Below are 54922 nucleotides of genomic sequence, written 5' to 3'. Positions count from 1 at the left end.
AGGGGCCGAGCTCGCTCTCCAGCACCTCGCGCAGGGGGGCCCCGCTCCAGTCCTCGCGGGTCAGGAGGTCGTGGGTCTTCGACAGGGCCAGGATCCGCGCCTCCAGGACCTCCGCTGAGCCGCGGGACTGCCGGGCCAGGGCCTGGACGGTGGCCAGGGTATTCTTCACCCGGTGGTTCAGCTCGTGCAGCATCGTGCCCTGCTGCGCCTGCAGGGCGCGCCCGCGCTGGATCTCCGCGCGCAGCTCGGCGGTGCTGCGCTGGAGGGTGCCGGCCATGGCGTCGAGCTTGCTGCCGAGCCGGTCGAACTCCGCGGCCCCGCGCAGGCCGGTGCGGGCGGCGAGGTCGCCGGCCTGCCACGCCGCCGCGGTGCGCAGGAGCCGGTCGACCGGGCGCCGGATGAACACCCGCCCGGCCACGAGGGCGGCGGCGAGCGCCAGCGCCGCCCCCAGGGCGATCAGAACCAGCCCGCGGCGGGTGGCGGCGTCGATATCCGCGAAGGCGGTGGCGTAGTCGCGCCCGACGACGACGCGCACCCCGGCCAGCGGGCCGTCCGGCATCGCGGTGGCGATGATCCGCTTCCGGCCGTCGAGGCCGGCGGCGACGCGGACGTCGCTGCCCTGGGCCTCCAGCATGGCGGCCCGGTCGGCTGGGATCGGCCTGCCGATCCAGGCCGCCTCGTCCGGGCGGCGGGCGATGATCAGGCCGTCGCGGTCCGTCACGGTGATCGCCGTCTCCGGCTGATGGAGCGCCTGCTCCAAGTGATCGGAGAGCCAGTCGAGGTCGACGGCGGCGAGCAGGACGCCCGCCGGGGCCCCCGCCGACTCGCCGACATGGACGGCCCGGGCGAAGTGGATCGACGGCCGCTTCGTCTGGAAGCCGACCGCGTAGCCGCCCACCGCGTAGCCGCCCCGCTCCAGGGCGCGGCGGTGATAGGCCCGGCCGCGGCTCGAGTAGGAGCCGGCGGGCGCGCCGGCGCTGTCGCAGATCACGGCCCCGTCGGGATCGGTGAGGGCGATCAGCAGCACGTGCGGCAGCCGCGCGGCAGCCCGCCGCAGGTAGGCGGTGCAGGCCGCCGGCTCCCGCACCTGCACGGTGGCATCCTCGGAGATCAGGTCGAGGGCCTGCTGCATCCGCTCGGAGATCTGGGCGAAATCCTCCGCGACGTCCCGCGCGGTGGCGCGGGCGTCGGCCCGCACGGCCGCGTCGCGGCTCGCCCGCAGGGCGACCTCGTTGTAGCCCTGGATCGCCAGCGCCGGGGCGAGGGCGAGCAGGACGAGCAACAGGATGCGGGTCGTCAGTGACAGCGGCATCGGCGGTCAGTCGCGACCGGCGATCGGCGCGGGCGCCCGCGCGGCCAGGATCTCCACGGAGCACGGCTCGGTGATCATCCGCATCCCCGATTCGAGGCCGCCGGCGGCGAGGGTCGCGTTCTCGGCGGAGCCGGTGATGACCTGGACCCTCGGATCCGGCTGTCGCGGCCACCGGGCAGGCCGACATGGCCGACCAGCAGCCCGGCCGCCGCGTCCGCGCCCATGGGGCGCCGCCGGATCGGGCGGATGCGATCGGCGCGCGCGGGGGCGGATTCGAGGGCCGGACGCCGTCTCATGTCGGCGTTGTTGCAGAACCGGTCGGCCCTTGCCAGTGCGCCGCGCGGTCGGGGCGGCGGGAGCGTGGGCCGGCTCGCCTCAGCGCCCGCGGGGCCGGCCGGCCTCCGGACGCAGGTGCAGGAAGCTGCGCTCGCCGGTCGCGGCCTCGGCCACGTGCTGGATCGTGTCGAGCAGATCGGACACGGCCCGCGGCCCGGCCGGCCGGAAGCCCGCCCTCGGCTCGACCCAGCGTCCCTGCGTGCGGTCCGCGGCGATCTGCGCCTCGCTCAGCGCGTCGAAATCCCGGCGTCGGGTCATGGCTCAGCCCTCCGCCGGGGACTCTGTCGGGGGCATGGTTGACGAAAGGTTAACGCCGGATCCGGCGGGGCGGCGCGCCGCGAATACCCGCCGGCTTGATCCCCGGCACAGGCCTCTCTAAACAGCGAAAACCGAGGTAAATCAATAGATTAGTGTGATTATAAACTGCGGTCTCCGGACCGGCCCGGATCGCGGCTCCGGTCGCGGTACGGCGTGCGGGGGGCGATGACCGGTTCCGCCGGACCCGCCATCGGCACCCGGGTCGTCGACACCTTGGCGGCCCTGCGGCCGCTGGCGCCGTTCTTCTGCCTGTACGTGACCTTCGGGGCGACGCTCGGCTTCCTGTCCGGCGGGGCGCCGCTGATCCTGCGGGCGCGGGGCGTGGAGCTGGCCGAGGTCGGGCTGCTGCAGCTCATCAACCTGCCGGTCGGGCTCACCTTCCTGTGGGCGCCCCTGCTCGACCGGCTCCGCCTGCCGATCCTCGGCCACCGGATCGGCTGGATCGCGGCCGCGCAGGCCGCCTCGGTGCTCCTGCTGGTCGTCCTGAGCCTCGGCGAGGCTTGGCCGCTCCCGGCGCTGCTCGCCCTGGCGATCGCCGCCTGCGCCTGCGTGGCGACCATGGACATCGCCCTCGAGGCCCTGGTGGTCGAGACCGTGCCGGCGGAGCGGCGCGCCTTCGTGGCCTCGGCCAAGCTGTGCGGCGCCTCCCTCGGCGGGATCCTGGGGGTCGGCGTGCTGGTCGGCTCCTACGACAGCCTGGGCTGGCGCGGGGCGGTCCTGGCCTGCGCGGCCCTCGACGCCCTCTGCCTGCTGCCGATCCTGGGCTACCGGGAGTCGCGCCTGCGCGAGACCCGGAGCGCCGGTGCCGACACCGCGGCCGGTGCGGGCCCGGAACGCTGGTCGGGCTCCCTGGCGCGGCTGCGCCGCCTGGGCGGTCGCGTGCTGGTGCTCGGCGCCTACTTCGCCGCCTCCTACCTCGTGGGCGGGCCCAACACCCTGGCGCTCCTCGATCTCGGCGTCCCGCTCGGGCAGGTCGGCACGCTCACCGGCACCGTGCTCCCGGCCGTGAACCTCGTCATGGCGCTGGCGGCCGGATGGCTGGCCGCGCGGTTCGGCACGGTCCGGCTGATCGCCGTGGGGGCCCTCGGCGTCCTGGCCTCCGGGGGCCTGATGGTCGTCGCCTGCGCGGGCCGGGTGCCGGATCTCGGCATCACCGCCGCCGTGCTGGGCTTCGTCGCGGGCGGGTTCCTGGGCGTGCCGGTCTTCAACATGATCTACCGCTGGGCCCAGGGGCCGAAGCCCGCCACCGACTACGCGCTCCTGTTCGGCGCCGCCTTCTTCGCCGCGATGCCGCTGCGGGTGGCAGCCCCGGCGCTCGCCGGCTGGATCGGCTGGCCGGGCTACTTCGCCGCCACCCTGCCGCTCTACGCCGCCGCGGTGGCGTGGCTCGCCGTCGCGGTGGACCGGACCCTGCGCGACGACGGGGCGGCGCGATGATCGCCGAGGTCGCCGCCCAGGTTCCCGACACGCTCGCGGCCTACCGGGACGGGGTCGCCGAGGGCCCCGGCGGCCCGGACGCGCTGCCCCTCGGCGCCCTGCGGGACGGGGCCGTGTTCGACGCGACGCTGGCCGCCTTCGGGGCCGGGTTCGGCGCGGAGTTCCGGACCGCCGACCCGCGGGTCCGGGTCTCCTACTGGAGCCAGTTCTACCTCGCGGCCCTGGCGACGCCGGCGCTGACCGCCCTGGTGCGCCTCGGCCGGCCGCTGCCGCTCGCCTTCGACGCGGTCAGCCTCGAGCTCGACGCGGCCGGCCGGCCGCGCCGCTTCCGCCTGCCCGCGGACGGGTCGGCCTGCGCGGCCGGCCCGGCGCCCGGCCTGACCGGGCTGGTGGAGGCGCATCTGCGCCCGTTCGTCGAGCTCTGCCACGCCCGGTGCGGGATCGCCCCCAGGGTCCTCTGGGGCAACGCCGCGGTGATCCTGGACTACGTCGCCCGGGAACTCGGGGACCCGCTCGCCGGGCTGGCTGGGGACGGGGAGGGGGCCGGCACCACCTGCGCGAGCGCCTGTACCACCACCTGCCCTACCGCCCGCGCCGCCGCCTGTGACGACGTCGCGGCCTGCCTCGGATGGCGCGCCGGCCCCGGCTGCGCTAGGAGCCCGCTCGAGAGTCCTCTTGCGCAGGCGCTCTGCCCGGGACCTTCGGGCTGCCGGCGGCGGCGCGTCTGCTGCCTGCGCCACCGCCTGCCGGGGGTGCCGTCCTGCGGCGCGCTCTGCCCCGTCGAGTGCGCCGCCCAACGTTGATCCGAGCCGCGCGATGCTGAAGGCCTTCCTCGCCTATTACCGGCCGTACCGGACGCTGTTCCTGGTCGATTTCGGCTGCGCGGTGCTGTCGGGCCTGCTGGAGCTCGGCTTCCCCATCGCCGTGAAGGGCTTCATCGACAGCCTGCTGCCCCGGCAGGACTGGGGCCTGATCCTGCTCGCCGCGGCCGCGCTGGCGCTGGTCTACGTCGCCAATGCCGGCCTGATGGTGGTGGTCACCTACTGGGGCCACGTGCTCGGCATCAACATCGAGACCACGATGCGGGCGCGGGCCTTCGACCACCTGCAGAAGCTCTCCTTCCGGTTCTATGACGGCCAGAAGACCGGCCACCTCGTGGCCCGGGTGACCAAGGACCTGGAGGAGATCGGCGAGGTCGCCCATCACGGGCCCGAGGACCTGTTCATCGCCGTGATGACGCTGTTCGGCGCCTTCGCGCTGATGCTCTACGTCCACGCGCCGCTGGCGCTGATCACCGCGGCGATCCTGCCGCTGATCGCCTTCGTGTCGATCCGCTACGGCGGCCGCATGACCCGCAACTGGCAGGCCCAGTACGGCCGGGTCGGCGCCTTCAACGCGCGGATCGAGGAGAATGTCGGCGGGATGCGGGTGGTGCAGGCCTTCGCCAACGAGCCCCACGAGCGCGCCCTCTTCGCCCTCGACAACGCCCGCTACCGGGACACCAAGCTCGAGGCCTACCGGCTGATGGCGGCCGGCCTGTCGATCAACTACCTGGGCCTGCGCCTCGTCCAGATCGCGGTGCTGCTCGGCGGCGCCGCCTTCGTGGTCCGGGGCGACCTGACGCCCGGGGGCTTCGTGGGCTTCCTGCTGCTGGTGGGCGTGTTCTACCGGCCGCTGGAGAAGATCGGCGCCGTGGTCGAGACGTACCCGAAGGGGGTCGCGGGCTTCCGCCGTTACCAGGAACTGCTGGCCACCGAGCCCGACATCACCGACCGGCCCGGCGCCCGCGCGGTCGGCGCCCTGCGCGGCGACATCCGTTTCGAGGGGGTGGGCTTCGGCTACGGGCCCGGCCGCCCGGTCTTCGCCGGCCTCGACCTCGCGGTGGCGGCCGGCGAGACGGTGGCGTTCGTGGGTCCCTCGGGGGTCGGCAAGACCACGCTCTGCGCCCTGCTGCCGCGCTTCTACGAGGTCGAGGCGGGCCGCATCACCGTCGACGGCATCGACATCCGCGACATCACCCTGGCGAGCCTGCGCCGCCAGATCGGCATCGTCCAGCAGGACGTGTTCCTGTTCGCCGGCACGATCCGGGAGAACATCGCCTACGGCCGCCTCGACGCCGCCGAGGCCGAGATCGACGCCGCCGCGCGGCGCGCCCGTCTCGGCGGGCTGATCGACAGCCTGCCGGAGGGCCTCGACACCGTGGTGGGCGAGCGCGGCGTGCGCCTGTCGGGCGGCCAGAAGCAGCGCATCGCCATCGCGCGGGTCTTCCTCAAGAACCCGCCGATCCTGATCCTCGACGAGGCGACCTCGGCGCTCGACACCGAGACCGAGCGGGAGATCCAGCGGGCGCTCGCCGAGCTCGCCCGCGGGCGCACGACCCTGGTGATCGCCCACCGCCTCGCCACCATCCGGGACGCCGACCGCATCGTGGTCCTGGGGGAGGGCGGGGTCGTCGAGGAGGGCCGGCACGCGGCACTGCTGGCCGCCGGCGGCCCCTACAGCCGCCTGCACGCGGCGCAGTTCGGGCGCGGCGAAGCCGGCGCGGGCGTCCTCGCGGCGGAGTGAGAGCCGGCCTCGCTAGGGTGCCGCCGGCGCACTCGACTCGCGCACGACGAGGCGCGCGGGGAACAGCGTCTGGGCGAGGTCGTCCGGCGCCCGCGTCCCCTCGATCAGTTCGACCAGCGTCGCGAAGGCGGACCGGACCATGTCGAGCACCGGGACATCGACCGAGGTCAGGCTCGGGACCGCGTAGGCCCCCTGGCTGAGGTTGTCGAAGCCGACGACGCGGATCTCCGCGGGGACCCGCACGCCGCACTCGTGCAGCGCCCGCAGCACGCCGAACGCCACCCGGTCGCTGGCGGCCACGACGGCGTCCGGCCGGGCGCCGGGTCCGGCCTCCAGGAGAGCCCGCGCGGCCCGGTAGCCGCCCGCGGCGGTCCCGTCGCAGGAGACCACGAGGGCGTCGCGCAGGGGCAGCCCCGCCTCCGCGAGGGCATCCTGGTAGCCGCGGAACCGCTCGGTGGCGGCGGCGGGCCGGCGCGCGTCGCCCGCGAGCAGGCAGATCGACCGGCTCCCCGCCGCGATCAGGTGGCGGACGGCGCCGTGGACCGCGTCGCGCTCCGCCAGCGCGACGTAGTGCGTGCCGGGCACGTCCAGGCCGAACACCACGAACGGGCATCGCTTGGCCTGGAGCAGGCCGATCAGCGGGTCGTCCCGATCCTCGGCGAAGACCACGAGGCCGTCGACCCGGGCCTCGCTGACGAGGCCGGCGATCCGGCCCGGGCCGTCCGGGTCGTCGCCGCGGCGGCAGCGGTGGACCAGGGTGTAGCCCTGCCGGTCGGTGACGGTGCCGAAGGTCCGGAGGACGTGGCCATGATCGGCCGTCTCCCCCGGGCGGCCCCCGTCGGCGGCGGGCTCCGGCGCCGGAGCGAACACGCAGGCGATGCTGCGACTGGGCTTCTTGCGCAGGGACCGGGCGGCGAGGCTGGGCACGAAGTCCAGGTCGCGCATGGCCGTCTCGATGGTCTCGCGCGTGGTCCGGGCGACCTTCTGCGGGTGGTTCAAGACCAGCGAGACCGTCTGGAAGCTCACGCCGGCCCGTCGGGCGACGTCCTTGATCGTCGTCTGGCCCATCGTCACCTCGAGAGCCGGTCCGGATGGCCGCGCCCCCGCGCGGCGCCGCCTCGTTCGGTGCGCCAATCTAGATCTGTATCGATCGGAGATAAAGCCGCGGGCCGGGCGGCGAAGACGGCGTATTCCCACGCAAAGGCTGCGCAGGACCGGTCATTCGCGCGCGAAATCCGATCCATCCCGCGGTTTCTCGGTGCCCCGATCCCGCCGTTCGGACGGCCCGCCGGGCAGGAACCTTGTCCCCCCTGTGCGGTTCGCCGGGCAGCACCTCAAGCGATGATCGGGGCGTCGGGTGCCTCACCCAATCCGGATGCCACTCCCATGATGCACCGTCGCATGCACAGACGCGCTCTCCTCACCACGATGCTGGGCGCCACCGCGGCCCTGGCGGTCACCCGCACAGCCCTCGCGCAGGTCACGCCGGCCGGCGCGATCCCGACCGGCGCCTATCTCCAGATGGCCACCGGCGGCGGCCTGTTCCTGGAGAACACGGCCCGCGACGCCCACGCGAAGACCACCAATCCCGCCGTCAAGAAGTTCGCCCGCGCGGAGGTGGTCGAACAGGTGAACCTCGCCCGCAAGATCAGCGCCTACACGGGCGGCGCCCCGATCCCGGGCCCGGCCGCGGCGGGCCCGGGTGGCCTGATCGGCGGCCTCGTCGCGGCGCCGGTGGCGGTGGCCGGCACGGCCGTGAATGCGGCGGGCAGCGTCGCCGGCGGTGTCGTCGGCGGCGTGCTCGGCGGACCGGCTCCGGCCCAGGGCATGACCACCGACGCGCAGAAGGCGCAGATCCTGGCGCAGCTCAGCGCCATGCCGCCGGGGCCGCAATACGACGCCACCTTCGTGAACGCCTCGCTCCAGGGCCATCAGGAGGCGCTGGGCATCCACGGCGCCTACGCCCGGTCGGGCGAGGATCCCGGCCTGCGCGCGATCGCCCGCGGCGCCCTGCCGTTGATCAACCTGCACATCGCCCGGCTCGATCGGATGCAGGCGATGATGGGCGCTCAGCCGGGGTAAGCGGCCGGACGACGGGGTCGGTGCGCCGCGCGGCGCACCGGCCTCCTCGCGGTTGTCTCGCAGTTGTCTCGCAATTGTCCCACCGGCCTCGAACAGGACCCCGTCAGCCGGCCCGCTCGCGCAGGCGCCGCACCAGTCTGAGCAGCACGCCGCGGATATGGGATCGAAGCTGGGTGTTCTCTGCCATGGGACGCCGTTCGAAGCGCCGGATCGCGGCGCCTCGAGAAACACATCCCTTGGACGGACCGTTGCTACGTAAAAAGCGGGATCGTTGCCGCGGCCGAGCCGCAGAACCACCCTCCAAGGACGTAGCCCGTGGCCCGGATCGACGGCGCCCCGCGGCCCGTATGATGGGACCGGATCGTCGACAGCACGCTCCTGATGTGCGCGCGCAGCTTGTCCTTGCGGAGCGCGGCCGTCTCGGCGCATGGGTCGGGCGGGTTGGCGGAGGTCGACATGTCACGGGGCCCCGGCTCAGGCGCGCCACCGCTCCGGGCCGTCGGACGACGGCGGGGGGACGCTGGGGATTCTTGTACTTGATAACGTGAGCGGAATCTCGGGCGGACGGCGCAGATCCGAGCAAACTCCATGTTTTAGATGCATTAAGGTTTATCCGACCGAAGACCTTTCCCAGTCGTGTATCGCACTACGTAGAGATATCCGGACGATCGCCGCGGGGCTGCAGCAGGGGGGAGGTCGGTGTCCGAGCGCTTCTACTTCGACCTCGAGAGCGGCGAGGAGACGATCCGGGACGACGACGGCGTGGAGGTCGGCAGCCTGGCCGAGGCCATGGCCGAGGCGCGCAGCGTGATCGCCGAGATGGCCGACGAGGTCTGCGCGGCCGATCCCGACCGGTCCTGGAGCTTGGTCGTGCGCGACGCCGCCGGGTACGCCCGCCACCGGCTGCCGATCCGGCGGTAGCGCCCGACAAGAAGCCCGCCGCGGCCTGGCCGGGCGGGCTTGAAGGTGATCTCGTCTCGGAGAAGGCCCGACCGTAGACCCGCCACAGGGCGGCCGCATCCCCCATCCGGAGGACGCCGACGCACGATCCCGCGACCGCAGGCCCGCGACTGCCGACCCGCGACTGCCGACCCGCGACTGCCGACCCGCGACCGCCCGCCGCGGCAGCTCGGACGCCGGAGGACCCGCCCCGCTGGAGGAAAGATCTGCGCAGGGGACTCAACGTCCTCGGCGCCGGGTCGGTCAGCCCGCGAAGGCGCGGGGCGGCAGGCCGGCGACGCCGACGTCGAGCTCGAACAGCGCGCCGGCCTCCGGCACGTGCTCCGCCCCCCGCGCCGCCGAGGTGACGAACAGCCGGTCGAGGCCGGGACCCGCGAAGGCGCAGCTCGTGATGTTGGGGGCGGGCAGGGGGATCGCGCGCAGCAGGCGCCCCGCGGGATCGAAGCGGCTGAGCCGGCCGCCGCCCCAGTGGGCGATCCACAGGCAGCCCTCTTCGTCCGTGGTCATGCCGTCGGGCCAGCCCCAATCGTCGGGGAAGCGGAGGAAGGGCCGCTTGCCCGTCAGCGCCCCGTCGGCGGCGAGGTCGAAGGCGTAGACCGTCCGGGCGGCGCTGTCGCTGTGATAGAGGATCCGGCCGTCACGGCTGAAGGTCGGCCCGTTCGCGACGCCGTAGCTGGTATCCATCCGCCGCCACGTCAGGTCCGGGTCGAGCCGGTGCAGGGCGCCCGACACCGCGGTCTCGGCCTGGTGCATGCTCCCGGCCCAGATCCGGCCGGCGCCGTCGACCTTGGCGTCGTTCAGGCGGTTGTCGGGATCGTCGGGCTCGGGGTCGCCGATCGGCGCGAGGCGGTCGGCCTCCAGGTCGTAGGTCGCGAAGCCGCTCTTCAGCCCGACGACGAAGTCGCTCCGGCCCGCGCGGGGGATGATCCAGCCGAGCGGTTCCGGGAACGGGCGCGTGCCCACGGCGCCGTCGGCGAGGTCCAGCCAGTTCAGCGCCGGCGCCTCGATATCGACCCAGAACAGCACGCCCCGCTCCGGAACCCAGACCGGGCCCTCGCCGAGCCGGTCGCGCCGGGGCCGGTCGAGGATGCGGATCCGCGGGTCCATGGTGGGCTCCCCGATCTGGCCGACGCTCAGGCGCCGGCCGGCCGCGCTGCGGCGCCGGTCCGGCAGCCCCAGAGCGCGTAGAACAGGACGTAGAGCTCGCAGGCGGCGGTGATCAGGAAGGAGTGCTGCAGCCCGTACCGGTCCGCCGCCCAGCCCTGCACCACCACCAGCGACCCGCCCGCGATCGCCATGATCAGCAGCCCGGCGCCCTCCTCGGTGAGCGGACCGAGGCCGCGGATGCCCAGGGTGAAGATCGTCGGGAACATGATCGCGTGGAACAGGCCGACCGAGATCAGCGCCCACAGGGCGAGGTGGCCGGTCGCGAAGGTCGCCACCAGCATCACCGCGCAGGCGCCGATCGCCGCGCCGGCCAGCACGGTCTCGGCCGGGCGCCGCTGCATCAGGTAGCTGCCGACGAAGCGGCCGACCATCATGCCGCCCCAGAGCAGGAACAGGTAGCGCGAGGCCTGGGCGTGGGTCAGGTCGCCGATCTCGGGCTGCGACACGAAGTTGATGAACAGGTTCGACACCCCGATCTCGGCGATCAGGTAGATGAAGATCGCCGGCACGCCGAGCACGAGGTTGCGGTGGCGCCAGAGCGACAGGCCGGCGCGCTCGGCCCTGGCGGCCCGGGCCGTGGCGCCGCCGGAACCGCTGCTGGCGGGCAGCGGGGAGCGGGCGATGACCGCGGCGAGGACGACGAGCACCACCGCCACGATCAGGTAGGGCAGTTGCACCGACTGCGCGTCGGCCAGGCGCTCGGCCGGGGTCAGGGTGGCCCCGGCGGCGGCGTTGCCCGAGGCCGAGCGGCCGAGGATCAGGTAGCCCCCGAACAGCGGCGCCAGGGTCGTCCCGAGGGAGTTGAACGCCTGCACGAGGTTGAGCCGCGCCGGGGCGCTCTCGGCCGGGCCGACCACCGCCACGTAGGGGTTCGCGGCGACCTGCAGGAGGGTGATGCCGCTGGCGATCACGAACAGGGCCGTGAGCGTGATCGCGTAGGAGACCCGGTGGGCGGCCAGGATCATCCCGAGCGTGCCCAGCGCCATGATGCCCAGTCCCGTCACCAGGGCGCGCTGGTAGCCCACGCGCTCGATCAGCTTGGCCGCCGGGATCGAGGCGACGAAGTAGGCGATGAACCAGACGGACTCGATCAGCGTGGTCTGCGTGTAGTCGAGGTCGAACACGCTGCGCAGGTGCGGCAGCAGCGTGTTGTTGATGACCGTGATGAAGCCCCACATGAAGAACAGGCTCGCCAGCAGCGACAGGGCCGGGCGGTAGCCGCCCCGGTCGCGCGCGGCCTCCGCCCCCGTCCGGGGCGCCGCGGTCCCCGCGGTCGCGATCGGTCCTGCCATCCGGCGTTGTCCTCTGCCTCTCGGGCCGCCTTGTCGGGGTCCCGTGTTGTTCCTTTTATTTGTCTGAGTATATATCGGGTTCGCGGACGTCAACCGCGAGTCCCGTCGCGGTCCGGCGCACGACCGGCGCGGCGGGCGGAATCACGAAGGGGGAGAGCGCGATGCGTGGAGTGGGATCCCTGGCGCTGTGCGCCTGTGCGGCCCTGCCGGGCCTGACGCCGGCACCGGCCCGGGCGGCCGAGCCGACCCGGGCGGTGTTCGGCACGCTGCCGGACGGCCGGACGGTGGAGGAGGTGACGCTGACGAACGGCAAGGGCGTCACGGCGCGGATCCTGTCGTGGGGGGCGCTCCTGCGGAGCCTCGACGTGCCGGACCGCTCCGGCAAGGCCGCGGACGTCGTGCTCGGCTACAATGACCTCGCCTCCTACCTGGCCAAGGGCAACTATTTCGGCGCGAGCGTCGGGCGCTACGCCAACCGCATCCGCGCCGGGCGCTTCACCCTCGACGGCCGGACCTACACGCTGGCCACCAACGACGGCCCGAACGCCCTGCACGGCGGCGCGTCCGGCTTCGACAAGCGGCTCTGGACGATCACCGCGGTCAAGGGCGGCGCGGCCCCCTCGGTCACCCTGCGCTACGTCAGCCCGGACGGCGAGGAGGGCTATCCCGGCACGCTGACGGCGACCGCCACCTACGCGCTGGACGACACGAACACCCTCACGGTCACCTACGAGGCGACCACCGACAAGCCGACGATCGTCAACCTGACCAACCACAGCTTCTTCAACCTCGCGGGCGAGGGCTCGGGACGCTCGATCCTCGACCAGATTCTGACCATCCCGGCGGAGCGCTTCACGCCGGTCGACGCCACCCTGATCCCGACCGGGGAACACCTGCCGGTGGCCGGCACGCCCTTCGACTTCCGCGAGCCCGCGGTGATCGGCGCGCGGATCCGCGACGGGCGGGACGCGCAGATCGTGCGCGGGCGCGGCTACGACCACAACTGGGTCGTGACCGACGCGCCCACGGCCGAGCCGCACCCGGTGGCGCGGGTCGAGGATCCGGGATCGGGCCGCGTCCTCGACGTGGCGAGCAACCAGCCCGGCCTCCAGTTCTACGCCGGCAACTTCCTCAACGGGACCGCGGTCGGTAAGTCCGGCCTCGCCTACCGCCAGTCGGACGCCCTGGCGCTGGAGCCGGAGCTCTTCCCCGACACGCCGAACCAGCCGGCCTTCGGCTCGGCCCGGCTCGATCCCGGCAAGACCTACCGGAACGTGATCGCCTACCGCTTCTCGACCAGCCCCGCCCCCCGGACCCAGAAATGACCGACCGACCGATTGCACGGCCCCTGCGCTCGCGCGCGTGGTTCGACAACCCCGACAATATCGACATGACGGCGCTCTACCTGGAGCGATACCTGAACTTCGGCCTCAGCCTGGAGGAGCTGCGCTCGGGCAAGCCGATCATCGGCATCGCCCAGACCGGCTCGGACCTGTCCCCGTGCAATCGCCACCACCTCGTCCTCGCGGAGCGGATCCGCGAGGGCATCCGCGAGGCGGGCGGGATCGTCCTCGAATTCCCCGTCCACCCGATCCAGGAGACCGGCAAGCGGCCGACCGCCGGCCTCGACCGCAACCTCGCCTATCTCGGGCTCGTGGAGCTGCTCTACGGCTACCCCCTCGACGGGGTCGTGCTGACCACGGGCTGCGACAAGACCACCCCGGCCTGTCTGATGGCGGCCGCCACCGTGAACATCCCGGCCATCGCCCTGTCGGTAGGGCCGATGCTCAACGGCTGGTTCAAGGGCCAGCGCACGGGCTCGGGCACGATCGTCTGGAAGGCCCGCGAGATGCTGGCGGCCGGCGAGATCGACCACGACGGCTTCATCAAGCTGGTGACCTCGTCGGCGCCCTCGACCGGCTTCTGCAACACGATGGGCACCGCCACCACGATGAACACCCTCGCCGAGGCGCTCGGCATGATGCTGCCCGGCTCGGCCGCGATCCCGGCACCCTACCGCGACCGACAGGAGGCCGCCTACCTGACCGGGAAGCGCGTCGTCGCTATGGTGGCCGAGGACCTGAAGCCCTCCGACATCCTGACCCGCGACGCCTTCCTCAACGCCATCGCGGTCAATTCCGCGATCGGCGGCTCGACCAACGCGCCGATCCACCTCGCGGCGATCGCCCGCCACATGGGGGTCGCGCTCGACATCGCGGACTGGCAGACCCACGGCCTCGACGTGCCGCTCCTCGTCAACCTGCAGCCGGCGGGTACCTATCTCGGCGAGGATTACTACCGCGCCGGCAGCTTGCCCGCGGTGGTGGCGCAACTCATGCGCCGCGGCCTGATCCGCGAGGGCGCCCTCACCGTGAACGGGCGCACCCTCGGCGACAATTGCCGGGGCGCCGCGATCGAGGACGAGGACGTGATCCGGCCGATCGACCGGCCGCTCAAGGAGGCGGCGGGCTTCCTGGTCCTGCGCGGCAACCTGTTCGACGCCGCCGTGATGAAGACCAGCGTCATCGGCGCGGAGTTCCGCAGCCGCTACCTGTCGAACCCGGAGGATCCGGACGCCTTCGAGGGCCCCGTCGTGGTGTTCGACGGGCCGGAGGATTACCACGCCCGGATCGACGACCCGAGCCTCGGCATCACCGAGGAGACCCTGCTGGTCATGCGCGGGGCCGGGCCCGTGGGCTATCCGGGGGCGGCCGAGGTGGTGAACATGCGCCCGCCCGCGCAGCTGATCCGGGCCGGCGTGCACGCGCTGCCCTGCCTCGGCGACGGGCGCCAGTCCGGCACCTCCGGCTCGCCGTCGATCCTCAACGCCTCGCCCGAGGCGGCGGCCGCCGGCGGCCTCGCCCTCCTGCGCACCGGCGACCGGGTGCGGATCGACCTGCGCCGCGGCACCGCCGACATGCTGGTCGACGCCGACGAGATCGCGCGGCGGCGCGCGGCCCTGGAGGCGGCGGGCGGCTACGCCTATCCGGCCTCGCAGACCCCCTGGCAGGCGATGCAGCGCGCCGCGGTGGGGCAGATGCACACCGGGGCCATCCTCGAGGGCGCCGAGGCGTTCCAGCGCATCGCGCAGACGCGGGGCGTGCCGCGCGACAACCACTGAGGCCACTCGGGCCACTCGGGCCACTCGGGTAATGTCCGGGCCGGCGGCGCCCCGCCGCCGGCACCGTCAGGGCCGCATCGCCAGCTCGGTGTCGGCGAGGGCGAGGCGGACCAGCTCGGTCATCGTCGCGCGGGCGGCGTCCGGGTCGCCCGCCACGATCGCGTCGTAGAGGGCGCGGTGATCCGGCATCGGATCCCGGGGCAGGCCCTGGCGGCGGTGCTTGAAGATCGTCGTCCACGTGACCGCGGCGGCGATGGAGCTCGACAGGGCGATCAGCGCGCCGTTGCGGGCCGCTTCCAGGATCGTGTTGTGGAAGGCCTGGTCGGCCGCCCGCCCGGCCTCGGTGGCGAGGCCGTGGCGGCCCATCTCCTCCAGGGCGTGCCCCATCCGGGCGATGTCGAGGCCGGAGCGCCGCTCGGCCGCGAGCGCGGCCGCGGCCGGCTCGACGATCATCCGCAGCTCGAACAGGTCGCGGATGAAGGACTCGCTCGGCTCCGACTCGAAGGCCCAGGCCAGGATGTCGGGATCGAGCAGGTTCCAGCGGCTGCGCTGGCTGACGCGGGTGCCGGTGCGCGGGCGGCTCTCGACGAGCCCCTTCGCGCTCAGGATGCGGATCGCCTCGCGATAGGCGGTGCGCGAGACGTTCAATTTCTCAGAGAATTCGATCTCGCCGGGCAGCACGTCCCCGGGCGCGTAGCGGCCGCCGAGGATCGCCGCGCCCAGATCGCGGGCGACCGAGCCGTGGATGCGGCGCGACCCCGAGGCGAGGGGCAGCGTCACGTTCTCCGAGCTCCGCTCCTGCCTCACCGCATCCACCTCCGGTCCGGGCCACCGGGTCGGGGCAGGAACGGCGTGATCGTATCCTGAAGTTGTAGGAGCGCAAAGAGGAACGCCCGCCGCACCGAAGGCGCGGCCGCGCTTGCGACCGGAGGCGAACTACTCTAGCCTAATTGTATGAGTAGTGAATCGACAGGGGCCGTCACGGCCCGTGGCAGCGTCCGGGCCGGCGCGGGGGTCGCCCCCGCGATGGTGCAGGGCGGCCTGTTCCCGGCGACCTCAAGCGGCCGCGACGGCGCGGTCGGGCCGCTGGCGACCGAGCGGTTCCCGCGCCCGGCCCGCCACCGGGACCTGGCGCGCCGGATCGACGGCGCTCGCGCCCCGCAACCCGGCCACTGACGGGCCGCCGCGCGACCCTCGACGGCCGCGCGTTCAGGACGCCCCGAAGAGGTCGTCCCCGGGAGGACACAGATGGGACGATCACTCCTACAATTTCGCACCGCCGATGGGCAGCGCGGCGTCGCGCTGCTCGCCGACGGCCGGGCGCGGCGGGTGCTCGGCGTCGAAAGCGTGCTCGCCCTGGCGCGGAGGGCCCTCGCCGCGGGGGACGATCTGGCGGCGACGGCGGAGCGCGCGGGGCTCGGCGCGCCCGTCGATCTCGACGCGGTCCGGCTCCTGCCGCCCGTCGATCACGCCGATCACGCGCACCTCCTGCTGAGCGGCACCGGCCTGACGCATCTCGGCTCCGCCGAGGGCCGCGACGCGATGCACCGCGCGGACGCGGCCGACCCGGCGCCGACCGATTCGATGCGCATGTTCCGGATGGGCGTCGAGGGCGGCAAGCCGGCACCGGGCGAGGCCGGCGCGCAGCCCGAGTGGTTCTACAAGGGCGACGGCTCCAGCCTGGTCGCCTGCGGCGAGCCGCTGGTCTCGCCCGCCTTCGCCCGCGACGGCGGCGAGGAGCCGGAGATCGCCGGGATCTACCTGATCGACGCCGACGGAACGCCGGTGCGCCTCGGCTTCGCCCTGGCGAACGAGTTCTCCGACCACGTGACCGAGCGCGGCAACTACCTGTGGCTCGCCCATTCCAAGCTCCGCCCGGCCGCCCTCGGCCCGGAGCTGTGGCTCGGGGCCCTGCCGCCGGACGTGCGCGGCACGAGCCGCATCCTGCGCGACGGAGCCGTGCTCTGGGAGAAGCCGTTCCTGTCCGGGGAGGCCAACATGTCCCACAGCATCGCCAATCTGGAGCTGCACCACTTCAAGTACGCGCCGTTCCGGCGCCCCGGCGACGTGCACGTCCACTTCTTCGGGACCGCGACCCTGTCGTTCAGCGACGGCGTCGCGACCCGGCCGGGCGACGTGTTCGAGATCGCGGCGGCGCCGTTCACGCTGCCCCTGCGCAACCCGCTGGCGCTCGCGCCGGCGGACGCGCCGTCCGTGCGGGTGCTCTGACATGGCGGCCCCGATCCGCATCGGCCTCGTGGGCGTCGGCAAGATCGCCCGCGACCAGCACCTGCCGGCCATCGCCGCCTCGCCGGACTACGCGCTCGTGGCGGTGGCGAGCCGGCACGGCGGTCTCGACGGGGTGCCGAGCTACGGCAGCCTGGAGGCGATGCTGGCGGCGCACGGCGACCTCGACGCCGTCGCCCTGTGCCAGCCGCCGCAGGCGCGGTGCGCGGCGGCCCTGGCGGCGATCGCGGCCGGACGCCACGTCTTCCTCGAGAAGCCTCCGGGCGCGACGCTGGCCGAGGTCGGGCTCCTGGTCGAGGCCGCGCGGGACCGGGGCGTGAGCCTGTTCGCGAGCTGGCACTCCCGCTGCGCGCCGGGGGTGGAGCCCGCCCGCCGGTGGCTGTCGGGCCGCAGGATCCGGTCGGTGGCGATCGCCTGGCTGGAGGATGTCCGGCACTGGCACCCGGGCCAGGACTGGATCTGGGACGCGGGCGGGATGGGCGTGTTCGATCCGGGGATCAACGCCCTGTCGATCGCCACCCACATCCTGCCGCCGTTCTTCCTCACCGGCGCGACCCTGTCGGTGCCGGAGAACCGGCAGTCGCCGATCGCCGCCGACCTGCACTTCGCGGACGCCGCCGGCACCCCGATCCGCGCCCGGTTCGACTGGCGCCAGACCGGGCCGCAGACCTGGGACATCCGCGTCGAGACCGACGACGGCCCCCTGGTCCTGTCGCGGGGCGGGGCCGCCCTGTCGATCGCCGGCCGCGACCAGCCGCTCCCGCCCGAGGCGGAGTACCGCGGCCTCTACGACCGCTTCGCCGCCCTGGTCCGCTCCGGCACAAGCGACGTCGACCTGAATCCGCTGATCCACGCCGCCGACGCCTTCATGCGCGGCGAGCGCCGCGCGGTGGAGGCCTTCACGGACTGACCGGGAGGCCCCCCTGCGGGACACGAACGCGACAGAGCCAGGCAAGGCCGCGCGGTTAAGGGGGAGTCACACATGGGAAAGCATAGGGGCAAGCATCGGGCAAAGCATTGGCGATGGGCCGCGCTGGCGTTCTGCGCCGCGTCGATCACGGCGGGCGCGGGCCCGGCGGTCGCGCAGGTCGAGGCGACGGCACCGGACGGGGGACCGACCCCGGTGAATCCGGGACCGAAGGCGAGCCCGGCGCAGAAGGCCCGGTACCGGGCGAACCGCGCCCGGCGGCGGGTCATCCGGGAGGCGCGGAGCTTCTCGGGCGCCAGCAGCGCCGCCGCCAGCCTCGACGTGCAGGGCAGCAGCGCGACGCCGCCCACCCTGCCGCCGGGCACCCTCGATCTCGGCAACGGGATCAGCATGGTCCTGAACTACACGGGCGAGTTCGCCGCCAACCCGTCCGGCGGCATCCGGCAGGGATCGGCCTATGCGGGCCAGATCGCGTTCGGCCACGACGCCGACCTCGGCCGCCTCGCCGGCATCGACGGCGGCTCGGTCCACACCGTCGTCACCCAGCGCCACGGCCGGAGCCTGGCGCAGGATGACATCGGCTTCAACGGCAGCGTGCAGGAGATCTACGGCGGCGGCCAGACCGCCCACCTGACGCTGCTGTCCTACCAGCAGAAGCTGCTCGACAACCGCCTCGACATCGAGGTGGGCCACCTGCTCGCCAACCCCAACTTCCTGGCCTCGCCGCTCTACTGCAACTTCCAGAACAACGCGACCTGCGGCGCGCCCAAGTCCATCTTCAAGCTGACGAACTTCACCTACTGGCCGATCGCGACCTGGGGCGGCCATGCCAAGGCCTGGGTCACCGACAGGGTGTTCCTGCACGCTGGCATCTACGAGGTGAACCCGCGCGACCAGCTGCCGACCCGGAACGGCATCGACTGGTCGACCAGCGGCGCCACCGGATTCCTGGTGCCGGTGGAGGTCGGCTACTCGACCAATTTCGGCAACGATCCGCTGCCGCGCAACTACAGCATCGGCGCCGTCTTCGACCGGTCGGACTACACGGATCCCGTGCTCGACCGGCGGGGCGGGGCTCAGGTCTTCAGCGGCCTCGATCCGCTGACCCGGTTCGGGCGGTCGGCGGTCTACGCGCGCTTCGACCAGATGGTCTGGCGGCCGGACCCGAGCGGCGTCCAGGGCCTGTCTGTGTTCGGCGTCGTGATCGGCGGCACCGGCGGCCGGCAGACCCAGGATTACTTCCTGGAGGGCGGCGCCGTGCTGACCGGCACCTTCCCGGGTCGGCCCTACGACACCCTCGGCCTCGTCTTCGCCATGGAGAAGCTCTCGCCCCTGGGCACGGCCAACATCCGGGCGGCGCGCGCGTCGCTGGGGCTCGGCACCCGGAACGTCGAGTCCCTGCAGACCATCCTGGAGCTGAGCTACGGCATCCAGCTCACCCCGGCGGTGCGGCTGATGCCGAACCTGCAATACGTGATCGACCCGGACCAGACCCGCTTCCCGTTCCGCCCGAAGCCGATCCCGGACGCCTTCGTGATCGGCGCGAAGCTGTCGGTGGACCTGTTCACCCTGGCCGGCCTCGCGAAGGGCCCGGGCAGCCAGTGACGCCCTGACCGCCCCGGCGCCCGCCCCATGCGGGCGCCGGGCCTTCCGACCTGACCGGGGGAGGGGCCGTCCCGCGGCCGCGAGGCCCGTGCGCGCCGGTTCCCGGACCCGCGGGGGGTAGCGCCGCGCCGCGCGCCCGTCGGGCAGGCGCGCGGTGCCGGCCGCGCGGCGGCGTTTCGCGCTGCGCGCGGCTTCGTGTACGAGACCGGGCTCCGCGTACCGTCGCGCGGTCGACGGGCCGCCCGCCCGTGGGACGACGGCAGAGACCTCGACATGGCAGTGACCGATCACGACGCGGCACCGGTCTCCACCGGGGTGACCGGCCTCGACCACATCTTGGCCGGCGGCTACGCGTCCCAGCGCTCGCACCTCATCGAGGGGCGGCCCGGATCCGGCAAGACGACGCTGGCGATGCAGTTCCTCCTCGACGGCGTGCGCCGGGGCGAGCGCTGCCTGTACATCACGCTCTCGGAGAGCCGGCGCGAGCTCCTGAACGTCGCGGAGCGCCACGGCTGGTCCCTCGACGGCATCGAGATCTGCGAGCTCGTCGCGCCGGAACTCAGCCTCGACCCCGGGCAGCAGCAGAGCCTCGTCCACTCGTCCGACCTCGAGCTCGGCGAGACCGTCCGGATGGCGATCGCCGAGATCGAGCGGCTCAAGCCGCAGCGCGTGGTGTTCGACAGCCTCTCGGAGATCCGGCTGCTCTCGCAGGGATCGCTGCGCTACCGCAGGCAGGTCCACGCCCTGCGCAGCTTCCTGCTCATCCAGAACACCACGGCGCTGCTCCTCGACGATCTCACCGCCGAGACGGACGACCTGAACCTGCACAGCCTCAGCCACGCCGTGATCCGGCTGGAGCAGCTCGCGCCCCTGTACGGCGGCGAGCGGCGGCGCCTGCGCGTGATCAAGATGCGCGGCACGCCGTTCCGGGGCGGTTTCCACGACTACGTCATCCGGCGCGGCGGGCTCACGGTGTTCCCGCGCCTCGTCGCGGCCGAGCATCTCGGCACCTTCCCCGACGACCGGTGCGGCACGGGCAGCCCCGAGCTGGACCAGCTGCTCGGCGGCGGCCTCGACCGGGGCACCAGCACGATGCTGATCGGACCGTCCGGCGTCGGCAAGTCGACGGTGGCGCTCACCTGCGTCACCGCGGCGATCGCCCGCGGCGAGCGCGCGCTGATCCTCAGTTTCGACGAGACCACCGGCGTCCTCAGTCGCCGGGCCCGCGGTCTCGCCATGCCGGTCGACGACGCGATCGCCGCCGGATCGCTCATCGTCGAGCAGATCGACCCGGCAGAGGTCTCGCCCGGCGAACTCGCCGACATCGTCCAGAACGCGGTCGAGCACCGGGGCGTGACGACGGTCGTGATCGACTCCCTGACCGGCTATCACAACGCCATGCCGGAGGAGAATTACCTGCTCCTGCAGATGCACGAGCTGCTGACCTACCTGAACCAGCAGGGCGTGCTCTCGCTCCTCGTCCTGGCCCAGCACGGCATGATCGGGGCGATGGGCGCGACTGTCGACCTCACCTACCTCAGCGACACGATCCTGCTGTTCCGCACCTTCGAGGCCGACGGGCGGCTGCGGCGCGCGATCTCGGTCGTGAAGAAGCGGACCGGCAGCCACGAGGACACGATCCGCGAATTGCGGATCGACTCCGGCGGGATCCGCGTTGGCGAACCGCTCAGCGCGTTCCGAGGTATCATGACCGGCGTTCCGACATTCGAGGGTGAGCGGTCGTCGCTCCTGCCGACCCGCGCGGCTGATGACCGAGGCTGAACTGCCGGTTCTCATCTTCGCGCCGGGTGGCCGCGACGCCGCCGTCGCCGCAGCGATCCTCGGCGAGGCGCGGATCGCGGCACAGGTGTGCGCCAGCCTCGCGGACGTGGTCTCCCGGCTCGACGCGGCCGCCTGCGCGGTCCTCACCGAGGAGGCGCTGCTGTCCTCGAACCGCCAGGCCCTGGCGGACTGGATCGCCGCGCAGCCGCCCTGGTCCGATTTCCCGTTCATCCTCCTGCGGCTGCGGGGCGCCGAGCCCAACGCGCAGCTGACCGACATGCTCGGCAACGTCAGCGTGCTGGAACGCCCGTTCCACCCGGCGACGCTGGTCATGGCGGCCCGCTCCGCCCACCGCGCCAAGCGCCGGCAGCTCGAGGCGCGCGCCCATCTCGAGGAGCGCGAGCGCACGACCGAGAGGCAGGCGCTCCTGATCCGCGAGCTGCATCACCGGGTGAAGAACACGCTGGCCACCGTGCAGGCGCTGCTCGGGGCCTCGGCCCGGTCCGCGACCAGCGTCGACGCGTTCTACGCGTCGTTCTCGGCGCGGGTGATCTCGCTGGCCAAGACCCACAATCTCCTGACCGAGGATTACTGGCAGCAGGCGCCCCTGCGCGAGATGCTGATGAACGAGCTCGGGCCCTACAACGACGTCGAGGGCGCCCGCATCCAGCTGGACGGCCCCGCGATCGACCTGATGGGCGACCTCGCGGTCCCGACCGGCATGGCCATCCACGAGCTGACGACCAACGCGGCCAAGCACGGCGCCCTGTCGGTCCCGGAGGGCCGGATCGCGATCCGGTGGGATATCGAGCAGACGCCGGCCGCCCGCATGCTCCACCTCGACTGGACCGAGCGGGGCGGCCCGGCCACGGCGGTGCCGACGCGGAAGGGCTTCGGCTCGACGCTGCTGCAGCGCGTCCTGAAGGTCCAGTGCCAGGCGGAGATCGCCTTCGATTTCCAGCCGGCCGGGCTGCACTTCACCATGCGGGCGCCGCTGCCCGAGACGCGCGTCGTCCCGGCCTACTGAGGCCGTCCGGGTTCCGGCCCCGGCGCCGCGCCGGTCGCGGGGTGTGCGCTTTCACACAGAAGTGTCTTGCGTTCCGCGGCCCAGATCGAACTTATCGCAGGTGCGAGATTTGGGATGTCGCAGCACAGCGATACGTCTTGCGATGAATAGATTTGCTCCTCTCGTGGCGGCCGCACTGGCCTGGGCCGTGTTCGGCACCTGGGCCGAAGCCCGTCGCTCGTCCTTGCAGAAGGACGTTCCGGCGCTCCGCCCGGGGATCGAGGCCGATCTGGCCGCGAGACACTGTCCGGCCGTCCGGATCGACACGGAGCGCTTCCGTCAGTTCTCGCGCGAGAACCATCTGAATCACGCGGACTTCTTCACGAAGAAGCGCTCTGTCGCCCTGCAGCACGACCTCGACGCGGAGCTGGCGCAGCTCCGCGAGCGTCCCGAGGAGGCCTGCGCGCAGATGTGGACCAAGTACGGCGACGACGGCACCGTGCAGCACCTCCTCGTCCGCAAGTAGGCACCGCCCTCCGATCCGGAGCCGCCCGGGCGCGTCGTCGAGGATGGCGGCAATGACGGCGGCGATGACGACGGTGACGACCGCGAAGGTGTCACCGCGGGCAGCGTTCCGGTCGCACCGGATTCCCCCTCCGCCCCGGATCCCGGGCTTGGCGATTCGGTTCCAGGTCCGCCCGCGTACCGAGAACATGCTTCTCCCGCCGGGCGCTCCGAGAGAATAAAGCCCCGCCTCTCGCGCGGATGAACCGCCGGCACGCAAGATCTCGCGCCCGTTCTGCGCGGCGGCCGAGATGAAATTCCATATTGATCGCCCGATTTCGGGGAGAACGTTTTTCCTTCACCGGTCAATTGGGAACGCCGTTTCATTGACGGCGGAAGTCGCAGCCATCAATTCTAGCGGCCTGTTCGGATGTCCGGCCGCGCAACCTCCGTTCTTCGGGATCGGGGCGGTCCGTCATCCTGTCTCGCAGCAAGGCATCCGGAATGACACGACCGAGACTCGTCGGGCTGAGCGCCAACGTGCAGCGGCCCTCGAAGACCCGCACGCTGGTGGATGCCGTGCTCCGCGAGGCCAGCGCCCAGGCCTCTCTCGACGCGGAGATCCTCGACTTCGTCGATGCCGGGACCGGCCTCGGCGCCGCCTGGACCCGCGACCAGCTCGCGCCGACCGCGCGCGGCGTGCTCGCGGCCATCGAGGAGGCGGACGGGCTGGTCGTCGGCTCGCCGGTCTACAAGGGCGCCTATACCGGCCTGTTCAAGCACCTGTTCGACCTGGTCGATCCGGGGGCGCTCGCCGGAAAGCCCGTGGCGATCGTGGCCACGGGCGGCGGCGCGCGCCACGCCCTCGTGGTCGAGCACGCGTTCCGGCCGCTCTTCGGCTTCTTCGGGGCGCTCCAGATCCCGACCGCGGTCTACGCCTCCGATCCCGATTTCAGCGACGGCGCGCTGACGGAGGCCGGGGTGCGCGCCCGCGCCCGCGAGGCCGGCGGGCAGCTCGCCGCGCTGCTCGTGCACCGGGCGGCCGCGGCGCCGCTCACCCTCGCCGCCGCCGAGTGAGCCGGCCGATGCTCGACCGTCGCGCCTTGCTGGCCGCCCTCGCGGCCCTGCCCCTCGCGCCGGCCCTCGTCCCGGGCGCCCGGGCGGCCGAGCCCGGCGTGCTGCGGATCGGCTACCAGAAGAACGGCATCCTAGTCGTCGCCAAGCAGCAGAAGATCATCGAGAAGCGCCTGGAGCCCCTCGGATACGCGGTGCGCTGGGTCGAGTTCTCCTTCGGGCCGCCGCTGCTGGAGGCCCTGTCGCTGGACGGGATCGATCTCGGCCAGACCGGCGACGCCCCGCCGATCTTCGCCCAGGCCGCGCGCTCCAACCTCGTCTACGCGGCCGCCCAGGAGGCCGGCGGCTCCGGCGCCGGGATCCTGCTGCCGAAGGGCTCGGAGATCCGCAGCCTCGCCGAGCTCAAGGGCAAGCGCGTCGCCTTCGCCAAGGCGTCGAGCTCCCACAACCTGACCATCGCGGCGCTGGAGAAGGCCGGCCTGAGCTACGCCGACATCGAGCCGGTGACGCTGGCGCCCGCGGACGCCGCGGCCGCCTTCGCCCGGGGCAGCATCGACGCCTGGACGATCTGGGACCCGTACTTCGCCATCGCCGAGCAGGGGGAGGGCGTGCGCGTGCTGGTGCGCGCCACCGACGTGACCCCGCAGAACAACTTCTTCCTGGCGAGCCGGCCCTTCGCGGAGAGCCGGGCCCCGGTCCTCACCGCGGCGATCGACGCCCTGGGCGAGGTGGCGGCCTGGTGCACGCAGAATCGCGGCGCGGTGGCGGAACTCCTGTCGCAGGGCACCGGCGTGCCGCTGGCCGCGACGCGGCGGGCGGTGGACCGGACCGACTACGTGATCGGACCGATGACCGACCGCGTCGCCGCCGAGCAGCAGCGGGTCGCCGACCGCTTCCACGCCCTGAAGCTGATCCCCAAGCCGATCCGCATCGCCGACGCGGTCTGGACGCCCCCCGCCCGCAACGGCTGAGACCGACCGCAGAGAGCCATGACCGACCGATCGCCCCGCGCGCTGTCCCTGTCATCCGCCGGCGCCCCCGCCCCGAACCGCCGCCTCCTCCTGTCCGCCGGCCTCGGCCTCGCGGCGGCCGCGCTGCTGCGGCCCGCCCGCGCGGCCGGCAGCATCCGGATCGGCTACCAGAAATACGGGTCCCTCGTGCTGCTGAAGGCCCGCGGCACCCTGGAGAAGGCCCTCCAGCCCCTCGGCACCGCGGTGGCGTGGTCCGAGTTCCCGTCCGGCCCGCCGCTCCTGGAGGCGCTGAATGCCGGGGCGATCGATTTCGGCTCGGCCGGCGAGGCGCCGCCGATCTTCGCCCAGGCCGCGAGCCCGGAGCTGCGCTACGTGGCCGCCGAGCCGCCGGCGCCGCGGGGCGAGGCGATCCTCGTGCCCAAGGACAGCCCGATCCGCAGCGTCGCCGACCTGCGCGGCAAGACCGTCGCCCTCAACAAGGGATCGAACGTCCACTACCTGCTGGTGCGCGCCCTGGAGCAGGCGGGCGTCCCCTACGACGCGGTGACGCTCGCCTACCTGGCGCCGGCCGACGCCAACGCCGCCTTCGTGCGCGGCTCCGTCGATGCCTGGGTGATCTGGGACCCGTTCCAGGCCGCCGCCGAGCGCGCCACGGGCGCCCGGGTCCTGGTCGACGGGCGCGGGGTCGACGGGCACGCGCTCGCCCCCAACCGCCAGTTCTACCTGTCCCGGCGCGGCTTCACCGACACCAGCCCCGCGATCGTCTCGGCCGTGCTGCAGGCGATCGGGGAGATCGACGCCTGGGCCGAGGGCCATGCCGACGCCGTGGCGGCGGAACTGGCGCCCTCGGTGGGCATCCCCGCGCCGGTCCTCGCCGTGGCGCTCGGCCGCCTGTCCTACGGCGTCGCGCCCCTCGACGCGGCCGCGATCGCCGACCAGCAGAAGGTCGCCGACAGCTTCCACCGTCTCGGGCTCCTGCCGAAGCCCGTCCGGGTCGCCGACGCGGTCTGGACGCCCCCCCGGCCCGCGGACGCCCTCAAGTCCGAGAAGCGGACGGAGAACCGCTGATGCGCCCCTCGAAGCTCGTTCGCCTGCGCGACTCCGCGGTGCCCTGGCTGCTGCCGGCCGCCATCCTGCTCGGCTGGCAGGCCGCGGTCTCGGCCGGCCTCGTCTCCAACCGCTTCATGCCGGCGCCCCTCGACGTGGTCCGGGCCGGCTGGGAGGCCGGGCGAACCGGGGAGCTCTGGACCAATCTCGGCGTCAGCACCCTGCGGGCGCTGGCGGGCTTCGTGATCGGCGGCGGCATCGGCTTCGCGCTCGGCCTCGCCAACGGCCTGTCGCGCCTGTCGGAGCGGCTCACCGACACCTCGGTGCAGATGGTGCGCAACGTGCCCCACCTGTCGCTGATCCCGCTGGTGATCCTGTGGTTCGGCATCGGCGAGGAGGCCAAGCTGTTCCTCGTGGCGCTCGGCGTGTTCTTCCCGATCTACGCCAACACCCTGCACGGCATCCGCTCGGTGGATCCGGGCCTCGTGGAGATGGGCCGGGTCTACGGCATGTCCCGCACCGAGCTGTTCACCCGCGTGGTGCTGCCCGGCGCCCTGCCGTCGATCTTCGTGGGCCTGCGCTACGCGCTGGGCATCATGTGGCTGACGCTGATCGTCGCCGAGACGATCTCGGCCTCGTCGGGGCTCGGCTACATGGCCATGCAGGCCCGGGAGTTCATGCTGGTCGACGTCGTCGTGCTGGCGATCCTGATCTACGCCGCCCTCGGCAAGTTCGCCGACGCCCTGACCCGCCAGCTCGAGCGCGCCTGCCTCGCCTGGAACCCCGCCTACAGGAGCGCCTGATGCTGCTCGACGCCGTCCGCCGCGAGGCGCTTCCCGACCCGGGCGCGGACCCGCGCCCGGCGCCCGGCCCCGCCCCGGGGCACAGGCAAGCGGATCTGCCCGCGGATCTGCCCGCGGATTCGCCCCCCTCGCCGCCGGCCCGCGGGATCGCCGTCACCGTCCGCGACCTGGACAAGAGCTTCGACGGCACCGCCGTCATCGAGGGCCTGAACCTGTTCCTGCCGGCCGGCGGGTTCACCGCGGTGGTCGGCCGCTCCGGCTGCGGCAAGAGCACCCTGCTGCGCCTCATCCTCGGGCTCGACACGCCCACGGGCGGGCGGATCGACCTGGAGGGGCCGGAACGCTCCCCGCGCCGGTCCGAGCCGCCGAAGCGGATCATGTTCCAGGAGCCGCGGCTGCTGCCCTGGGCGCGGGTCGTCGACAACGTGGCGGTCGGCCTGTCGGGGCACGGCTCCCGGGCCGAGCGCCGGGAGCGGGCACTGGCGGCGCTCGCCGAGGTCGGCCTCGCCGACAAGGCCGGGCAGTGGCCCGCCACCCTGTCGGGCGGCCAGCGCCAGCGCGTGGCCCTGGCCCGGGCGCTGGTGAGCCGGCCGGGCCTGCTCGCCCTCGACGAGCCGCTGGGCGCCCTCGACGCCCTGACCCGGATCGGCATGCAGGACCTGATCGAGCGGATCTGGCGGGCGCAGGGGTTCACCGCGCTCCTCGTCACGCACGACGTCACCGAGGCCGTGGCGCTGGCCGACCGCATCCTCGTGGTCGAGGCCGGCCGGATCGCCCTCGACCTGCGGGTCGACGTGCCGCGGCCGCGCCGGCGCGGGGATCCGGACCTCGCCCGCCTCGAGGGCCGCATCCTCGATCACCTGCTCGGATCGCAGCCGACCGCCTGAACGCGGGCCGCCGTTTCCCGGAAGCGGCGGCCCGCCCTAGCTCTCGACGATCACCGGATCCGCGCAGTCGGGTCCGGCTTTTCCGCATCCGGCCACCGGGCCGCACAGGAGATTCCGATGACAGCAGCCAATGACGGGCGCGCCGACGTCCTCTGGTTCCTGCCGACCCACGGCGACGGCCGCTATCTCGGCGCGCGGGAGGGGGCCCGGGACGTCTCGCTCAGCTATCTCCGGCAGATCGCGCAGGGGGCGGACGAGCTCGGCTATTACGGCGTGCTGCTGCCCACCGGACGCTCCTGCGAGGATTCCTGGATCGTCGCCTCGGCACTGGCGCCGCTGACCAAGCAGCTGCGCTTCCTCGTGGCGGTGCGGCCGGGCCTGATGGAGCCCTCCGCGGCGGCCCGCATGACCGCGACCCTCGACCGGATCTCGGACGGGCGCCTCCTGATCAACGTCGTCACCGGCGGCGACCCGGTGGAACTCGCCGGCGACGGCGTGTTCCTCTCCCACGACGAACGCTACGCCGTCACCGACGAGTTCCTGACGATCTGGCGCGGCCTGCTCGCGGGCGAGACCGTGACCTTCCGGGGCGATCACCTGCGCACCGAGAACGGCCGGCTGATCTTCCCGCCGGTGCAGAAGCCCTATCCGCCGCTCTATTTCGGCGGCTCGTCGGCGGCCGGCATGGCGGTCGCGGCCGAGCATTGCGACGTCTACCTCACCTGGGGCGAGCCCCCGGCGCAGGTCGCCGAGAAGATCGCCGCTGCCCGGCAGGCCGCCGAGGCGAAGGGCAAGACCTTCTCGTACGGCATCCGCCTGCACGTCATCGCCCGCGAGACCGAGGCCGCGGCCTGGGAGGCCGCCGAGCAGCTGATCTCGAAGCTCGACGACGCCACTATCGCCAAGGCGCAGGAGACCCTGAAGCGGCAGGATTCCGTCGGCCAGAGCCGCATGATGGCGCTCCACGGCGGCAGCCGCGACAAGCTCGTGGTGGCGCCGAACCTCTGGGCCGGCGTCGGCCTCGTCCGCGGCGGCGCCGGGACGGCCCTGGTCGGCTCGGCCGACCAGGTCGCCGACCGGATGAAGGAGTACATCGATCTCGGGATCGACCGCTTCATCCTCTCGGGCTACCCGCACCTGGAGGAGGCCTACCGGTTCGCCGAGCTGGTCTTCCCGAAGCTGCCGCTGCGCGCCACGACCGGGCGGCCGGCCGGCAATGCCCGCAACGACGGCCCGTTCGGCGAGATCATCGCCAACGACCTCGTGCCGACCCGCCGCGTCAGCGCCCATTGACCGGCGGCCCCGCCGGCACGGGGCATGGCTGATCTGCGTTCGGGCAGCCGGGACGTCATGGTCATGCCATCCTTGGCGCCCATCCGCACCGCCCATCGCCGCGCGACCCGCTCGCGCGGCCTGGACGAGCGTAGGATTTCGATGACTTCGACCAAGACGGCCCTCCTGGCCATCGGTCTGTGCCTCGGCCCCGCCGCGGCCTTCGCGGAGCAATCCCCGGCCCGGGAAGCCCTCAAGCAGTACTGCACCGGCGACTACATGGATTTCTGCAGCGCCTACGCGCCGGGCGGCCCGGAGGTCGAGGCCTGCTTCAAGGCCAACCTCAAGAAGCTCTCCCCGAACTGCTCGGCGGCGATCACCGCCTACAAGAAGGAGCAGCGGGCGACCAAGCGCGTCAGCGAGGCGCGCTGAGGGCCGAACGCCCGTCGCGGCGGCCGCGACCCGGGAGCCCCCGACGGCGCGGCGGATCGGCCGATCCGCCGCGCGATCCACCGCGGCGATCCCACAATGCTGCCGCGCGGAAGCGGCCTGCACGATAATTTAAGCCGGCGCCTGCCATCGGTTGAGAACTGGCGTGGCCAAGGTCAGGTCCTGCGATTCGGCGACGATCCGTGCGCGTGATCGCACGGGATCTGCACCGGGATCTGCGATCTCCGCGCCCATCGGGATTTCGAGACGCGGGTACCGTGCCGATGACGACAACCGACCTGACGTCCGCCGGGACCGCATCCCCGGCCGGCGGCCGCGCGGCGATCCTGCGCGGGGCCCGCATCGGGGCGGCGGCGGCCGTCACCGTGATGGTGCTGCTCCTCGACCTCATCAGCTACTCCCAGCTCATCTTCTCGGGGCCGCTGGCGGAGAGCCGCGCGGCCGGCCTGTCGGCGCTGCTTGCGGCCTACGTGCTGGGCAGCCTCGTCTTCATCGCGCTCCGCCGCACCGCGCGGATCTCGCTGTCCTTCATCGGCGCGGCCGCGATCGTGCAGGCGGCGATCGCCGCGGCGGTCGCCGGGCAGCTCGAGGCCGCGGGCGTCACCGATCCGGAGACGGTCGGACAGCTCGTGCTCGTCGCCTGCGGCGTCTCGACCTTCGCCACCGGCGTGATCTTCGCGCTGCTCGGCACCCTGCGGGCCTCCCTGCTGGTGCAGCTCCTGCCCTACCCGGTGCTCGCCGGCTTCCTCGGCGGCGTCGGCCTGCTGTTCCTGCGCAGCGGCGTGCAGATCGGCGGCCATGTCGACGACCCGCTCGCGGCCCTGCTCCACGCCGTCGATCCGGCGAACCTCGATCCGGGCCGGATCGATGCCGGGGCGCTCGCGCGCATCGCCCTGACCCTCGTGATCGGGTTCTGCGCCTTCTACCTCCCCCGGATCGTCCGGCACTGGGGGACCTACCCGACGGTGATCCTGTCGAGCCTCGCGGTGGTCCATCTCGGGCTGGCCTGGACGGGCACCAGCGTCGCCGCCGGGCAGGCATCGGGATGGCTGATCGAGCCGCTGCCGACGGGCACGCTGCTGCGGCCGCCCGCCATCGGCAGCCTGACGGCCTTCGATCCGCACCTGCTCCTGCCGATCTGGCCCAAGATCGCCACCCTGGTCGTCGTGGCGGTGATCATCCAGATCCTCTACGTGGTGAGCGTCGAGCTGGAGATCCGGCGCGACCTCGACATCGACCGGATGTTCGTCGCCTCGGGCGCCACCAACCTGGTCGGCAGCGTGTTCGGCAGCTCCGCGATGGGCTTCGGCCGGACCTCGACGCTGCTGCTGCACAACATCGGCGGCGGCCACTGGCTCGGCTGGTGGCTGACCCTCGCGGTCATGGCGGCGCTCCTCATCGTCGGCGCGAGCCCCCTGGCGCTGCTGCCCCGCCCGCTGGCCGGCGGCGCCCTGATCGCCATCGGCATCGGGCTCCTGTTCAACCTCGGCGTCGCCAGCCGGACCCTGCCGGGCTGGGAGATCGCCATCGCGCTGGTCGTGTGCACCGCCACCGCGTATTTCGGGGCCACCACGGGCTTCCTCGTCGGCGTCCTGCTGGCGATCCTGATCTTCGGGGTCCAGTACGGGCAGATCGGCGCGATCCGCCGGTCGCTCTCCGGGGCGGACCGGCGCAGCAGCGTGATCCGCGGCCCCGACGCCGCCGCGCGGCTCGAGGCGGCCGGCGGCCGGACCCGGATCTACACCCTGCAGGGCTACCTGTTCTTCCTCAACGCGCAGGCGATCTTCCGCCAGGCCGCCGCGGAGGCCGGGGATCTGCGCGTGCTGATCCTGGATTTCCGCGAGACCGTGGGACTCGACAGCTCGGCGCTGATCGCGTTCCGCAAGGTCGGCCAGCTCGCCGAGCAGCGGCGCTTCGAGGTGCTGCTGGTCCACGTGGATCCGGTCGCGCGCCTGCTGATCACCCGCAACGGCCTCACCGCCGACCCGCGTGTCCGGATCCTCGACACGCTGGACGAGGCCCTGCGCGCCGCCGAGGCGACGCTCCTGGCGGAGGCCGGCGGCGCCGGCCCGGGGGAAGTCGCCGTCTTCGCCCGGCACATGGCCGACCGGCTCGGCAGCACGTTCGGCCCGGACGACTTCGCGCCCTACCTGACGGTCCGCGAGCTCGCGGCGGGCGCCGCGCTGATGCGCCAGGGGGAGGCGGCCGATGCCCTCTACTTCCTGGAGCAGGGCCTCGTCTCCATCGAGATGGAGGTCCCCGGCCGCGGCAACCTGCGCCTGCGCACCACCACGGCCGGCACGGTGATCGGCGAGATCGCGCTGGTCCAGGGCGGGCGGCGCACCGCCACCGCCGTCGCCGAGAGCCCCTGCCGGGTGGTCGTCATCGACCGCGCCGCCCTCGCGCGGATGGAGCGGGAGCGCCCGGACCTCGCGCTCGCCTTCCAGCGCTTCCTGATCCTGGAACTGGCCGGCAAGGTCTCCGACACGAACCGGCTGCTCGAGGCCGAGATGCAGTGAGGCGCCCGGCGGCGCCGGCTCTCCCGGTCAGGGGTCAGGCCGCCGCCAGCACCACGGCGAGCCCCAGATGGGTGACCTGGTGCAGGAACTGGTCGATGCCGATCAGCCACCAGAACCGGGCGTCCGTGGGCGGCAGGCTCGTCCGCCGACCGACCAGCACCTTGCCGCGGTCGATCCCCGTGTGGATCGCGAAATCGACGAGCGCCAGCCACCACAGGGCCGGCTTCACCGTCAGCGCGATCGCCAGCGTGCCGAGGCCGTGCAGGCCGGTATGGGCGCAGAGGGGCGCGAGCCAGGCGGACGACCGCTGCTTGCCCTGCGCCATCCAGTTGGTCTGAAGGAAGAAGTCCGCAGCGAGGTGCTTCACGGCGAACGCCAGGACCAGCAGCGCGAAGGCACCCACCGGGACGAGCGTATCGACGGACGGCATCGCGGCGCTGGCTCTCCTGCCGCGATCCTGCGGGGAAGGGTTCGGCCGCGCGCACCGCGCGCCGAATCGAGGAAGCGCCAGCATACACGCGCCGACGGACCCTGGCGCGACCGGAAATCCGGCGCGGCCGCCGGCCCGATCCCGGGCGTGGCACCGTGGAATGCAGAATCCGGAACGATTTCTCGCCCCGCGCCGGGGCGAACGTCCAGATCTTTCATCTATTCTCTCGAACCGATGTCGATATTTCGAGTTTTAATAATTCCAATCCATGAAGATAGACGTTGTTACACAGAACAGCCGCGTGTTACGCGTCCCGCCTGCACGCGCCGTGCCGATGGGAGCTTGTGAGCGGGACAGTGGCGACCTGGAACTGCGACGCCGGTCCCTCCGGCCACGGGATCGCCGCGGTCCCGCCGGGCCGGCCCGGCCGCCCTCCGCCCGGCGGATCATGGAACCTCGCGGCGTTCGAGCGCCATCGCGCCGCCTATCTGGCGCGGGCGCGCCGCATCCTCGGCTGCCCGGCCCAGGCGGAGGACGTGGTCCAGGACGTGCTGCTCCGGCTGATCGCCGATCCGCCCCTGGCCGAGACCGCGATCCAGGCCGCCTATGTCGGGCGGATGGTGCGCAACCTCGCCCTGGACCGGGCGCGGCGGCAGGGCCTCGAGCGGCGCCTGTTCACCGGCCTCGACGCCGCGCCGGACCCGGCCGATCCCGGCACCGGGACCCCCGAGGCGGCCGCGGCGTCACGGGAATCCCTGCGGCAGGTGGAGGCCGCGGTGGCCGAGCTGCCGGAGCCGGTGCGCACGGTCTTCCAGCTCCACCGGGTCGAGGGCGTTCCGCAGATCGAGATCGCGGCCCGGCTCGGGGTCTCGCGCGCGCTGGTGTGCGGCCTCGTGCGCCGCGGCCACCTGCACTGCCTCGCGGCCCTCGACCGGCGCTGCGCCGCCTGCCCGGCGCGCGCCGAGGCCCCAGGCCGGCAGCGGCGCCGGACCGCGCCCGTCGGCCAGGACCTCGGCCGCGGCCCGGCGCAGGCGATCATCAGCCCGCCGGCGACGGACCCGTGGGCGGGGGCGGGGGCGTCACCGGACGCGCACCCCTGTTCGCGGAGGGCGGTCTAGGCGGGCACCGCGGGAGGCCGCGGCGCGGCGTCGGCGGCGGCCGCCCCCGGCACCCAGAGCCGGTCGCGCACGAAGTGCTCGCGCGACAGCGCGACCAGGGCCGCGCGCTTGTGGGGGAAGTCGACGGTCGCGATCGTCGCGAAGCCGGAGCCGTGGAGGTTCCGGATCTGCTGGGCGTGATCGGCCCGCGGCTCGCCGACGACGCGCTGCGTGCGCGGCTCGTCGAGGAACAGGTAGTGCATCAGCGACGGCAGCCAGGCCGAGAGCGCGGGCCGCCCGCGCACGGACGCGTCGCCGATCGCGACGTGCCAGCCGCGGTCGTAGGAGCCGGCCTCGTAGAGCGGCCCGAGGCGGCTCTCCCGCGCCCAGTACAGCTCGAAATAGCCGAACGGCCTGCCGTCGAGGCAGCCGAACAGCGGCAGGGTCGCGGAGTCGGCCTGGAGCCCGGCGATGTAGGCGGCGTGCGCCTCCAGGGTACCGGTCTCCTGCCAGATCGCGGCGATGCGGGGGTCGTTCATCCAGGTCGAGAACAGGGCGACGTCGCCGGGCTCCGTCATCGTGCGGAAGGTCAGACGCCGGTCGAGCCACGGGATCGCCCGCGCGTAGACCGTGCCGGCGGGCGTCCGGGGCCGCAGCGGGTGGCGGCGGCCGGCCGTGGCGGTGAACAGCTCGGGGAAGGGCGGCCGGGCCCGCGGGAGCCAGCGGGCGGCGCATTGCCAGAGGAGCCCCGGCAGGATCTCGACCCCGTCGCCGTCACCGAGGGCCCGGGCCGCGCCGAGATCGAGCAGCCGTCCGGACGTCGCCGGATCGGCCGCGACGACGATGCGCAGGACCTGCATGTCCTGGGCGGTCAGCGCCTCGGCGCGCGCCAGGATCGCCTCCGCGGCCGCCGCCGGCGCGACCGGCTCGGCGAGGCGGATCACCGGCACTTCGCGGGTCCCCTCCAGGGTGAGGGGCACCGGCGCGGCGTCCCGCGCGGTTTCCCGCGCCCCGTCATCGCGCGGCTTCGGGGGATGCGCCCCCGCGTCGCGCATCCGCTGGCTCGAAGCGTCCGTCATCCGTCCTCCGCGCGTCGCCGGCACCTCCGCGTCGCCGGCACCTCCCTGACGGATGGGCCCGTCCGGCGTTCAGAGGTTTCGTGCGGGCGCCGTCCGCCGGCACCGGGTGCGACAGCATGAACGGCGCCCCGCCTCAACCGTCACTCCGTCGAAGCCCGAGCGGCGCAGGAGCGAGCGGATGGACAGGCACGGCCAGGAGGCGGGCGCGGACACGGCTGCGGAGGCAGGTCCGGGCACGGCCGGGGACACGGCCGGGGACGCAGCCAGGGACATCGCCGAGGCCCGGGCGCCGTCCCCCGCGCGGGCCTCCGCTCGGACGGCCGCCTGACATGCAGGCGCCCGAACCGACCTTCGAGACCCTGCGCGACGCCCATGTGGCCGCGCTCACCGGCTCCCTGATCGACGGCGTCGAGCACGGCCCCGGGGGCGCCGGCTACGTCTGGTCGCGCAGCATCCCGGACCCGACCGTGAACTTCGCCTTCGGCGTGCACCGTCCCGACCAGTTCGCCTGGGCGGGCGCGGCCGCCCTCGGGCGCGCGCGGGCGCCGGCCTTCCTGGCCCGGGACGACGGCGAGATCGCGCTGCTGCGCGCCCTGTTCGAGCCCGCGATCCTCTACCCGGCGCGCTGGATGGTGGCGCGGGAGCTTCCGGCGCCGGCCCCGGCCGGCAGCGCCGTCACCGTGCAGGCGACGCCCGCGCCGGGGCCGGATTTCGAGAGGGTCTTCGCCCACCTGTCCGACGCGCCGGGCGTGCGGACGCATCTGCGCCGCTACTACATCCCGGCGCTGCGCGCGGCCCGGGGCCGGCACGGCCTCGTGACCCTGCACCTCGTCCTGCGCGACGCCGCCGGCCCGGCGGCGTGCGCCAGCCTCTACCTGCGCGGCGAGACGGCGGGCCTGTACAATGTCAGCACGCGGGCCGACCGGCAGCGCCGCGGCCTCGGCACCGCCGTGACGGTCGCGGCCCTGCGCGAGGCGCGGGCGCGGGGGGCGGTTCAGGTCTTCCTGCAATGCCCGGCCGACGGCAGGACCGAGGCCCTCTACGCGCGGGCAGGCTTCCGGACGGCCTGCGCGCCGACCCTGCTGTGCACGACCCCGCCCTGATCCGGACCCGCTCAGAACGGCTCCGCGCCGTACCCGTCGGGCGTGAGGCCGAGGACGAACCCGATCTCCGCCTCCGCGTCGCGCAGGACGAGCGCGCTGGCCGGGCCGGTCACGACCTTGCCCCGTCCCTCGATCCGGGCGCCGTAGCGACCGTGGGGTTCGAGGGCGGCCAGCGCCGCGAGGGCACGGCGCACCGCCCGCGGGTGGCGGACGCCGTTCTCGTCGCGCCAGGCCGCCTCCTCGCCGGGCCAGAGCCGCTGGGGCAAGTGCTGCACGCCGGCGCGCGCGGGCGGCCGCAGGGCCGCGGCGAGGCGCGTGCGGAGCCTCACGGCCGGCCGATCCAGGCGGCGCGCAGGATCCGCAGGGGCGCGGCCGGCACGGGCCTCCGGACGGGCGCGAGCGGGAGCGCATCGAGCACCACCGCGCTGGCGAGCGCCGCGGCCAGGGGTGCGTAGTCGGCCAGATGCACGCCGTCCCGGTGGAGGCCCAGACCGGCGAGGCCGCCGGTGCCGGATCGCCACGGCGCGAACGGGTCGAAGAAGGTGCGGCCCCCCGCGGCGCAGAGTGCCGCGAGGCGATCCGAGAAGACCGCGACGGCGGCGGGATCGCGCCCGGTCGCCCCGGCACCGATCGGCGGGATCGCCGCGACGAAGACCTGCGCGGCCCAGTCCTCCAAGCGGCGCAGGATGTCCCGGACATCGGCCTCGAACCGGTCGACCACCCGGGCCCGCTCGGGATGGCGCCAGCGCTGTATGTCGTTGGTGCCGGTGATCAGCACCGCGGCCGCGCAGCGGACCGGGACGCGCAGCGCCGCGAGCTGGCGGCCGCAATCGGCCGCGGTGCTGCCGCCGACCGCGACGTTGATGCAGGGCCGGCCGCCGAGATCCGGCGCGCCGACGAGCTCCGCGTGGGAATTGCCGGCGAGGAGCACGCTGCCGGGCGCGGCCGCCCGGAGGGCCGCGCGGATGACGGGACGTCGCGCGGCGAAGCGGTGCCCGACGATTTGCCCGTGCCGCCAGTGCCGGGCCGCATTCTCGATCCAGTGGGCGCCCATGGCTGTCCTGATCAGGCGTGAGGGAGCGGCCGCTCCCGGACGGCCGGGATCGGAGGATGACGGGGCGGGCCGGCCCGCAGCCCGGATACGGGGAACGACAGGCCATGCGCGGCCGAACGACTTGCCGTCGCGCGATGGATCGTCGGAGCAACTTTTCAGAAACACTTATTTCTCTGACCCAATACATTGGGTCATCTTCACTGCATATATGTGGGAAAATATCACACGTCAATCGCCACACGGGCCGAACGGGCGCCGTTGCCGGGCCGGACGCCTTCCGGCGGATGCGGCGCCGCGCTACCTCGGGACTCGCGGGGCGCCGTCGGCCGCCCGGGAGCGGCGGGGAGCCAGGATGGCGAGCGCGATGATCAGGGACCGGGTCTTCATCGTCACGGGCGCGGGCTCGGGCCTCGGGGAGGCGGCGGCGCGGGGCCTCGCGGCGGCGGGGGCCCGGGTGGTCGTGGCCGACATCGCCCGGGAGGCCGGCGCCCGGGTGGCGGCGGACCTCGGGGCGCAGGCCCGCTTCGCCGAGACGGACGTCACCCGCGAGGCGGACGGCGCGGCGGCGGTCCGGGCGGCGCTCGACGCGTTCGGGCACCTCCACGGGCTCGTGAACTGCGCCGGCATCGCGCCGGGGGAGAAGGTGGTCGGCCGCGACGGGCCGCACCGGCTCGAGACCTTCGCGCGGGCGGTCTCGGTCAACCTCGTGGGCACGTTCAACATGATCCGGCTGGCCGCCGACGCCATCGCCCGCGAGGCGCCGGACGCGGCCGGCGCCCGGGGCGTGATCGTGAACACCGCCTCGATCGCGGCCTTCGACGGCCAGATCGGGCAGGCCGCCTACGCGGCCTCGAAGGGCGGGGTGGTGTCCATGACCCTGCCGATCGCCCGGGAACTCGCCCGGCATGGCATCCGGGTGGTCACCATCGCGCCCGGCATCTTCGAGACCCCGATGATGGCGGGCCTGCCCCAGGACGTGCAGGACACGCTCGGCCAGAGCGTGCCGTTCCCAGCCCGCCTCGGCCGCCCGTCGGAATACGCCGACCTCGTCCGGCACATCTGCGAGAACCCGATGCTGAACGGCGAGACGATCCGGCTCGACGGGGCACTGCGGATGCCGCCGCGCTGACGGCTCAGCCGATCGACACGCTGGTCAGTACCTCGGCGGCGCGGCGGACCTCGGCGGCGATCATCTCCTCGCTCGGGCCGTCGATCGGCAGGTCCGACAGGATCGCCGCCACGTCGCGCTTCACGTCCTCGCGGATCTCCGGGTTTTCCTCGGAGAGCCGCCCGATCAGGACGCCGAGCACGATCTCCAGGGCGGACAGCTTGGCGTGCAGGCGGGTGAACTCGTCCAGGGGCTCGGGCTGGTGCGCGGTCATGGCCTGCTCCATCGGGGGGACGTCCGCCGTCCCCGAGGGGCGCGCCGGATCGCCCGCGTGTCATACAGGGGCGCCGGCCGTCCGTCTCGCCGGGCGTCGACCCCGCGCGGCCCCGGGCGCCGACCCGGCCCCGCCCGGGCGACGGGACCCGAATTTTTTCCCGATCGCGGGCAACCGGATTTCCGGACGCGACGTTTCACGCATCCGTGAACGAACCCGCGAAGGGACACACCGCCATGATCACCCGTCTCACCGCCGCAGCCGGCCTCCTCGCCCTCTCCACCGGCCTCGCCCTGGCCCAGACGCCCACCGCGACGCCCGCCGAGCCGGCCACGAAGGCCGACAGCAACATGAAGGAGTGGCAGGTCGCCAAGGTCGCCAAGGTCGGCCTCGCCCAGGCGCTGGCCACCGCCGAGTCGCAGGGCGACGAGAAGGGCGGCCGCGCCATCGACGCCGATTTCGAGAAGGCCGGCAGCAAGGATCCGGCCCACTACGCGATCAAGGTCGTCTACCCGAGCGGCAAGCTCGTCGAGTACGGCATCAACGCCGATACCGGCGCCCTCTACAAGACCGAGAACCAGCCGTTCGAGCGCTACTTCACCCGGCTGAAGGCCTCCGACTTCCAGAACGCCAAGACCTCGCTGAAGGACGCGCTGGCCATCGCCGAGCAGAAGGCCGGCGGCGGCAAGGCCTACGAGGCCGAGGTCGAGAAGGACGGCTCCTCGGTCCAGTACGAGATCAAGGTCGCCGGCGCCGACAAGGAGCAGGAGGTCAAGGTCGGACCGGACGGCAAGGTCCTGAACTGAGATCTAGGGCTGCGGCGGTGAAGGCTGCCGCAGCCCGCTCCGTCCTTGCGAGCGGAGCGAAGCAATCCAGGCAGCGCCACGCTTATCCAGGGCGCGCTGCCCTGGGTCGCTTCGCTCCGCTCGCGATGACGCCTGGGCCCGTTCGGTTGCTGCATCCTGTCGCTCCACCGTCCGGGGAGCCGTGAAGCCCTCACGGCGCTTCCCCCTTGCGATGCGGCCCGAGGGGCCGCGAACGGGGAGGGCGGCATGGACGCCGGCGCGCAGGACACCGACGGCCGTCTCGGCCGCCCCCACACCCGGATCGAGGGACCCGACAAGGTCACCGGCCGGGCGCTCTACAGCTCCGACCTCACCGGCTCGGACCGGGACACGGCCCACGCGGCCCTGGTGACCAGCACCATCGCCCGGGGCCGCATCACCGGGTTCGACCTCGCGGCGGCCGAGCGGGTGCCGGGACTCCTCCGGATCTTCACCCACCGGGACTTCGCGGGCGCGGTGGCGCCGGTGAAGCACCTGATGGCCGGCGGGTACGCCAACAGCTCGCACCGTCCGCTCGATTCCGACACCGTCGCCTATGCCGGCCAGATCGTGGCCCTCGTGGTCGCCGAGACCCTGGGCGCCGCCGAGGCGGCGGCCGGTGCGGTGAAGGTCGCCTACGCGGAGGAGCCCGCCGCCGGCGGCTTCGACGCCCCCGGGGCCGAGACCGTGCGCCTCGCCGACCTGAAGCCCCACCACGCGGACATCGCCCGGGGCGACGCCGAGGCGGGTCTGCGGGAGGCCACCGTCCGGGTCGAAGCGCGCTACGCGACGCCGGTCCAGCACCACAACCCGATCGAGCTGTTCACCACCCGGGCCGCCTGGGACGGCGAAAGGCTCACCGTCCACGAGCCGACCCGCTACGTCGGCGCCGTGCAGCACGGGCTCGCGGCGCAGCTCGGGCTCGATCCCGCGCAGGTACGGGTGGTGGCGGGGCTGATCGGCGGCCATTTCGGCTCGAAATTCGCCCTGTCGCAGCACACCGCGCTGGTCGCGCTCGCGGCGCTGCACCTCGGCCGGCCGGTCTCGCTGGTGCCCAGCCGGCGACAGTGCTTCACCATCGCCAATTATCGGCCGGAATCGCGCCACCGCATCCGACTCGGCGCCGACCGGACGGGCCGGTTCACCGCCCTGGTCCACGAGGCCGAGACCGTGACGTCGCGCTTCGATCCCTTCGTCATGGAGGGCGCGGAGGTGACGGCGAGCCTCTACGCCTGCCCGAACATCCGCACCGAGGAGCGGGCCGTGCGGGTCGATCGCAACACGCCGGGGCCGATGCGGGCGCCCCCGGAGGTGCCGTTCCTGTTCGCCCTGGAGAGCGCCGTCGACGAGATGGCGGTCGCGCTCGGCATGGACCCGATCGCGCTGCGCCGCCTCAACGACACGGCGGTCGATCCGGTCTCCGGAAAACCGTTCTCGACCCGGCCGCTGATGGCCTGCTTCGACGCCGGCGCGAAGGCCTTCGGCTGGTCGCGCCGGGTGCCGCGCCCGGGCGCGATGCGCGACGGGCCCTGGCGGGTGGGTCTCGGCTGCGCGACTTCGGTGCGGCCCACCAAGATCGCGGCCGCGACCCTGCGGGTCCGGCTCGGCCCGGACGGCGCCGCGGAGGTCGCCTGCGCGCACCACGAGATCGGCAACGGCATCACCACGCTGCTGGCGATGGGCGCGGCGGACGGGCTCGGCGTGCCGGTGGAGCGGGTCACCGTCCGGCTCGGCGACACCGACCTGCCGGCGGCGGGGATCTCGGGCGGGTCGAGCACGACCACCAGCCTGATGAGCGCCCTGGCGCTCGGCTGCCGCCAGATCCGCGAGAGCCTGGCGCAGGCCGCGACCGGGCAGGGCGGGCGCCTCGCCGGCCGCGATCCGGGCAGCCTGCGCCTCGCGGGCGGCCGGCTCGCGGCGCCGGACGGGGCCGGGATCGCGCTCGGCGAGGCCGTCGGCCCGGAAGGCGTCGAGACGGTCGCGGAGTTCGTGCCGGCGGGCCGCGACCGGGAGAAGGCGCTCGCGGGCCTGCGGCAGGGCCATATCGGGCTCGTCCTCGGTGGGAGCGGGAAGGCCGTCTCCTGGGGCTTCGGCGCGCAGTTCGCCGAGGTCCACGTCCACGCCGAGACCGGGGAGATCCGCGTCGCCCGGCTCACCGGCGCCTTCGCGGCGGGGCGCATCCTCAACCCGCTGACCGCGCGGAGCCAGCTCACGGGCGGGATGATCTGGGGCCTCGGCTCGGCGCTGCTCGAAGAGACGGTGGTGGACGGCGCCGCCTACCGCAACCCGGATCTCGCCGAGTACCTCGTCCCCACGGCGGCCGACGCGCCGGAGGTGGAGGCGCTGCTGGTGCCCGATCCCGACGATCAGGTCGATGCGCTGGGCCTGAAGGGCCTGGGCGAGCTCGGGATCATCGGGGTGAACGCGGCCATCGCCAACGCGATCCACCACGCCACCGGCCGCCGGATCCGCAGCCTGCCGATCCGGCTGGAGGACGTGGCGTGAGGGGCTGACTCTCCTCCCCCTTGCGGGGAGGAGTTTGGGGATCGCAGATCCCGCGTGGGGGTGGGGCCGGAAAGGGCTCGGCGATTCCTTCTGAACCACCCCCACCCCTAACTTCTCCCCGCAAGGGGGAGGGGAATATCGGACGCGCTTGCCCGCCGCCTACTCCATCGTCGGCGCGAGCTTCTTCACGCTCGCCACGTCCTCGCCGAGCCACGCCGCGTTCTTGGCGGTGCCGTCGAAGGTCGCGCTCGTCTTGAACAGCTCGTACTTGCCCTCCAGCGCGTAGGGCTTCGAGCGCGACAGCAGCTCGGCCACCGTGGCCTTGTCCATCGGCTTGAAGGTCTTCACCGCCTCGAAGGCCTGGTCGAGGTCGCGCTGGTTCTGGATGCCGGTGATCACCACCGAGACCGGCAGGTTCAGCGAGAAGTGCAGGTACTCGAGCGGCTTGATCGGCGCGTCCGCCTTCAGGATCACCCCGTCGCCGAAGGTCTTCATGGCGAGCGGCGCGATGCCGTTCTGCACGAGATAGGGCAGGACGAGGTGGCTGAACGAGCGGAAATGCGCGTCCATCACGTTGACCGGCATCTGCACGGCATCGAAGTGGAAGCCGCGCTCGGCGGCGACCTCCAGCATCTGCAGGTGGATGCGCGGGTCCTTGTGGCCGGTGAAGCCGATGTAGCGCAGCTTGCCCTGCTTCTTCGCCTCCAGGAAGCCCTCCATGGCGCCGCCCTCGGCGAAGACCCGGTCCGGGTCGTCGTAGCGCAGGATCTCGTGGTGCTGGACGAGGTCGATCCGGTCCGTGCGCAGGCGCAGGAGCGACTGGTCGATCTGCTTGAGCGCCTCCTCCTTGGTCCGCCCGTCCATCTTGGACATCAGGAAGACCTTGTCGCGGTAGCCGCCCTGGGCCAGGGCCGCGCCCATGCGCAGCTCGGAGCGCCCCTCGTTGTAGTCCCAGCAATTGTCCATGAAGGTGATGCCGCGGTCGATCCCGGCATGGATCAGCCGCGTCGCCTCGTCGTCCGTCACGGCGCTCTTGCCGAGATGGAACCCGCCCATGCCGATCGCAGAGATCTTTTCGGAGCTCTTCCCGAACGACCGGTAGAGCATCTCGCCCCGGCGCTCGCCGGGATCGGTGACGAAGGGCAGGTCCGCGGGGTCCTGCGGGCGGTTGCCCGGGAGGACGGGGGCGTTCACGGCCGCACCCGCGCTGCCGGCGCCCGCGAGGCCCGCGCCGAGCACGGCGCCCTGGAGGAAGCTGCGGCGTTCCATCGGCTGTCTCCGTTCGAGGATGTCCCGGTGAGGGGAGGTAATGCGTCGGGCCGCGTCATCGTTCGGTCCCCGTGGCGAGGCGTCCCGCCGCGTGGAGCAGGCGCAGGGCGGCGCAGGCGGCGCCGTAGCCGTTGTCGATGTTGACCACCGTGATGCCCGGCGCGCAGCTCGCCAGCACGGCATCGAGGGCCGCGCGCCCGCCCGCGGCGACACCGTAGCCCACGGAGGTCGGGACCGCGATCACCGCGCCGGCCACGAGGCCCCCGACGACGCTGGGCAAAGCCGCGTCCATGCCGGCGGCGACGATCACCACCGGGTGCGCGCGGATCTCCTCGATCCGCGACGTCAGCCGCCACAGGCCGGCGACGCCGACATCGGCGAAGAGCGAGGCCGCCCGCCCGGCATAGGCCAGCACCCGCAGGGCCTCGCGGGCGACGGGCACGTCCGAGGTGCCGGCCGCCACCACCGCGACCCGGGCCGGACCGGTGATCCGGGGGGTCTCGCCGAACACCGCCGTGCGCGAGACCGGGCAGTAATCGAGCCGCGCGGCGTCCCGGAGCCGGTCGCGCTTCTCCGGGTCGAGGCGGGTGAGGAGCAGCGAGGCGCCGCGCGCCCGGGCGGCCTCCAGGATCGCATCGATCTGCTCCGGGCTCTTGCCGGCGCAGAAGATCGCCTCCTCCAGCCCGATCCGCTCGGGCCGGGCGAAATCGAGGGTGAACTCTTCGGCGATGCTCACGCCCGGGCCTCCCGTGGCTCGACCAGGAAGGCGCTGCCGACCCGGTAGGGGGCGAAGCGGACCGGGCCGGCGAGACGGGCCGGCGCCATGTCCCGGATGCCCGCCCCGAGCGTCTCGCGATCCTCGGCGTCGAGGGCGGCGAGGCTCGCCGGATCGAGTTCCACCACCACGCCCTCGGCGCGGACCCGACAGCGGACGGCCCGTCCGGCGCCGTCGGTCGCCAGCGCTCCGCCGACCAGCCGCTCGACCGCGTGAATGAAGGTCAGGGTCTCCGGCTCGATGGCGATGCCTGTCTCGACCCGGCTCGACAGGCAGGGCGCGGCCGGCAATTCCGCCACGGCCCCGAGGCCGAGGTCGCGGGCGAGCGCCCGGACCGACGCCTTGTCGAACCCGGCCTCCACGTAGGGGTGGCGCACGCCGTGCTCCCGGGCGGCGTCGAGGCCGGGGCGGTACTCGCCGAGGTCGTCGCGGTTCGCGCCCGACAGGATCTGGCGGTCGGTGACGCGCCGGACCGCGCCGTAGAGGTTGGTCTTGCAGAAGAAGCAGCGGTTGACCGGGTTCGCCCGATAGGCCGGGTCGGCGAACTCGCCGGCCTCGATCACCCGTAAGGACCAGCCCTCGCGGGCGCCCTCGGCGCGCACGCGCGCGGTCGCTTCCTCCGGCACCGCCGGCGAGACCGCGTGGACCATGAGAGCCGCCCCCGGCGCCAGCCGGTGGGCGAGGGTGGCGAGCGTCAGGCTGTCGACCCCGCCGCTCACCGCCACCGCGACGGGGCCGAGCCCGGCGAGGACGGATTCCAGATGCTGGCGCGTCACCGCTCCTCCTGCTCCTGTTCCAGGGCGAGGCGCTCGGCCTCGCGGCGTAGGGCGGCCCGGGCCGCGTGGCCCGCTCGGTCACGGGCGTCGTCGGCCTCGGCCTTGGCGGTGCGACCGCCCGGCCGCGCCACGATCTTCACGCGAACCGACCGGCCGTCGTGCTCGACCGTGCGGGCGGCGCGCGCGAGCACCGCGCCCTCCACGGGGTGGTAACGCAGGCCGATGGTCGTGGTCTCCCGGAAGGAGGCCGCGACCGCCGCCTCCAGGCTCTCCGGACGGACCAGGACCTGGATCCGGGCCATCATCCGGCCCTTCTTGCCGATGACCGGCATCTGCACGACGTCCACGATGCCGGGCTCGGCGCGCAGCCGGTCGAGGCCCGTGGCGAGATCCTCGCCGGACTGGTCGTCGACCTCGAAGGCGATCACCGCGAGATCCCGCCGGCCCGGGCGGGACGCGGCGCCGTCCTCCAGCACAAGGGCGCGCAGGCAGTTGCTCAGGCCCGGCAGGACGTTCGTGCCGAAGCCGATGCCGGTGCGCCCGAGGATCCCCCGGGGGCGACCGCGCCCGGGATCGTCGCCGCAGAGGTGGCGCAGGATCGCCGCGCCGGTGGGGGTGACGCGCTCGCCGGGGATCCCGTCGTCGAGGGTCGCGAAGCCCGCCAGCAGCAGCGTCGTGGCGGGGGCCGGGACGGGGAGGGGACCGTGCTGGGTCCGCACCCGGCCGGAGCCCAGTGGCAGGGCCGAGACGCTCCAGCTGCGCGCCTCCAGGGCGGCGATCAGGTGGGCGGCGGCGACGATGTCGGCGATCGAGTCGGCGGCGCCGACCTCGTGGAACGCCACCGCGTCGACCGCGATGCCGTGGACGCGGGCTTCCGCCGCGGCCAGATGCCCGAAGATGCCGAGCGCGTGCGCCCGCACAGCCGGCGCGAGATCCGCCGCCTCCAGCGCGGCGCGGATCTCCGACCAGGGACGGTGGCCGTGGTCGTGGGCATGATCGTGGCCGTGATCGTGGCTGTGATCGTGAGCATGCGGATGGTCGTGCTGCCCGGTATGCGCGTGCCGGTGCGGCGCGGGCCCGGGCTCCGCCCCGGGCGCCGACACGGTGAAGCGCGCGCCGCTGAGGATCCCATCGTTGTGCGCGCTGACCGCGCAGGCGATGCGCGCGTCGACCGCCCGGACGCTGGCGGACACGCCGGCCCGATGCTCGGGGAAGGCGTCCAGCAGGGCGGCGGCGAACATGTCGCCGGCGACGCCGCCGAGCGCGTCGAGGTGGATGTGCATCGTGTGTCGCGCGGGCGCCGGTGGCGGGTGACGGGTCCACCTCAGATCGGCCGCGGCCGCCCCGCGGCAAGGCGCACGCGGCCTCCGGTGCCGCGGCGTATCGCCCGCGCCGCTCAGGAGAGCTGCAGGTAGGCCGGATCGAACAGCCCGCGCTCCCGCAGCCCGTCGAGGTCGCGGATCGTCAGGCGGCGACTGCGCAGGGCGACGAGGCCGCCGGTGCGCAGTTCCTTCAGGGTGCGGTTGATGTGCACGCTCGTCTGGCCGAGGGCGTCGGCGAGGTCGGGCTGGGTCACCGGCATCGGCAGCGTCGTCCCGTCCGCGAGGCCGACGCGCGTCAACCGCAGGTGCAGCTCGCAGAACAGGTGCGCCAGCCGCTCGATCGCCGAGCGCCGGCCGACGCTGGCGATCCACTCGCGGTGGATCGCCATGGCGGCGAGCAGCTCCCGCCACAGACACTCCTCGACGGCGGGCCGGCCGCGGACCGCGTCGCCGATCTGCTCCGGGGCGATCCGCGCGACGGTGACGGGCGTCAGCGCGCCGATGGCGTGGTCCATGCGTGCCCGGCGGAACACGAACGGGTCGCAGAGGTCGCCCGGCAGGAGCAGCGCGACGATCGCCCGCCGCCCGTCCGGGAACTGCTTGTACCGGCAGGCCCAGCCGTCGAGGATCAGGTGCGTGTGGTACGGGTCGCTCTGCTGCCCCTCGATATCCTGCCGGGCCGCGACGTGGCGGACATGCAGGCGCCCCAACCCGTCGAGGATCGCGCGGTCCTCGGGCGCGAGCCGGACATGCCGCTCCATCTTCCGTACGAACGGGTTGTCCACGTCCGCCTCCGGTCAGATCACCGCGGCGCCGGCGTGCCGGCGGCCGGGCAGTCGCCGGGACAGGCGCCGGAGCAGGCACCGGGGAGGTCGCCGAAGCGGGGGGCGACGGGGGATCGGGCGACGTCGCGCCCATCCGAAGCGTCCCGAACGACGGCGCCGCCAAGGGTATCGGTCAAATAATGAGGCACGGATATTTCTATCGGCAGGGGGCCAAACCGTCGCCCGAACATCGAAGTCCGGATCTTCTTGATCGGCTTGTGCCTGCAGCAGAAAAACGCGCGCCAACCTGTGTTAAGTCGGCGTTCCCGCCGGCGACGCGCTCCGCGAGCCCCCCTCGCTCAGGAGGCCGTGCCCCCGGTGAGGGCCGGGCGCCGCGCTACTCCGCGGCGGCGCCCACCGTATCGGCCATGCGCGCCCGGCGCGTGCCCAGGGGCTGCGGTTCGCCGACGGTCGTGTCCTCGGCGGTCTGATGCTCCATCTCGGCGTTCACCTGGGCGCCGGCCAGCAAGATCATGGTCGAGAGCCAGATCCAGGTCATGAAGCCGATCGCCGCGCCGAGCGAGCCGTAGGTCTTGTTGTAGCTGCCGAAATGGCCGACGTACCAGGAGAACAGCAGCGACGCGACGATCCACAGCACGGCCGCGAGGGCGCCCCCGGGCGTGACCCAGCGCCAGCGCGGCGCGTCCCGGCTCGGCCCGTAGCGGTAGAGCAGGGCGAGGCCGAGCAGCACCGCCAGGAGCAGGACCGGCCACCGCAGCAGCGCCAGCCACCACGCGTCCGCGCCGAGCCCGACGAATTCCAGCACCACCGGCACCACCACCACCGCGGCCAGCGCCAGGAGGAGGAACAGGAGCGCCCCCGCCGTGAAGGCGAGGGAGACGAGATTGAGGACGAGGAAGTTGCGCTTCTCGCGCTCGTTGTAGACGAGGTTGAGGGCGTCGAAGACGTGCTTCACGCCGCCATTGGCGCTCCACACGGACAGGGCGATGCTGATGAGCAGGCTGAACCCGAGGGTGGTGTTGCCCTGCTCGTTCAGCCGCTTCACCTGGTCGCCCACGATCTCCAGGGCGCCCTGGGGCAGGATGCCCTGGAGGCTGGCGAGCTGGTCGTTGATGGTCGAGGCGTCGGCCACGAGGCCGTAGCAGGAGACCAGGGCCGCCACCGCCGGGAAGATCGCCAGGAGCGTGAAGAAGGTGACGCCGGCCGCGATCAGCGACAGGCGGTTCTCGCCGATGTCGTGATAGGCGCGCAGCGCGATGTCCTTCCAGCCCTTGGCGGGGATCTCGGTCGGCGTCGAGGCCAGCCGCCCGCGATCGGCCTCGGCCCGGGCCACGGCGTGGGCCTCCCGTCCCGCATGCGCGGGCGACGTCCGGCGCGCCCCGTCCCGGTCGGCGGACCGGCCGGGCGCACGGTCGGCCGAGGCACCGACCGCGCCGCGCGCCGACCGGCGGGGGAGGGCGACGAGGCCGATCAGCGCGGTGGCGAGGGCGAGCGTCCAGACCGTCGAGGCGCCTCCCTCGGGCGCGGCGGCCCTGGCGGGGGCTGGATCGGGGGCAGGCATCGGCGACCTCGGCAGGGTTCGGGCAGACGGGGGCGGGCCTTCGGGGCCGCGCGTCGCGGCGTCCGGGTCGGCGCGCCCGGGACGGCGCGTCCGAATGGCCGCAGCTGCGAGGGGGAACGCCGCGGCGCGGGGAAGGGTTCGCCGTGCAGTTGCAACTCGACGACACACGACGCGGAGAAACGGCATGCCACGCCTGGACGGCGGGACGGTGGTCATCACCGGGGCCTCGAGCGGCATCGGCCGGGCGGCGGCCGAGGCCTTCGCGGCGCGGGGCGCCCGGGTGGTGCTGGCGGCGCGGCGGGCCGACGTGCTCGACGGAATTGCCCGCGACCTGCGCGCGTCGGGCGCCGAGGCCGTCGCGGTCCCCACCGACGTCACAGAGCCCGAGGCGGTGGACGCCCTGTCCCGGGCGGCACTCCGGGCCTTCGGCCGCATCGACGTCTGGATCAACAATGCCGGGGTGGGGGTGTTCGGCCCCCTGCTGGACGCTCCCCTGGACCTGCACCGGCAGACGATCGCGGTGAACCTGCTGGGCGCCGTGCACGGGGCCTACGCGGTGCTGCCGCACTTCCTCGACCGCGGCCGGGGGACGCTGATCAACACGGTCTCGATGGGCGGCTGGGCGCCGACGCCCTTCGCCGCGGCCTACACGGCCAGCAAGTTCGGCCTGCGCGGCTTCTCGGCGAGCCTGCGCCAGGAACTCGCCCGGCACCGCCACATCCGCGTCTGCGCCGTATTTCCCGCCATCGTCGACACGCCGGGCCTGGAGCACGGCGCCAATGTCAGCGGCCGGCGGCTCAATCCCGGGCACCTGTACTACGCCCCCGAGGCCGTGGCGGAGACCTATCTCCGCCTCGCGCGCCACCCGCGCGACGAGGTCGCGGTCGGCTGGCCGGCCCGCCTCGCGCAGGTCGGCTACGCGCTGGCTCCGTACCCGACCGAGCACCTGATGGGTGCCGGGTTCCGGTGGGCCCTCGACCGGGCCGAGCCCGGGCCGCGCACGCACGGGGCCCTGCGCGCGCCGACGCCGGAGGGCACGCGGGCCGACGGCGGCTGGCGCGCCCGCAAGGGCGTCCCCGATGCCGGAACCCTGAGTACGGCCCTCGGCACGGGGCTCGCCGCCGCGGGGGCCTGCGCGGCCGTCCTCGCCGGTCTCGCGGCGGCGCGGCGGTTCGGCGCCCGCGGCTGAGCCCCGTTCGGGACAGGCGCTAACCCATGTTGCGGCATGGGCGGCCCGGGCGCGCCACAACCGGTCCTCTGGGCTTGACCGGCCCGCCCGCCGACGACCGGACCGAATGCCCGACACCGAAGGCCCATCGCTCCTCGATCCCATCGCGGACGTCGCAGAGGAGGCCGGGGACGAGACCCGCTTCGGCCTGCCGGAGGCCGTGCGCGCCCATCTCGGCACGCTCCTCGGTCGCGCCTACGACAGCATCGATCTGGACCCGGGCAGGGATGCGAACCCCTTCGCCGACCTGCTCGCGCGCCTGGAGACCGCCCTCGCGCAGGCCGAGGGCGAGCGCGACAGGACGTTCCGCGCGGGCCTGCTGCAGGTGGTGCCGGCGCTGCACCGGTTCGCGGTCTCGTTGACGCGCGACCCGGCCGCGGCGGACGATCTCGTGCAGGACACCCTGCTGCGCGGCTGGCGCGGCCGCGGCGGATTCACCCCCGGGACCAACCTGGAGGCGTGGCTGTTCACGATCCTCCGCAATGTCTTCTACAGCCAGCACCGCAAGCAGGGCCGCGAGGTCGCCGACACCGACGGCAGCTACGCCGAGCGGCTGACCAGCATCCCCGAGCAGGGGGGCCATCTCGACCTGCAGGACGTGCGCGCGGCCCTGGATCGGCTCGCGCCGGTGATGCGGGAGGCGCTGGTCCTCGTGGCGATCGAGAACCTGAGCTACGAGGAGGCCGCCGTCGTCATGAACTGCCGGATCGGCACCGTGAAGAGCCGGGTCTGGCGCGCCCGCGAGCAGCTCGCGCGCATGCTCGGCTACGGCGGCGACGAGATCGGCAGCGACGGGGTCATGCTCTCGGTGACCGGCACCTCGGCCTGATCGCGACGATTCTCCCGATCGAATACGCCAATTCGACACTTCGACGGCCGTATTCGCAAGCAAATTGACTTAGGTGAAAGCGCCCGGGCCGCCGCCTGGGCGATATGGAGCGGGTTGGGTCGATCCGTCGACTCGGCCGGGCTCCCATCGGTGTGACATCCCCCCGATCCACCGATGGGAGCCTCTTCACCGGCAGCCGCAGCGGATGCGCGGGCCGGACACCCCCGCCCCCGATCTCAGGTCGAGCCGCCCCGATCCGCGTCGAGCTGCTGCAGCAGCTCCGCCAGCCGGGGATCCAGCGCCTCGTCGATCACCGGATCGTACATCGCCCGCATCTGGTGGCCGAGCCGCACGCGCGTCTGCGCGTCGAGGGTCGGGCCGCCCGCGATGGGGATCACCCGCAGGGCGGCGGGTGCCGCGCCGGGGGCGTAGCGCTCGGTCGGTCTCGGGGCGGCACGCCGGTGCTCGGGCCGCGGTTCAGGCCGGTGTTCGGGATAAGGCATGCCTCCTACATCGGCCCGCCCCCCCGCCGCGGCAACCACCGGTCCGCCCGATGGCGCGCCCGGCGGCACGACCGGCGGCACGACCGGCGGCACGTCCGGCGGCACGTCCGGCGGCACGTCCCGCGGCGTCTCGTCGTCCGCCTCAGGCATCGTCCTCCGGGGCGAAGACCTCGCCCTTCTCGGCCAGCACAGTGTTGGCCGCGTCGCGGGCCAGCTCGTCCCGCGCGGCCGCGGGATCGGGGCGGCCGAGGGCCCGCGCCAGGGCCCCGTCCCAGCCGGGCGCCGGCGCCTGGCCCTGCCCGGCGAGGATCGCGCCGGCCCGGCGGCAGACCCGGTCCCAGTCCGGCGCGCCGAGGGCGGCCCAGTCGGTCCCGAGGCCGAGTTCGGTGGCGGCTTCGGTGGCGGCCCGGGTCGCGGCGTCGGCCGGGCCCGGCGGCGGGGCGGGGATGTCGGTCATGGCGATGCGGCCTCCTGCCGGGCTGTCGATGCTCCGGCGCACGATATAGCGCGCCGGTCCCCGCCCATCAGCGCAGGCCGTGGGCCGCGAGTTCCTCCGGCACGCAAGCGGCCGCGTCCTGGCGCACCAGGATCGCCTCGAGGGTGACCGGGCGGTCGTCCCAGGCATCCACGCCGACATCGCAGGAGCGCGTGGTGTCGGCGAGCCAGCCGTGGCTGTGCCCGTAGAGGTGGCGCGTCTCCCGCCACAGGCCCGGCCAGGCCCGGTGCGCGTAGTGCGACAGGAACAGGCGGTGCGGCCGCCCGCGCGCGTCCGCGACGGAGAGGCGGGCGCTCTCCACCGGCGGCTCGGCCCAGGGCAGGTCGAGGACACGGTTCGAATCGTGGTTGCCGCGGACGAGGCGCTTGGCGCCGTTCAGCCGCGCGAAGATCGCCGCGCAATGCGCCCGGCTGGCATGGGCGGCGAAGTCCCCGAGGTGCCAGACGACGTCCTCCGGGCCGACCACGGCGTTCCAGCCGGCGACCAGGGCCTCGTCGTGGGCCTCGACGCTGCCGAACCGAGCACCGCGGTGGCGGAGGATGTGCGGGTCGCCGAAATGCGTGTCCGCGGTGAAGAAGATCGCCATGGTGTCGAGACCTGGGCCGCGGGCGCGTCCCGTCCAGGCCGGCCGGCGCGGGGCGCGCGGCCGCACCGCCGCTTCGGGCCCGCTTCCAGCCCGACTCGGGCCCGCTTCCGGGAAGCCCCACAGGCCGGTAAGGCTGCGGCGATGCTGGATCCCGCCATCTACGCCCATCTCCTGGACGCGGCGCGCGCCCATCCGCCGCTGCGGGCCGCCCTGGAGCGGGCCGGTCCGATCCGGATCGAGCCGTCGGCGCATCCGTGCGTCGCCGACCGCCTGTTCGTCGAGGTGGTCAACCAGCAGCTCTCCGTCCGGGCGGCGGCGGCGATCTGGGCCCGGATCGAGGCCGCGGCCGCGGCGGCGGGCGCGAGCCCGAGGGGCCTGTTCGAGGCCGGGGACGCGGCGCTGCTGCGGGCCTGCGGCATCTCGGGCAACAAGGTGCGGGCGCTCCAGGCGATCGTGGCGGCCGAGACGGCGGGCCTCCTCGGGCCGGGCCTCGCCGCCCTGCCGCATCCCGAGCGGGCGGCGATCCTGTGCGGCATCCGCGGCGTCGGCCCCTGGACGGCCGACATGGTCGGCATCTTCCACTTCCACGACCCGGACATCTGGCCCGCGGGCGACGTGGCGGCGGTGGGCTGCCTGCGCCGCCTCACCGGGCAGGCCGACACCGTCGCGGTGGCGGCCGCCTTCGCGCCGTACCGCTCGATCCTGGCCCGCTACCTGTGGCGGATCAAGGACACGGCGCCCGCACCGGTGGACGTGCCTGGGGACGTGCCTGGGGACCTGCCGGCCCGGCCGGACCCGGCACCCCGGGCCCGGCGCCCCCGCGGCGCGGCGAAATCCGGGTGACGGCCGGCCGGGGATCGGCTATCCGTCGGCGCCTCCTGGGCCCGTAGCTCAATGGTTAGAGCCGGCCGCTCATAACGGTCTGGTTGCAGGTTCGAGTCCTGCCGGGCCCACCAGCCTTCCCCGATCGCGGGATCCGCCGGGTGGCAGGTCCCCCCCCCGGATCGAATGCCTCCGCCTGCGCCCTCTCGCCTTCGCCCCCCGCCATCGCGTAGGTCCAACCGTGCCCACCGCCACGCTCGACCCCGCCGATCGCCCATGCTCCCACAGTACCGCTGGCTCTGGGCCCTGACCCTCCTCCTCGCCTCCGGCGGGGCGGGCCTCCTCTACAACCTGCTCTTCGTCGGCGGGGCCTCGATGCTCGCCGGCCTGGTCTACGCCCTGGCGGTGGGCGGGACGGTGCTGGCCTTCGTGCCCGGCCTGGCCCTGTCGGGCGTCCAGACGCGGCTGCGCCGCCTGCCGGCGCTGGTCTACATGCTGGCCGCCGAGTTGCTCTACGTGGTGCTGATCACGCTCGGCTGCGCGCTCGGCGGCCTGGTCGTCTGGACCTTCGGCCTCACCGCCGACAGCCTGTCCACGGCGGTGCGGATCACGCCGCGGTTCCTCGCCTACTCGCTGGCCGTGTCGGCCCTGCTGGTCTTCGTCATGCGCATGCGCGACCTGATCGGCGGCGAGGTGTTCGTGAACTTCATGATCGGTCGCTACCACAAGCCGGTGCAGGAGGAGCGGATCTTCCTGTTCCTCGACGTGGTCGGCTCCACGGCCTTCGCGGAGACCCACGGCGACCTGCGCGCCCAGGAGTATCTCAGCACCGTGTTCGCGACGCTCGCCGAGCCGGTGCGGCGCAACGCCGGCTCCACGGACGACTTCATCGGCGACCTCGCGATGATCACGTGGCCGATGAAGCGCGGCCTCAAGGACGCGCGCTGCGTGACCTGCGTGTTCGCGGTGCTCGACCGGATCGAGGCCGACGCCGCGGCCTGGCAAGCCCGGTTCGGGACGGTCCCGCGGCTGCGGGCGGCGCTGCACGGCGGTCCGGTGGTCACGGCCGAAGTCGGGGTCGACCGCCACAAGATCGCGTATTTCGGCGACGCCGTGAACGTGACGGCGCGGATCGAGGCCCTGTGCCGCCCGCTGGGCGTCGACATCCTGATCTCGCAGGATCTCCTCGACCGGCTGGACCGGCTGCCCGACGGCGTCCGCGCCCGCCCGCTGGGGACGCACGCCCTGCGCGGCCGCGGCGCGCCCCTGGCGGTCGCCACCCTCGAGCGCGGCGCGGCGCCGGACCGGCTGATCCCGGAGCAGAGGCCGGCGCCGCCGGTGCTGGACCGCGCCGAGGCCGTCGCGGAACCGCGCTAGGCTCCCCGTCGGGGCCGCGTGTCGGTCGTGTCTCAGCGGCGGCGGACCCAGCGCTCCCACCAACGCTCCCACCCGTGCGCCCAGAAGCGCCGGCCCCGCGCGCTCGCCGCGCGCCGCGGGGCCGCGGCCGGGCCGGCCCAGTCGGAGGTTGCCCCGAGCGCCGCCGGCAGGGTGGCGATGAGCGCCGCCGGCCCCTCGATGTCCCAGCCGATCACGCAGCAGCCGCAGCCGGTGCTGCGCACGCGGGTGAGCCGGCCGGCATGGGCCAGCATCCAGCGCTCGGCGGCGGCGACGTCGTCCCCGTCGCCCACGTCCACGCACAGGGAGGCGCGCGCGTGGCCCGGGGCCGGCGGCCCCTCGGGCATTGGGTCGACCCGCCCGTAGAGGGCCCGCAGGGCGTCGGAATCCGGTCCGGCGTCGCCGGCGCTCACGGCGCGCCCATCTCGGCCAGCTGCCGCTTGGCGAAGGTGCAGGCCGCGAAGTCCGGGTTGATCGCGCAGGCCATGTCGAACGCCGCCCGGGCCCGGGACGCCTCGGCGGCGACGCCCTCGCCGAGGCGATAGGCCTGGCCGAGCATGGCGCAGCCCCAGGCGCCGCGCCGGTCGCAATCGAGACGGAAGCTCCGGGCGAGGCAGGCATCCGTGTCGGCGCGCGTCGCGTCGCGGAAGGGATCCTCCGCGTAGCCGCCGTTCCGGATCCCGGCCGCCCGGTTGGTGCAGCCCGCCGGGAACCCGCCCGCGCAGGCGAGGGCGTAGAGCCGCTCCTTGTCGAGGATGTCGGCGACGTCGAGGGAGTGGTGCTCCAGGGCGAGGGCGAGATCGAAGCAGGCCGGCGCGTTCGACCACCGGGTGCAGAGCGCGTAGCAGGAAGCGGGCTCGCGCGCGCAGCGGCGCTCGGTGGGCCGGCGGGGCGCGAACGCCCACCGCCAGAACGGGCGCTCCCGCGCGAAGGTGTCGGCCGGGCAGGTGCCGAAGCTGCGCAGCAAGGCCGGGTCCTGCCGCAGCGGCGCCGCGATCTCCGCGGCCTCGGCCTTGTTGAAGACGGGTGCGGCGGGCGCCTCGTCGGCCCGGGACGCCCCCGGTCCGAGCGAGAGGACCGGGGCCAGGGCGAAGAGCGCGGCGAGGCTGGTCCGGAGGTGCCCGGCCGGGGGGCTCCGTGCCGGGCTCATCGGCGCCGGCGCCAGCGGCGCAGCAGGCGTCGCAGGCCGAGGAGCAGGGCGACCGCGAGGACGAGCAGCCCGAGCGCCGGGTGCAGCAGGGCGGCCGCCTGGAACAGGACGAAGATCCCCAGGACGACCTTCCAGGGCTTCATCGGGGCGTCGTCGGGCTCGGCGCGCGCGTCCGGCGCGGCCTCCGCGCGGGCGGCCGTTTCCGGGGCGCCGAGGCGCGGGCGCCCCGAGGCCGGCACGCCGCTGCGGCCCGGCACCGGCGCGGC

General features: G+C 73.8%; 52 protein-coding genes, 1 tRNA gene and 1 pseudogene (1 of these 54 cut by a window edge). 31 read left to right on the top strand and 23 right to left on the bottom strand.

Annotated elements, in window-relative coordinates:
• Nucleotides 1-1312 carry the 5' portion of an HWE histidine kinase domain-containing protein gene (locus ACLBX8_RS26690; protein ID WP_447716067.1) on the bottom strand. 395 nt of this gene lie to the left of the window's left edge, so only the first 1312 of its 1707 coding nucleotides appear in the window; it begins with the start codon at nt 1310-1312; its stop codon lies beyond the left edge, outside the window.
• 375 nt (nt 1313-1687) lie between these two features.
• Nucleotides 1688-1906, bottom strand: a complete 219-nt coding sequence (locus ACLBX8_RS26685; protein ID WP_020094759.1) for a hypothetical protein — start codon at nt 1904-1906, stop codon at nt 1688-1690.
• Between the two features lie 225 nt (nt 1907-2131).
• Between ACLBX8_RS26685 and ACLBX8_RS26680 the strand changes: the two genes are divergently transcribed.
• Genes ACLBX8_RS26680 through ACLBX8_RS26670 form a run of 3 tightly spaced genes read left to right on the top strand, consistent with a single transcriptional unit; the run spans nt 2132 to nt 5968 of the window.
• The gene (locus tag ACLBX8_RS26680; protein ID WP_447716066.1) at nt 2132-3403 is read left to right on the top strand and encodes an MFS transporter; all 1272 of its coding nucleotides are present in this window, start codon (nt 2132-2134) and stop codon (nt 3401-3403) included.
• Entirely contained in the window at nt 3400-4206 is an 807-nt protein-coding gene (fhuF, locus tag ACLBX8_RS26675; RefSeq protein WP_447716065.1) for a siderophore-iron reductase FhuF, read from the top strand. The genes ACLBX8_RS26680 and fhuF overlap by 4 nt, the downstream gene beginning before the upstream one ends.
• Before the next feature lie 13 nt (nt 4207-4219).
• Complete coding sequence (locus tag ACLBX8_RS26670) at nt 4220-5968, top strand: ABC transporter ATP-binding protein (RefSeq protein WP_042675783.1); 1749 nt, start codon at nt 4220-4222, stop codon at nt 5966-5968.
• A gap of 12 nt (nt 5969-5980) precedes the next feature.
• On the opposite strand, the gene ACLBX8_RS26665 is transcribed toward ACLBX8_RS26670, so the two are convergent.
• Nucleotides 5981-7036 (bottom strand): LacI family DNA-binding transcriptional regulator, encoded by a 1056-nt coding sequence (locus ACLBX8_RS26665; protein ID WP_447716064.1) that lies wholly within the window; start codon nt 7034-7036, stop codon nt 5981-5983.
• Between the two features lie 333 nt (nt 7037-7369).
• On the opposite strand from ACLBX8_RS26665, the gene ACLBX8_RS26660 reads away from it, so the two are divergent.
• Together ACLBX8_RS26660 and ACLBX8_RS26655 are read left to right on the top strand one after the other, a co-directional pair.
• The gene (locus ACLBX8_RS26660; RefSeq protein WP_091682655.1) at nt 7370-8050 is read left to right on the top strand and encodes a DUF4142 domain-containing protein; all 681 of its coding nucleotides are present in this window, start codon (nt 7370-7372) and stop codon (nt 8048-8050) included.
• A 699-nt stretch (nt 8051-8749) separates the two neighbouring features.
• Nucleotides 8750-8971, top strand: a complete 222-nt coding sequence (locus tag ACLBX8_RS26655) for a DUF6894 family protein (protein WP_056527261.1) — start codon at nt 8750-8752, stop codon at nt 8969-8971.
• 282 nt (nt 8972-9253) lie between these two features.
• Here the strand turns inward: ACLBX8_RS26655 and ACLBX8_RS26650 are convergent, their stop codons facing one another.
• Complete coding sequence (locus ACLBX8_RS26650) at nt 9254-10117, bottom strand: SMP-30/gluconolactonase/LRE family protein (RefSeq protein ID WP_447716063.1); 864 nt, start codon at nt 10115-10117, stop codon at nt 9254-9256.
• A 26-nt stretch (nt 10118-10143) separates the two neighbouring features.
• The gene (locus tag ACLBX8_RS26645; RefSeq protein WP_447716062.1) at nt 10144-11469 is read right to left on the bottom strand and encodes a sugar MFS transporter; all 1326 of its coding nucleotides are present in this window, start codon (nt 11467-11469) and stop codon (nt 10144-10146) included.
• Nucleotides 11470-11630: 161 nt separating this feature from the next.
• Between ACLBX8_RS26645 and ACLBX8_RS26640 the strand changes: the two genes are divergently transcribed.
• Nucleotides 11631-12794, top strand: coding sequence for an aldose epimerase family protein (locus tag ACLBX8_RS26640; RefSeq protein WP_447716061.1), 1164 nt, complete (start codon nt 11631-11633; stop codon nt 12792-12794).
• Nucleotides 12791-14590 (top strand): IlvD/Edd family dehydratase, encoded by a 1800-nt coding sequence (locus tag ACLBX8_RS26635; protein ID WP_447716060.1) that lies wholly within the window; start codon nt 12791-12793, stop codon nt 14588-14590. The genes ACLBX8_RS26640 and ACLBX8_RS26635 overlap by 4 nt, the downstream gene beginning before the upstream one ends.
• 66 nt (nt 14591-14656) lie before the next feature.
• On the opposite strand, the gene ACLBX8_RS26630 is transcribed toward ACLBX8_RS26635, so the two are convergent.
• Entirely contained in the window at nt 14657-15370 is a 714-nt protein-coding gene (locus ACLBX8_RS26630; RefSeq protein ID WP_244491948.1) for a FadR/GntR family transcriptional regulator, read from the bottom strand.
• Nucleotides 15371-15838: 468 nt separating this feature from the next.
• On the opposite strand from ACLBX8_RS26630, the gene araD1 reads away from it, so the two are divergent.
• The 14 genes from araD1 to ACLBX8_RS26560 all read left to right on the top strand — a co-directional run bounded on the left by araD1 (nt 15839) and on the right by ACLBX8_RS26560 (nt 31685).
• Entirely contained in the window at nt 15839-16819 is a 981-nt protein-coding gene (gene araD1 / locus ACLBX8_RS26625) for an AraD1 family protein (RefSeq protein ID WP_447716059.1), read from the top strand.
• Between the two features lies 1 nt (nt 16820).
• Entirely contained in the window at nt 16821-17747 is a 927-nt protein-coding gene (locus ACLBX8_RS26620) for a Gfo/Idh/MocA family protein (protein ID WP_447716058.1), read from the top strand.
• A 72-nt stretch (nt 17748-17819) separates the two neighbouring features.
• Nucleotides 17820-19370, top strand: a complete 1551-nt coding sequence (locus ACLBX8_RS26615; RefSeq protein WP_447716057.1) for a carbohydrate porin — start codon at nt 17820-17822, stop codon at nt 19368-19370.
• A gap of 273 nt (nt 19371-19643) precedes the next feature.
• A complete protein-coding gene (locus ACLBX8_RS26610) occupies nt 19644-21152 on the top strand; it encodes an ATPase domain-containing protein (protein WP_447716056.1) in 1509 nt (502 codons plus the stop codon).
• On the top strand, nt 21139-22179 hold the full coding sequence (locus ACLBX8_RS26605; protein WP_447716055.1) for a sensor histidine kinase: 1041 nt from the start codon (nt 21139-21141) through the stop codon (nt 22177-22179). The genes ACLBX8_RS26610 and ACLBX8_RS26605 overlap by 14 nt, the downstream gene beginning before the upstream one ends.
• Nucleotides 22180-22321: 142 nt before the next feature.
• Nucleotides 22322-22684 carry a hypothetical protein gene (locus tag ACLBX8_RS26600; RefSeq protein WP_091980646.1) on the top strand — a complete coding sequence of 121 codons (363 nt, stop codon included), beginning with the start codon at nt 22322-22324 and terminating at the stop codon, nt 22682-22684.
• 482 nt (nt 22685-23166) lie between these two features.
• On the top strand, nt 23167-23739 hold the full coding sequence (msuE, locus tag ACLBX8_RS26595) for an FMN reductase (protein WP_447716054.1): 573 nt from the start codon (nt 23167-23169) through the stop codon (nt 23737-23739).
• Nucleotides 23740-23747: 8 nt separating this feature from the next.
• A complete protein-coding gene (locus ACLBX8_RS26590) occupies nt 23748-24707 on the top strand; it encodes an aliphatic sulfonate ABC transporter substrate-binding protein (RefSeq protein WP_100253461.1) in 960 nt (319 codons plus the stop codon).
• 18 nt (nt 24708-24725) lie between these two features.
• Complete coding sequence (locus ACLBX8_RS26585) at nt 24726-25775, top strand: sulfonate ABC transporter substrate-binding protein (protein WP_447716053.1); 1050 nt, start codon at nt 24726-24728, stop codon at nt 25773-25775.
• Nucleotides 25775-26557 carry an aliphatic sulfonate ABC transporter permease SsuC gene (gene ssuC, locus ACLBX8_RS26580; protein ID WP_447716052.1) on the top strand — a complete coding sequence of 261 codons (783 nt, stop codon included), beginning with the start codon at nt 25775-25777 and terminating at the stop codon, nt 26555-26557. Before ACLBX8_RS26585 ends, ssuC begins: the two co-directional genes overlap by 1 nt.
• The gene (locus ACLBX8_RS26575) at nt 26557-27444 is read left to right on the top strand and encodes an ABC transporter ATP-binding protein (RefSeq protein ID WP_447716051.1); all 888 of its coding nucleotides are present in this window, start codon (nt 26557-26559) and stop codon (nt 27442-27444) included. Before ssuC ends, ACLBX8_RS26575 begins: the two co-directional genes overlap by 1 nt.
• Nucleotides 27445-27561: 117 nt before the next feature.
• On the top strand, nt 27562-28737 hold the full coding sequence (gene ssuD / locus ACLBX8_RS26570; RefSeq protein WP_447716050.1) for an FMNH2-dependent alkanesulfonate monooxygenase: 1176 nt from the start codon (nt 27562-27564) through the stop codon (nt 28735-28737).
• Nucleotides 28738-28878: 141 nt separating this feature from the next.
• Nucleotides 28879-29148: a hypothetical protein gene (locus ACLBX8_RS26565; RefSeq protein ID WP_012318328.1), complete on the top strand. Its 270-nt coding sequence runs from the start codon at nt 28879-28881 to the stop codon at nt 29146-29148.
• Nucleotides 29149-29429: 281 nt separating this feature from the next.
• The gene (locus ACLBX8_RS26560; RefSeq protein WP_447716082.1) at nt 29430-31685 is read left to right on the top strand and encodes a cyclic nucleotide-binding domain-containing protein; all 2256 of its coding nucleotides are present in this window, start codon (nt 29430-29432) and stop codon (nt 31683-31685) included.
• 34 nt (nt 31686-31719) lie between these two features.
• Here ACLBX8_RS26560 and ACLBX8_RS26555 read toward each other — a convergent pair whose 3' ends face one another.
• On the bottom strand, nt 31720-32115 hold the full coding sequence (locus ACLBX8_RS26555; protein WP_447716049.1) for a DUF3307 domain-containing protein: 396 nt from the start codon (nt 32113-32115) through the stop codon (nt 31720-31722).
• Between the two features lie 344 nt (nt 32116-32459).
• Here ACLBX8_RS26555 and ACLBX8_RS26550 point away from each other — a divergent pair, with 344 nt between their 5' ends.
• Nucleotides 32460-33233: a sigma-70 family RNA polymerase sigma factor gene (locus ACLBX8_RS26550; protein ID WP_447716048.1), complete on the top strand. Its 774-nt coding sequence runs from the start codon at nt 32460-32462 to the stop codon at nt 33231-33233.
• Here the strand turns inward: ACLBX8_RS26550 and ACLBX8_RS26545 are convergent.
• Nucleotides 33230-34291, bottom strand: a complete 1062-nt coding sequence (locus ACLBX8_RS26545) for a GNAT family N-acetyltransferase (RefSeq protein ID WP_447716047.1) — start codon at nt 34289-34291, stop codon at nt 33230-33232. The genes ACLBX8_RS26550 and ACLBX8_RS26545 overlap by 4 nt on opposite strands.
• 329 nt (nt 34292-34620) lie before the next feature.
• On the opposite strand from ACLBX8_RS26545, the gene ACLBX8_RS26540 reads away from it, so the two are divergent.
• Nucleotides 34621-35394, top strand: coding sequence for a GNAT family N-acetyltransferase (locus ACLBX8_RS26540; protein WP_132367844.1), 774 nt, complete (start codon nt 34621-34623; stop codon nt 35392-35394).
• An 11-nt stretch (nt 35395-35405) separates the two neighbouring features.
• Here ACLBX8_RS26540 and ACLBX8_RS26535 read toward each other — a convergent pair whose 3' ends face one another.
• Both ACLBX8_RS26535 and ACLBX8_RS26530 read right to left on the bottom strand, forming a co-directional pair.
• Nucleotides 35406-35723, bottom strand: coding sequence for a hypothetical protein (locus ACLBX8_RS26535; RefSeq protein ID WP_447716046.1), 318 nt, complete (start codon nt 35721-35723; stop codon nt 35406-35408).
• A complete protein-coding gene (locus tag ACLBX8_RS26530; RefSeq protein ID WP_447716045.1) occupies nt 35720-36448 on the bottom strand; it encodes an SGNH/GDSL hydrolase family protein in 729 nt (242 codons plus the stop codon). Before ACLBX8_RS26530 ends, ACLBX8_RS26535 begins: the two co-directional genes overlap by 4 nt.
• A gap of 352 nt (nt 36449-36800) precedes the next feature.
• Between ACLBX8_RS26530 and ACLBX8_RS26525 the strand changes: the two genes are divergently transcribed.
• Nucleotides 36801-37577 (top strand): SDR family NAD(P)-dependent oxidoreductase, encoded by a 777-nt coding sequence (locus ACLBX8_RS26525; protein ID WP_447716044.1) that lies wholly within the window; start codon nt 36801-36803, stop codon nt 37575-37577.
• A gap of 4 nt (nt 37578-37581) precedes the next feature.
• Here the strand turns inward: ACLBX8_RS26525 and ACLBX8_RS26520 are convergent, their stop codons facing one another.
• Nucleotides 37582-37830 (bottom strand): hypothetical protein, encoded by a 249-nt coding sequence (locus ACLBX8_RS26520; protein WP_447716043.1) that lies wholly within the window; start codon nt 37828-37830, stop codon nt 37582-37584.
• Nucleotides 37831-38066: 236 nt separating this feature from the next.
• Here ACLBX8_RS26520 and ACLBX8_RS26515 point away from each other — a divergent pair, with 236 nt between their 5' ends.
• Together ACLBX8_RS26515 and ACLBX8_RS26510 are read left to right on the top strand one after the other, a co-directional pair.
• Nucleotides 38067-38636, top strand: a complete 570-nt coding sequence (locus ACLBX8_RS26515; protein ID WP_020094795.1) for a PepSY domain-containing protein — start codon at nt 38067-38069, stop codon at nt 38634-38636.
• 246 nt (nt 38637-38882) lie between these two features.
• On the top strand, nt 38883-41159 hold the full coding sequence (locus ACLBX8_RS26510; RefSeq protein WP_447716042.1) for a xanthine dehydrogenase family protein molybdopterin-binding subunit: 2277 nt from the start codon (nt 38883-38885) through the stop codon (nt 41157-41159).
• A 159-nt stretch (nt 41160-41318) separates the two neighbouring features.
• On the opposite strand, the gene ACLBX8_RS26505 is transcribed toward ACLBX8_RS26510, so the two are convergent.
• The 6 genes from ACLBX8_RS26505 to ACLBX8_RS26480 all read right to left on the bottom strand — a co-directional run bounded on the left by ACLBX8_RS26505 (nt 41319) and on the right by ACLBX8_RS26480 (nt 47647).
• Nucleotides 41319-42428, bottom strand: coding sequence for an aldo/keto reductase (locus ACLBX8_RS26505; RefSeq protein ID WP_020094797.1), 1110 nt, complete (start codon nt 42426-42428; stop codon nt 41319-41321).
• A 55-nt stretch (nt 42429-42483) separates the two neighbouring features.
• Nucleotides 42484-43164 (bottom strand): nickel pincer cofactor biosynthesis protein LarB, encoded by a 681-nt coding sequence (larB, locus tag ACLBX8_RS26500; protein WP_103985981.1) that lies wholly within the window; start codon nt 43162-43164, stop codon nt 42484-42486.
• Nucleotides 43161-43979 carry an adenine nucleotide alpha hydrolase gene (locus ACLBX8_RS26495; RefSeq protein ID WP_100253472.1) on the bottom strand — a complete coding sequence of 273 codons (819 nt, stop codon included), beginning with the start codon at nt 43977-43979 and terminating at the stop codon, nt 43161-43163. Before ACLBX8_RS26495 ends, larB begins: the two co-directional genes overlap by 4 nt.
• Entirely contained in the window at nt 43976-45262 is a 1287-nt protein-coding gene (locus ACLBX8_RS26490; protein ID WP_447716041.1) for a LarC family nickel insertion protein, read from the bottom strand. The genes ACLBX8_RS26495 and ACLBX8_RS26490 overlap by 4 nt, the downstream gene beginning before the upstream one ends.
• A gap of 113 nt (nt 45263-45375) precedes the next feature.
• Nucleotides 45376-46086 (bottom strand): Crp/Fnr family transcriptional regulator, encoded by a 711-nt coding sequence (locus ACLBX8_RS26485; RefSeq protein ID WP_447716040.1) that lies wholly within the window; start codon nt 46084-46086, stop codon nt 45376-45378.
• Between the two features lie 376 nt (nt 46087-46462).
• A complete protein-coding gene (locus ACLBX8_RS26480) occupies nt 46463-47647 on the bottom strand; it encodes a YihY/virulence factor BrkB family protein (protein WP_447716039.1) in 1185 nt (394 codons plus the stop codon).
• 184 nt (nt 47648-47831) lie between these two features.
• Between ACLBX8_RS26480 and ACLBX8_RS26475 the strand changes: the two genes are divergently transcribed.
• Entirely contained in the window at nt 47832-48836 is a 1005-nt protein-coding gene (locus ACLBX8_RS26475; RefSeq protein ID WP_447716038.1) for an SDR family oxidoreductase, read from the top strand.
• Between the two features lie 106 nt (nt 48837-48942).
• Entirely contained in the window at nt 48943-49704 is a 762-nt protein-coding gene (locus ACLBX8_RS26470; protein WP_447716037.1) for a sigma-70 family RNA polymerase sigma factor, read from the top strand.
• Nucleotides 49705-49940: 236 nt separating this feature from the next.
• Here ACLBX8_RS26470 and ACLBX8_RS26465 read toward each other — a convergent pair whose 3' ends face one another.
• The 3 genes from ACLBX8_RS26465 to ACLBX8_RS26455 form a co-directional block, all read right to left on the bottom strand.
• Complete coding sequence (locus ACLBX8_RS26465; protein WP_447716036.1) at nt 49941-50357, bottom strand: hypothetical protein; 417 nt, start codon at nt 50355-50357, stop codon at nt 49941-49943.
• Entirely contained in the window at nt 50350-50664 is a 315-nt protein-coding gene (locus tag ACLBX8_RS26460; RefSeq protein WP_447716035.1) for a hypothetical protein, read from the bottom strand. The genes ACLBX8_RS26465 and ACLBX8_RS26460 overlap by 8 nt, the downstream gene beginning before the upstream one ends.
• Before the next feature lie 67 nt (nt 50665-50731).
• Complete coding sequence (locus tag ACLBX8_RS26455) at nt 50732-51289, bottom strand: metallophosphoesterase (protein ID WP_020094808.1); 558 nt, start codon at nt 51287-51289, stop codon at nt 50732-50734.
• Nucleotides 51290-51430: 141 nt separating this feature from the next.
• On the opposite strand from ACLBX8_RS26455, the gene ACLBX8_RS26450 reads away from it, so the two are divergent.
• From ACLBX8_RS26450 to ACLBX8_RS26440, 3 genes are all read left to right on the top strand, one after another.
• On the top strand, nt 51431-52132 hold the full coding sequence (locus ACLBX8_RS26450; RefSeq protein ID WP_447716034.1) for a DNA-3-methyladenine glycosylase family protein: 702 nt from the start codon (nt 51431-51433) through the stop codon (nt 52130-52132).
• Nucleotides 52133-52169: 37 nt separating this feature from the next.
• A tRNA-Ile gene (locus ACLBX8_RS26445) sits at nt 52170-52245 on the top strand.
• A 142-nt stretch (nt 52246-52387) separates the two neighbouring features.
• On the top strand, nt 52388-53488 hold the full coding sequence (locus tag ACLBX8_RS26440) for an adenylate/guanylate cyclase domain-containing protein (protein WP_447716033.1): 1101 nt from the start codon (nt 52388-52390) through the stop codon (nt 53486-53488).
• A 32-nt stretch (nt 53489-53520) separates the two neighbouring features.
• Here the strand turns inward: ACLBX8_RS26440 and ACLBX8_RS26435 are convergent, their stop codons facing one another.
• The 3 genes and pseudogenes from ACLBX8_RS26435 to ACLBX8_RS26425 all read right to left on the bottom strand — a co-directional run.
• Nucleotides 53521-53919: a hypothetical protein gene (locus ACLBX8_RS26435; RefSeq protein WP_447716032.1), complete on the bottom strand. Its 399-nt coding sequence runs from the start codon at nt 53917-53919 to the stop codon at nt 53521-53523.
• On the bottom strand, nt 53916-54656 hold the full coding sequence (locus tag ACLBX8_RS26430; protein WP_447716031.1) for a hypothetical protein: 741 nt from the start codon (nt 54654-54656) through the stop codon (nt 53916-53918). The genes ACLBX8_RS26435 and ACLBX8_RS26430 overlap by 4 nt, the downstream gene beginning before the upstream one ends.
• Nucleotides 54653-54922 (bottom strand): annotated as a pseudogene (locus ACLBX8_RS26425) (RNA-directed DNA polymerase); the annotation flags it as partial. The gene ACLBX8_RS26430 and the pseudogene ACLBX8_RS26425, both read right to left, overlap by 4 nt.

It is taken from the genome of Methylobacterium sp. D48H, from assembly GCF_053345715.1.
Note: the sequence above shows the minus strand (reverse complement) of the source record. Positions and strands in the feature narration are given on the sequence as shown.

Bases quoted from the DNA above. Each gene is read 5' to 3' on its own strand.
- ACLBX8_RS26640 (WP_447716061.1), top strand. From the start codon at position 11,631: ATGCGTGGAGTGGGATCCCTGGCGCTGTGCGCCTGTGCGGCCCTGCCG.
- ACLBX8_RS26430 (WP_447716031.1), bottom strand. From the start codon at position 54,656: ATGAGCCCGGCACGGAGCCCCCCGGCCGGGCACCTCCGGACCAGCCTC.
- ACLBX8_RS26540 (WP_132367844.1), top strand. From the start codon at position 34,621: ATGCAGGCGCCCGAACCGACCTTCGAGACCCTGCGCGACGCCCATGTG.
- araD1 (WP_447716059.1), top strand. From the start codon at position 15,839: ATGGGACGATCACTCCTACAATTTCGCACCGCCGATGGGCAGCGCGGC.
- ACLBX8_RS26685 (WP_020094759.1), bottom strand. From the start codon at position 1,906: ATGACCCGACGCCGGGATTTCGACGCGCTGAGCGAGGCGCAGATCGCC.
- ACLBX8_RS26455 (WP_020094808.1), bottom strand. From the start codon at position 51,289: ATGGCGATCTTCTTCACCGCGGACACGCATTTCGGCGACCCGCACATC.
- ACLBX8_RS26605 (WP_447716055.1), top strand. From the start codon at position 21,139: ATGACCGAGGCTGAACTGCCGGTTCTCATCTTCGCGCCGGGTGGCCGC.
- ACLBX8_RS26480 (WP_447716039.1), bottom strand. From the start codon at position 47,647: ATGCCTGCCCCCGATCCAGCCCCCGCCAGGGCCGCCGCGCCCGAGGGA.
- ACLBX8_RS26545 (WP_447716047.1), bottom strand. From the start codon at position 34,291: ATGACGGACGCTTCGAGCCAGCGGATGCGCGACGCGGGGGCGCATCCC.
- ssuC (WP_447716052.1), top strand. From the start codon at position 25,775: ATGCGCCCCTCGAAGCTCGTTCGCCTGCGCGACTCCGCGGTGCCCTGG.
- ACLBX8_RS26600 (WP_091980646.1), top strand. From the start codon at position 22,322: ATGAATAGATTTGCTCCTCTCGTGGCGGCCGCACTGGCCTGGGCCGTG.
- ACLBX8_RS26670 (WP_042675783.1), top strand. From the start codon at position 4,220: ATGCTGAAGGCCTTCCTCGCCTATTACCGGCCGTACCGGACGCTGTTC.
- ACLBX8_RS26460 (WP_447716035.1), bottom strand. From the start codon at position 50,664: ATGACCGACATCCCCGCCCCGCCGCCGGGCCCGGCCGACGCCGCGACC.
- ACLBX8_RS26645 (WP_447716062.1), bottom strand. From the start codon at position 11,469: ATGGCAGGACCGATCGCGACCGCGGGGACCGCGGCGCCCCGGACGGGG.
- ACLBX8_RS26470 (WP_447716037.1), top strand. From the start codon at position 48,943: ATGCCCGACACCGAAGGCCCATCGCTCCTCGATCCCATCGCGGACGTC.
- ACLBX8_RS26520 (WP_447716043.1), bottom strand. From the start codon at position 37,830: ATGACCGCGCACCAGCCCGAGCCCCTGGACGAGTTCACCCGCCTGCAC.
- ACLBX8_RS26510 (WP_447716042.1), top strand. From the start codon at position 38,883: ATGGACGCCGGCGCGCAGGACACCGACGGCCGTCTCGGCCGCCCCCAC.
- ACLBX8_RS26565 (WP_012318328.1), top strand. From the start codon at position 28,879: ATGACTTCGACCAAGACGGCCCTCCTGGCCATCGGTCTGTGCCTCGGC.
- ACLBX8_RS26615 (WP_447716057.1), top strand. From the start codon at position 17,820: ATGGGAAAGCATAGGGGCAAGCATCGGGCAAAGCATTGGCGATGGGCC.
- ACLBX8_RS26505 (WP_020094797.1), bottom strand. From the start codon at position 42,428: ATGGAACGCCGCAGCTTCCTCCAGGGCGCCGTGCTCGGCGCGGGCCTC.
- msuE (WP_447716054.1), top strand. From the start codon at position 23,167: ATGACACGACCGAGACTCGTCGGGCTGAGCGCCAACGTGCAGCGGCCC.
- ACLBX8_RS26450 (WP_447716034.1), top strand. From the start codon at position 51,431: ATGCTGGATCCCGCCATCTACGCCCATCTCCTGGACGCGGCGCGCGCC.
- ACLBX8_RS26555 (WP_447716049.1), bottom strand. From the start codon at position 32,115: ATGCCGTCCGTCGATACGCTCGTCCCGGTGGGTGCCTTCGCGCTGCTG.
- ssuD (WP_447716050.1), top strand. From the start codon at position 27,562: ATGACAGCAGCCAATGACGGGCGCGCCGACGTCCTCTGGTTCCTGCCG.
- ACLBX8_RS26560 (WP_447716082.1), top strand. From the start codon at position 29,430: ATGACGACAACCGACCTGACGTCCGCCGGGACCGCATCCCCGGCCGGC.
- ACLBX8_RS26680 (WP_447716066.1), top strand. From the start codon at position 2,132: ATGACCGGTTCCGCCGGACCCGCCATCGGCACCCGGGTCGTCGACACC.
- ACLBX8_RS26440 (WP_447716033.1), top strand. From the start codon at position 52,388: ATGCTCCCACAGTACCGCTGGCTCTGGGCCCTGACCCTCCTCCTCGCC.
- ACLBX8_RS26475 (WP_447716038.1), top strand. From the start codon at position 47,832: ATGCCACGCCTGGACGGCGGGACGGTGGTCATCACCGGGGCCTCGAGC.
- ACLBX8_RS26590 (WP_100253461.1), top strand. From the start codon at position 23,748: ATGCTCGACCGTCGCGCCTTGCTGGCCGCCCTCGCGGCCCTGCCCCTC.
- ACLBX8_RS26515 (WP_020094795.1), top strand. From the start codon at position 38,067: ATGATCACCCGTCTCACCGCCGCAGCCGGCCTCCTCGCCCTCTCCACC.
- ACLBX8_RS26530 (WP_447716045.1), bottom strand. From the start codon at position 36,448: ATGGGCGCCCACTGGATCGAGAATGCGGCCCGGCACTGGCGGCACGGG.
- ACLBX8_RS26585 (WP_447716053.1), top strand. From the start codon at position 24,726: ATGACCGACCGATCGCCCCGCGCGCTGTCCCTGTCATCCGCCGGCGCC.
- ACLBX8_RS26665 (WP_447716064.1), bottom strand. From the start codon at position 7,036: ATGGGCCAGACGACGATCAAGGACGTCGCCCGACGGGCCGGCGTGAGC.
- ACLBX8_RS26635 (WP_447716060.1), top strand. From the start codon at position 12,791: ATGACCGACCGACCGATTGCACGGCCCCTGCGCTCGCGCGCGTGGTTC.
- ACLBX8_RS26620 (WP_447716058.1), top strand. From the start codon at position 16,821: ATGGCGGCCCCGATCCGCATCGGCCTCGTGGGCGTCGGCAAGATCGCC.
- ACLBX8_RS26490 (WP_447716041.1), bottom strand. From the start codon at position 45,262: ATGCACATCCACCTCGACGCGCTCGGCGGCGTCGCCGGCGACATGTTC.
- ACLBX8_RS26650 (WP_447716063.1), bottom strand. From the start codon at position 10,117: ATGGACCCGCGGATCCGCATCCTCGACCGGCCCCGGCGCGACCGGCTC.
- fhuF (WP_447716065.1), top strand. From the start codon at position 3,400: ATGATCGCCGAGGTCGCCGCCCAGGTTCCCGACACGCTCGCGGCCTAC.
- ACLBX8_RS26575 (WP_447716051.1), top strand. From the start codon at position 26,557: ATGCTGCTCGACGCCGTCCGCCGCGAGGCGCTTCCCGACCCGGGCGCG.
- ACLBX8_RS26610 (WP_447716056.1), top strand. From the start codon at position 19,644: ATGGCAGTGACCGATCACGACGCGGCACCGGTCTCCACCGGGGTGACC.
- ACLBX8_RS26660 (WP_091682655.1), top strand. From the start codon at position 7,370: ATGCACAGACGCGCTCTCCTCACCACGATGCTGGGCGCCACCGCGGCC.
- ACLBX8_RS26525 (WP_447716044.1), top strand. From the start codon at position 36,801: ATGGCGAGCGCGATGATCAGGGACCGGGTCTTCATCGTCACGGGCGCG.
- ACLBX8_RS26465 (WP_447716036.1), bottom strand. From the start codon at position 50,357: ATGCCTGAGGCGGACGACGAGACGCCGCGGGACGTGCCGCCGGACGTG.